The sequence below is a fragment of the Paenibacillus sp. An7 genome (assembly GCF_009870785.1).
Lineage (GTDB): Bacteria > Bacillota > Bacilli > Paenibacillales > Paenibacillaceae > Paenibacillus.
This window is the reverse complement of sequence record NZ_WTWX01000013.1, coordinates 1-57,671: the sequence shown is the minus strand read 5'-3', so window position 1 is coordinate 57,671 and position 57,671 is coordinate 1. Positions and strand designations below refer to the sequence as shown.

Annotated in this window: 54 protein-coding genes (1 of these 54 running past the window's edge); 8 read left to right on the top strand and 46 right to left on the bottom strand. The window is 41.3% G+C overall.

Going from position 1 to position 57,671, the window contains the following annotated elements:
• Both GQY27_RS14850 and GQY27_RS14845 read left to right on the top strand, forming a co-directional pair.
• Positions 1-454 carry the end of an ROK family protein gene (locus GQY27_RS14850; protein WP_160035761.1) on the top strand. It extends 707 nt beyond the left edge of the window, so only the last 454 of its 1,161 coding nucleotides appear in the window; its start codon lies off the left edge, out of view; the stop codon is at positions 452-454.
• 155 nt (positions 455-609) lie between these two features.
• A complete protein-coding gene (locus tag GQY27_RS14845) occupies positions 610-807 on the top strand; it encodes a hypothetical protein (protein WP_160035759.1) in 198 nt (65 codons plus the stop codon).
• A 110-nt stretch (positions 808-917) separates the two neighbouring features.
• Here GQY27_RS14845 and nagZ read toward each other — a convergent pair whose 3' ends face one another.
• Both nagZ and trxB read right to left on the bottom strand, forming a co-directional pair.
• Positions 918-2,243 (bottom strand): beta-N-acetylhexosaminidase, encoded by a 1,326-nt coding sequence (gene nagZ, locus GQY27_RS14840; RefSeq protein WP_160035757.1) that lies wholly within the window; start codon positions 2,241-2,243, stop codon positions 918-920.
• A 217-nt stretch (positions 2,244-2,460) separates the two neighbouring features.
• The gene (gene trxB, locus GQY27_RS14835; RefSeq protein ID WP_160035755.1) at positions 2,461-3,408 is read right to left on the bottom strand and encodes a thioredoxin-disulfide reductase; all 948 of its coding nucleotides are present in this window, start codon (positions 3,406-3,408) and stop codon (positions 2,461-2,463) included.
• 335 nt (positions 3,409-3,743) lie between these two features.
• Here trxB and GQY27_RS14830 point away from each other — a divergent pair, with 335 nt between their 5' ends.
• Entirely contained in the window at positions 3,744-4,475 is a 732-nt protein-coding gene (locus GQY27_RS14830; protein WP_160035753.1) for a ZIP family metal transporter, read from the top strand.
• 127 nt (positions 4,476-4,602) lie between these two features.
• Here GQY27_RS14830 and GQY27_RS14825 read toward each other — a convergent pair whose 3' ends face one another.
• The 18 genes from GQY27_RS14825 to GQY27_RS14740 form a co-directional block, all read right to left on the bottom strand.
• Positions 4,603-6,552, bottom strand: coding sequence for a heavy metal translocating P-type ATPase (locus GQY27_RS14825; protein ID WP_160035751.1), 1,950 nt, complete (start codon positions 6,550-6,552; stop codon positions 4,603-4,605).
• Positions 6,553-6,905: 353 nt separating this feature from the next.
• Positions 6,906-8,219, bottom strand: a complete 1,314-nt coding sequence (locus GQY27_RS14820; RefSeq protein ID WP_160035749.1) for a homocysteine synthase — start codon at positions 8,217-8,219, stop codon at positions 6,906-6,908.
• A gap of 183 nt (positions 8,220-8,402) precedes the next feature.
• On the bottom strand, positions 8,403-9,254 hold the full coding sequence (locus GQY27_RS14815) for a sugar phosphate isomerase/epimerase family protein (protein ID WP_160035747.1): 852 nt from the start codon (positions 9,252-9,254) through the stop codon (positions 8,403-8,405).
• Positions 9,255-9,283: 29 nt separating this feature from the next.
• Positions 9,284-10,036 carry a 2-dehydro-3-deoxy-D-gluconate 5-dehydrogenase KduD gene (kduD, locus tag GQY27_RS14810; RefSeq protein WP_160035745.1) on the bottom strand — a complete coding sequence of 251 codons (753 nt, stop codon included), beginning with the start codon at positions 10,034-10,036 and terminating at the stop codon, positions 9,284-9,286.
• 19 nt (positions 10,037-10,055) lie between these two features.
• Positions 10,056-10,808, bottom strand: a complete 753-nt coding sequence (locus GQY27_RS14805) for a DeoR/GlpR family DNA-binding transcription regulator (RefSeq protein WP_160035743.1) — start codon at positions 10,806-10,808, stop codon at positions 10,056-10,058.
• A 38-nt stretch (positions 10,809-10,846) separates the two neighbouring features.
• Positions 10,847-11,677, bottom strand: a complete 831-nt coding sequence (kduI, locus tag GQY27_RS14800; protein WP_160035741.1) for a 5-dehydro-4-deoxy-D-glucuronate isomerase — start codon at positions 11,675-11,677, stop codon at positions 10,847-10,849.
• Between the two features lie 189 nt (positions 11,678-11,866).
• Entirely contained in the window at positions 11,867-12,544 is a 678-nt protein-coding gene (gene deoC / locus GQY27_RS14795; protein WP_160035739.1) for a deoxyribose-phosphate aldolase, read from the bottom strand.
• Positions 12,545-12,789: 245 nt separating this feature from the next.
• Positions 12,790-13,125, bottom strand: coding sequence for a cytochrome o ubiquinol oxidase subunit IV (cyoD, locus tag GQY27_RS14790; protein ID WP_160035737.1), 336 nt, complete (start codon positions 13,123-13,125; stop codon positions 12,790-12,792).
• 1 nt (position 13,126) lies between these two features.
• A complete protein-coding gene (cyoC, locus tag GQY27_RS14785; RefSeq protein WP_160035735.1) occupies positions 13,127-13,744 on the bottom strand; it encodes a cytochrome o ubiquinol oxidase subunit III in 618 nt (205 codons plus the stop codon).
• Entirely contained in the window at positions 13,744-15,720 is a 1,977-nt protein-coding gene (locus GQY27_RS14780; protein ID WP_160035733.1) for a cbb3-type cytochrome c oxidase subunit I, read from the bottom strand. Before GQY27_RS14780 ends, cyoC begins: the two co-directional genes overlap by 1 nt.
• 29 nt (positions 15,721-15,749) lie before the next feature.
• Positions 15,750-16,664 carry a cytochrome aa3 quinol oxidase subunit II gene (qoxA, locus tag GQY27_RS14775; protein ID WP_160035731.1) on the bottom strand — a complete coding sequence of 305 codons (915 nt, stop codon included), beginning with the start codon at positions 16,662-16,664 and terminating at the stop codon, positions 15,750-15,752.
• 279 nt (positions 16,665-16,943) lie between these two features.
• Positions 16,944-17,210: a hypothetical protein gene (locus GQY27_RS14770; protein ID WP_236570611.1), complete on the bottom strand. Its 267-nt coding sequence runs from the start codon at positions 17,208-17,210 to the stop codon at positions 16,944-16,946.
• A 333-nt stretch (positions 17,211-17,543) separates the two neighbouring features.
• Positions 17,544-18,908 carry a GH1 family beta-glucosidase gene (locus GQY27_RS14765; RefSeq protein ID WP_160035729.1) on the bottom strand — a complete coding sequence of 455 codons (1,365 nt, stop codon included), beginning with the start codon at positions 18,906-18,908 and terminating at the stop codon, positions 17,544-17,546.
• A 172-nt stretch (positions 18,909-19,080) separates the two neighbouring features.
• On the bottom strand, positions 19,081-20,778 hold the full coding sequence (locus GQY27_RS14760) for an ABC transporter substrate-binding protein (RefSeq protein ID WP_160035727.1): 1,698 nt from the start codon (positions 20,776-20,778) through the stop codon (positions 19,081-19,083).
• A 154-nt stretch (positions 20,779-20,932) separates the two neighbouring features.
• A complete protein-coding gene (locus GQY27_RS14755; protein WP_160035725.1) occupies positions 20,933-21,832 on the bottom strand; it encodes a carbohydrate ABC transporter permease in 900 nt (299 codons plus the stop codon).
• 15 nt (positions 21,833-21,847) lie between these two features.
• Positions 21,848-22,831 carry an ABC transporter permease gene (locus GQY27_RS14750; RefSeq protein ID WP_160035723.1) on the bottom strand — a complete coding sequence of 328 codons (984 nt, stop codon included), beginning with the start codon at positions 22,829-22,831 and terminating at the stop codon, positions 21,848-21,850.
• A 170-nt stretch (positions 22,832-23,001) separates the two neighbouring features.
• Positions 23,002-24,558 carry a response regulator transcription factor gene (locus tag GQY27_RS14745; RefSeq protein WP_160035721.1) on the bottom strand — a complete coding sequence of 519 codons (1,557 nt, stop codon included), beginning with the start codon at positions 24,556-24,558 and terminating at the stop codon, positions 23,002-23,004.
• Complete coding sequence (locus GQY27_RS14740; protein ID WP_442950911.1) at positions 24,558-26,351, bottom strand: sensor histidine kinase; 1,794 nt, start codon at positions 26,349-26,351, stop codon at positions 24,558-24,560. The genes GQY27_RS14745 and GQY27_RS14740 overlap by 1 nt, the downstream gene beginning before the upstream one ends.
• A 171-nt stretch (positions 26,352-26,522) precedes the next feature.
• Here GQY27_RS14740 and bacA point away from each other — a divergent pair, with 171 nt between their 5' ends.
• Positions 26,523-27,338: an undecaprenyl-diphosphate phosphatase gene (gene bacA / locus GQY27_RS14735; RefSeq protein ID WP_160035855.1), complete on the top strand. Its 816-nt coding sequence runs from the start codon at positions 26,523-26,525 to the stop codon at positions 27,336-27,338.
• A 74-nt stretch (positions 27,339-27,412) separates the two neighbouring features.
• On the opposite strand, the gene GQY27_RS14730 is transcribed toward bacA, so the two are convergent.
• The 10 genes from GQY27_RS14730 to GQY27_RS14685 all read right to left on the bottom strand — a co-directional run bounded on the left by GQY27_RS14730 (position 27,413) and on the right by GQY27_RS14685 (position 35,017).
• Positions 27,413-27,739: a thioredoxin family protein gene (locus GQY27_RS14730; RefSeq protein ID WP_160035719.1), complete on the bottom strand. Its 327-nt coding sequence runs from the start codon at positions 27,737-27,739 to the stop codon at positions 27,413-27,415.
• A gap of 34 nt (positions 27,740-27,773) precedes the next feature.
• Complete coding sequence (locus GQY27_RS14725; protein WP_160035717.1) at positions 27,774-28,682, bottom strand: aldo/keto reductase; 909 nt, start codon at positions 28,680-28,682, stop codon at positions 27,774-27,776.
• A gap of 160 nt (positions 28,683-28,842) precedes the next feature.
• Positions 28,843-29,850, bottom strand: a complete 1,008-nt coding sequence (locus GQY27_RS14720) for a siderophore ABC transporter substrate-binding protein (RefSeq protein WP_160035715.1) — start codon at positions 29,848-29,850, stop codon at positions 28,843-28,845.
• A 102-nt stretch (positions 29,851-29,952) separates the two neighbouring features.
• Positions 29,953-30,711 (bottom strand): iron ABC transporter ATP-binding protein, encoded by a 759-nt coding sequence (locus tag GQY27_RS14715; RefSeq protein WP_160035713.1) that lies wholly within the window; start codon positions 30,709-30,711, stop codon positions 29,953-29,955.
• Complete coding sequence (locus GQY27_RS14710) at positions 30,708-31,655, bottom strand: iron chelate uptake ABC transporter family permease subunit (protein ID WP_160035711.1); 948 nt, start codon at positions 31,653-31,655, stop codon at positions 30,708-30,710. Before GQY27_RS14710 ends, GQY27_RS14715 begins: the two co-directional genes overlap by 4 nt.
• On the bottom strand, positions 31,648-32,598 hold the full coding sequence (locus tag GQY27_RS14705) for an ABC transporter permease (RefSeq protein ID WP_160035709.1): 951 nt from the start codon (positions 32,596-32,598) through the stop codon (positions 31,648-31,650). The genes GQY27_RS14710 and GQY27_RS14705 overlap by 8 nt, the downstream gene beginning before the upstream one ends.
• Positions 32,599-32,849: 251 nt before the next feature.
• Entirely contained in the window at positions 32,850-33,146 is a 297-nt protein-coding gene (locus GQY27_RS14700) for a putative quinol monooxygenase (protein WP_160035707.1), read from the bottom strand.
• An 11-nt stretch (positions 33,147-33,157) separates the two neighbouring features.
• The gene (locus GQY27_RS14695) at positions 33,158-33,796 is read right to left on the bottom strand and encodes a nitroreductase family protein (RefSeq protein WP_160035705.1); all 639 of its coding nucleotides are present in this window, start codon (positions 33,794-33,796) and stop codon (positions 33,158-33,160) included.
• Positions 33,797-33,820: 24 nt separating this feature from the next.
• A complete protein-coding gene (locus tag GQY27_RS14690) occupies positions 33,821-34,282 on the bottom strand; it encodes a MarR family winged helix-turn-helix transcriptional regulator (protein ID WP_160035703.1) in 462 nt (153 codons plus the stop codon).
• A 168-nt stretch (positions 34,283-34,450) separates the two neighbouring features.
• Positions 34,451-35,017, bottom strand: coding sequence for a DUF420 domain-containing protein (locus GQY27_RS14685; protein ID WP_160035701.1), 567 nt, complete (start codon positions 35,015-35,017; stop codon positions 34,451-34,453).
• A gap of 337 nt (positions 35,018-35,354) precedes the next feature.
• Between GQY27_RS14685 and GQY27_RS14680 the strand changes: the two genes are divergently transcribed.
• Entirely contained in the window at positions 35,355-36,527 is a 1,173-nt protein-coding gene (locus GQY27_RS14680; RefSeq protein ID WP_160035699.1) for a cation:proton antiporter, read from the top strand.
• 138 nt (positions 36,528-36,665) lie between these two features.
• Here the strand turns inward: GQY27_RS14680 and GQY27_RS14675 are convergent, their stop codons facing one another.
• From GQY27_RS14675 to GQY27_RS14640, 8 genes are all read right to left on the bottom strand, one after another.
• Positions 36,666-36,839, bottom strand: a complete 174-nt coding sequence (locus GQY27_RS14675; protein WP_160035697.1) for a GapA-binding peptide SR1P — start codon at positions 36,837-36,839, stop codon at positions 36,666-36,668.
• Between the two features lie 127 nt (positions 36,840-36,966).
• Positions 36,967-37,674: a DsbA family oxidoreductase gene (locus GQY27_RS14670; RefSeq protein WP_160035695.1), complete on the bottom strand. Its 708-nt coding sequence runs from the start codon at positions 37,672-37,674 to the stop codon at positions 36,967-36,969.
• Between the two features lie 101 nt (positions 37,675-37,775).
• Positions 37,776-38,387: a flavin reductase family protein gene (locus GQY27_RS14665; protein WP_160035853.1), complete on the bottom strand. Its 612-nt coding sequence runs from the start codon at positions 38,385-38,387 to the stop codon at positions 37,776-37,778.
• 35 nt (positions 38,388-38,422) lie between these two features.
• Positions 38,423-39,373: a ring-cleaving dioxygenase gene (locus GQY27_RS14660; protein WP_160035693.1), complete on the bottom strand. Its 951-nt coding sequence runs from the start codon at positions 39,371-39,373 to the stop codon at positions 38,423-38,425.
• A gap of 46 nt (positions 39,374-39,419) precedes the next feature.
• Positions 39,420-39,818, bottom strand: a complete 399-nt coding sequence (locus GQY27_RS14655) for a DoxX family protein (RefSeq protein WP_160035691.1) — start codon at positions 39,816-39,818, stop codon at positions 39,420-39,422.
• A 207-nt stretch (positions 39,819-40,025) separates the two neighbouring features.
• Positions 40,026-40,460, bottom strand: coding sequence for a MarR family winged helix-turn-helix transcriptional regulator (locus GQY27_RS14650; protein WP_160035689.1), 435 nt, complete (start codon positions 40,458-40,460; stop codon positions 40,026-40,028).
• Positions 40,461-40,605: 145 nt separating this feature from the next.
• Entirely contained in the window at positions 40,606-41,469 is an 864-nt protein-coding gene (locus tag GQY27_RS14645) for an alpha/beta fold hydrolase (RefSeq protein ID WP_160035687.1), read from the bottom strand.
• Between the two features lie 166 nt (positions 41,470-41,635).
• Positions 41,636-42,514, bottom strand: coding sequence for an AraC family transcriptional regulator (locus GQY27_RS14640; RefSeq protein WP_160035685.1), 879 nt, complete (start codon positions 42,512-42,514; stop codon positions 41,636-41,638).
• A 133-nt stretch (positions 42,515-42,647) separates the two neighbouring features.
• Between GQY27_RS14640 and GQY27_RS14635 the strand changes: the two genes are divergently transcribed.
• Positions 42,648-43,859, top strand: coding sequence for a sugar efflux transporter (locus GQY27_RS14635; RefSeq protein WP_160035683.1), 1,212 nt, complete (start codon positions 42,648-42,650; stop codon positions 43,857-43,859).
• A gap of 320 nt (positions 43,860-44,179) precedes the next feature.
• Positions 44,180-44,944 carry a CPBP family intramembrane glutamic endopeptidase gene (locus GQY27_RS14630; protein WP_160035681.1) on the top strand — a complete coding sequence of 255 codons (765 nt, stop codon included), beginning with the start codon at positions 44,180-44,182 and terminating at the stop codon, positions 44,942-44,944.
• Positions 44,945-45,142: 198 nt separating this feature from the next.
• Here GQY27_RS14630 and GQY27_RS14625 read toward each other — a convergent pair whose 3' ends face one another.
• Positions 45,143-45,691 (bottom strand): VanZ family protein, encoded by a 549-nt coding sequence (locus GQY27_RS14625; protein WP_160035679.1) that lies wholly within the window; start codon positions 45,689-45,691, stop codon positions 45,143-45,145.
• Between the two features lie 289 nt (positions 45,692-45,980).
• Here GQY27_RS14625 and GQY27_RS22000 point away from each other — a divergent pair, with 289 nt between their 5' ends.
• Positions 45,981-46,373: a S1C family serine protease gene (locus GQY27_RS22000; protein ID WP_328803006.1), complete on the top strand. Its 393-nt coding sequence runs from the start codon at positions 45,981-45,983 to the stop codon at positions 46,371-46,373.
• A gap of 135 nt (positions 46,374-46,508) precedes the next feature.
• On the opposite strand, the gene glmS is transcribed toward GQY27_RS22000, so the two are convergent.
• The 7 genes from glmS to ppc form a co-directional block, all read right to left on the bottom strand.
• The gene (gene glmS / locus GQY27_RS14620) at positions 46,509-48,341 is read right to left on the bottom strand and encodes a glutamine--fructose-6-phosphate transaminase (isomerizing) (protein WP_160035677.1); all 1,833 of its coding nucleotides are present in this window, start codon (positions 48,339-48,341) and stop codon (positions 46,509-46,511) included.
• Between the two features lie 645 nt (positions 48,342-48,986).
• Positions 48,987-50,330, bottom strand: coding sequence for a phosphoglucosamine mutase (gene glmM, locus GQY27_RS14615; RefSeq protein WP_160035675.1), 1,344 nt, complete (start codon positions 50,328-50,330; stop codon positions 48,987-48,989).
• A 58-nt stretch (positions 50,331-50,388) separates the two neighbouring features.
• A complete protein-coding gene (locus GQY27_RS14610) occupies positions 50,389-51,834 on the bottom strand; it encodes a CdaR family protein (RefSeq protein WP_160035673.1) in 1,446 nt (481 codons plus the stop codon).
• Complete coding sequence (gene cdaA, locus GQY27_RS14605) at positions 51,834-52,658, bottom strand: diadenylate cyclase CdaA (RefSeq protein WP_160035671.1); 825 nt, start codon at positions 52,656-52,658, stop codon at positions 51,834-51,836. Before cdaA ends, GQY27_RS14610 begins: the two co-directional genes overlap by 1 nt.
• A gap of 241 nt (positions 52,659-52,899) precedes the next feature.
• Entirely contained in the window at positions 52,900-53,517 is a 618-nt protein-coding gene (locus GQY27_RS14600) for a zf-HC2 domain-containing protein (RefSeq protein WP_160035669.1), read from the bottom strand.
• Between the two features lie 149 nt (positions 53,518-53,666).
• Entirely contained in the window at positions 53,667-54,233 is a 567-nt protein-coding gene (gene sigW / locus GQY27_RS14595) for an RNA polymerase sigma factor SigW (protein WP_201450734.1), read from the bottom strand.
• A gap of 215 nt (positions 54,234-54,448) precedes the next feature.
• On the bottom strand, positions 54,449-57,241 hold the full coding sequence (ppc, locus tag GQY27_RS14590) for a phosphoenolpyruvate carboxylase (protein WP_160035665.1): 2,793 nt from the start codon (positions 57,239-57,241) through the stop codon (positions 54,449-54,451).
• Positions 57,242-57,671: the final 430 nt, after the last annotated feature.

Here is a 57,671-nt window from a genome sequence, read left to right as displayed (position 1 = left end):
GGGAGAAACAGGACATATGTCCATAGATGCAGAAGGAAAGCAGTGCTCCTGCGGAAATCGGGGGTGCTGGGAGCTTTATGCATCTGAAAAAGCGTATGATGAAGCCAGCTTGCAGCTTCCTTCCCGTTCCACTTCCGATCTTACGATCCTTGCTGCCAAAGGTGACCCGATCATTATTGAACTCTATAAAAGCATGGGACACCGACTCGGTGTGGGGATAACAAACATCGTAAATAGTTTTAACCCAGAACGCATCATCATTGGGGGACCCTTATCGAAAGCACAAAAATATATAGAAAGCTCACTGCAAAGCGTTGTTGCAGAGCGAACACTTCCCTACCATCGGCGTAGTCTCCATATTGAATTCGCTGAACTTGGAGCAAACTCTACCTTAATTGGTTCTGCCTATGGAGCCATATCCCAATTTCTCGGGCAGATTCGTGTTCGATCATAAATGTAAAAAAATTACTGAAATAGACAAAAATTCGCCCTATTTTCTGGACCGTTACCTTTCGTATCCAAGGTATAATAAGTCTTATTATGTGTCATTTATTACTGCAAAGTTCCCATTTGCAGCTATACTTCACGCACGGAATGGAGAGAACTCTCGTGACTTATGTGGATACTTCCGATATTTCAGCCGCGATGTTCATCACGGTCCTGCTTTTCCTTATTATTATTGCTCCCTTGGTAAGTCTAGGAATTCTCAAGTTATTTCAGGGTAAGAAAAGACAGGCATTATGGTATGTTCTATCGGGTGTAGCCGTCTATTTTATATTCCAGTGGTTTATGTGGTTTGTTTTTTAGCTAACGTTTCGCTGTTTATTCCTTATTTAAGAAAGAGAGAGACAAGTTTCGTCTCTCTCTTTTTATTTTATCTCAAATAACACCCCCGCTTTTTTCACATGAGATGTTCATTAATTCTGTTTCATCTGGTTCGCCACTTGCTGGTTCTCATCAGAGCCGAATTTGGTAAGTGCGTCTTCCGTTAGCTTCTCAACTGAATGTATATATTTCTCCTTCAGCTTCAGAACTCGGAGCACATGTTTATCTAATTCGGTTTCGGGCAACCTGCCTGTTTCTACAGCGTTTCGTATAGCCTCATATGCTTCTAGTACTTTGTCTGGAGTATGACCAAACAAAAGGATATCGACTCCGGCCTCAAGCGCCATAACTGCAGCCTCTCCTGAGCCAACATTTTGTTCGATTGCACCCATCTCAAGATCATCCGTTATAACAACTCCATCGTATCCAAGATCGCCTCGTAACATATCTTGAACCATGACAGAAGAAAGAGACGCCGGTTTTCCGGAGGAATCGATCTTTGGATACTTGATATGAGCTACCATGATCATGTCTGCTCCTTCTTCTATCGCTTTTCGAAAAGGAATCAGTTCTCTTTCTTCTAGCTGAGCTTTCGTCTTATTCACAACCGGCAAACTTTCATGTGAATCAACCGATGTGTCACCATGTCCGGGAAAGTGCTTTATAGCTGAGATCATCCCTGCTTTCTGGAGTCCTTTCATTACAGCGATCCCATGAACGGATACTTCAGCAGCGGTGGTGCCATAAGCACGATCGCCGATTACTGTATTGGCCGGATTGCTAAAGATATCAAGTACAGGAGCATAGTCTACATTAAAACCAAAAGCACCAGCCTCTTCCCCAATCACTCTGCCCACTTCTTCCGATAAAGCTGCATCTCCCTTCTTCCCAATCATAAGGCTGGGTGGAAACTCCGTTTTGCCCTCTGGTAAACGAGACACCCGCCCCCCTTCTTCATCCAAAGAGATAAAAAGCGGTTTTTTTTCTGCAGGATTATATGATTTTATATCATTAATAAGTTTTAGCAGCTGTTTCTTGCTCTCGATATTTTGCTTAAATAGGATGACACCGCCGATGCGGCCTGAAGCAATGAGCTGTGCCTCTTCTTTTGAAAGTTCTGTGCCTGAGAAACCTGAGATCATCAGCTGGCCTATTTTCTGTTCCAAGGTCATCGACATGAGTTCAGACTTATACTTGTCGGACTTTTCAATTGAAATAACACCATCAGGTTCAAGTGACTCCGTATAATCGAGACCCTGTTCGGAATTTTCTTCTACTTTAATCGGTTTATTTTCTACTTGGTGACTATTTAATTCCGTTAAGGAATCGGCTGATTTCTCAGGTATAGCTGCTTCCCTGGAACAACCCATCACTAAGAACATGAGTAACAGTGCCCATAGATAATAACTAATTTTCAAGGATTATCGCTCCTACTCTACCATTCTACTATCGTATGATTCCCTTTATATAGATAAAAAACCGCATCCATAAAGGATACGGCTTTAGACTTCCATTGCATTACCTCAGGCTGAATAAAATCAGTCAAAATTCTATTCACTTATTTACTGCAATCTGAATATATAAACTAGGTGAATTATTTTCACAAATTTAATGATTATGAAATAGATTCAGGTATTAATTTGTTACTGCACTGTGTTCAAGACTCTCGATGAATCTTTCTGTATCCATTGCTGCTTTACATCCACTGCCTGCAGCTGTAATCGCTTGTCTGTAGCGCGTATCCTGAACATCTCCGCAAGCGAATACGCCAGGTACATTCGTTTCACTCGTGCCAGGGTTAACAACAATATATCCGTTTGCATCGGTAGTCAGTTGACCATTCAAGAAAGTCGTATTTGGATTATGACCAATAGCAACAAATACACCGCTCGCTTCAATCATTTCTTCTTCGCCGGTAGCATTGTTAAGCACTTTTAAGCCTTTCACTCCGCTTCCATTTTCACCTGCAAGAATCTCGACAGGTGTGCGATTCAGTGCCCATTCGATTTTTTCATTATCGCGAGCACGGTCCTGCATAATTTTTGAAGCACGAAGTTCTTCACGGCGATGCACAAGTGTAACTTTAGAAGCGAAACGAGTCAGGAAGTTTGCTTCTTCCAGAGCAGAATCGCCGCCGCCGATTACGATGATTTCTTTACCGCGGAAAAAGAATCCATCGCATGTTGCACAAGTACTTACCCCGTACCCTACGTTTTCTTGTTCTCCAGGAATACCGAGGTATTTAGCAGAAGCTCCTGTGGAAATAATGACCGTCTCGGAAACAATTTCATCTTGTCCTTCCACCTGAATTTTAAAAGGACGCTCTGCCATATCAATACTATTAACCCATCCAGTACGGAATTCAGCACCAAAGCGCTCCGCCTGTTTGCGCATATTATCCATAAGTTCAGGTCCCATAATACCATCAGGGAAACCAGGGAAATTTTCCACTTCTGTCGTTGTAGTGAGTTGTCCTCCCGGTTCTGGACCTTCAATTACGAGTGGTTTCAAATTCGCACGAGCCAAATAAATGGCTGCAGTCAGGCCGGCTGGACCCGTTCCGATAATAACTGATTTATACATTCACTTTACCTCCTGATTTCTTCCGCAAACACTAGAGTAAATGAACTTCGAATGAACCAGGGGCGAACAAGCATACAATAAGTTATTACCTTATTCATGGAAGACACTGCATATCATATCAACTCTTGTCATCCATATACGAATGGGAAATAATATAATGAATTGCTTTAACCCGTTCATGTTATAAGTAAACTTTACGGAAAAGGAATAAATAATTTATAATAATTCTAATCTAGATATAATTATGATCATTTTCAAAGTCGCTGTCAATGCTCTTTGCTCGCTTTAATCCTGATCTAAATAGAAAGACAACAAGAGGAGGTATTCGAAAGTTTATGACAGAAGCAATGATTGGAAGTATTATCTCTGCCTTGTCTACCGGACTTGGGGCAATCCCGATTCTGTTTATGACCAAGGTAACTCACCGGCTTCGTGATATTCTGCTTGCTTATGCAGCGGGAATCATGACTTCGGCATCCATGTACAGCCTCATCCCCGAGGCTCTCGGCCAGTCGAATCTAATTGTCCTGTCCATCGGAATCTTGGCAGGAAGCTGTATACTGCTTATCTTGGAGAGGTATATTCCGCACATCGATTTAGAGAATCCTGAATCACGGCCATTTAATATTGAAGGCAAGGCTTTCCTGATCATTGCTGCAATCACGATGCACAATCTTCCAGAGGGGCTTTCCGTTGGGGTAAGTTATGCAAGTGCGGACGACAGTCTAGGTAATTTGATTGCCTTGTCGATTGGACTTCAAAATGCACCTGAAGGATTTCTTGTAGCCCTGTTCCTAGTGAATCAAAACATCGGCCGATTTAAAGCGCTCGGTATCGCTACCTTAACGGGAGCAGTCGAGATTATTACAGCGTTTATTGGATACTCCCTGAGCAGTGTAGTTGATGGTCTTGTTCCTTACGGTCTTGCCTTTGCTGCAGGAGCAATGATGTTTATTGTGTACAAAGAGCTGATCCCGGAAAGTCACGGAGACGGCAACCAGCGTGTAGCTACGATCTCTTTCCTTCTAGGTCTCATCACGATGATTACTCTTACTGAGATTTTCTAGACAAATTTACTTAGAAAATAAACCGCAATTTACAGCAAAAAGCGTCGTTTCCACGACGCTTTTTATTTTTCCGATCCACTTTTTCTTTTATCTTATCTGCTTTTCTTATCTGCTTTGCTCTACAGCATTATTTTAATAGTCGCAACCCATTTAGAATAACTAAAATCGTACTGCCTTCATGGCCGATCACGCCAAAGGGTAAAGCAACCTCGGTGAGAAAGTTACCTGCAATAAGCAGTGTAATTACGGAAATAGCAAAAATAATATTTTGTTTCACTACTTTCGCCGCTCTTCTAGACTGCTTAATACTCCAAGCGATCTCTTCAATATTGTCATTCATCAGAACCACATCAGATACTTCGATTGCCGTCCCGCTTCCAGACATGCCCATCCCCATCCCTACAGTAGCTGCAGCTAGAGCCGGCGCATCATTCACTCCATCCCCAACCATAACGACATGACCATAGGTTTCACGGAGCTTACGTACCTGTTCCACTTTTTGCTGTGGTAAGAGTTCAGCATAGACAAAATCTACACCTGTCTCTTCTGCTATAACGTCCGCGGTACCTTGGCGGTCTCCCGTCAGCATAGCGACTTTGACACCTAATTGTTGCAATCGTTTCACCGCAGCCGCTGCCTGCGGACGAACCGTATCACGCATCGCAATGATCCCTGCTATATCGTCACCTTGCATAATGACGGATACGGTTTTTCCTTCTTGCTCGAGGGATGCTCTCGTACGAACCCAGAACGAATCAACTTCTTCCTGATCGAACCTATCCGTCTTACCAATACTCCATTTCACACCGTTTACGATCCCTTCAAGTCCCCATCCTGTGATGGACTGAACTTCATCAGCTTCAAGAATTTCTGCTCCTGATATGCGTGCCTTATTAACAATCGCTTCTGCGAGAGGATGCATAGACTGGCTTTCAATGGCAGCAGAGACAGCAAGCAACTGCATTTCGTCATAACCTTCTGCTGGATACAAGTCAGTTACTTCAGGAACTCCCCGCGTAAGTGTACCCGTCTTATCAAAAGCGACAACAGCCGTTTTAGCCATATTTTCTACATGTGCTCCCCCTTTAAAGAGAAGTCCTCTCCTTGCACTGCTTGAGATAGAAGAGAGCATCACGGGCATGATCGAGGCGACCAGCGCACAGGGAGAAGCTACGACCAGAAATACACATGCTTTATAGAAGGAATCTCCCCAGGTCCAGCCAAATAGGAGAGGAAGTACCCCAATGATAAGAAGCGTAATCACTACAATGAACTTGGCATATATTCCTTCAAACTTCTCTATAAATCGCTGAGATGCAGGAACCTCGCTTTGTGCTTCTTCTACTAACTTAATAATTTTTGAAAAAAGTGAATTTTCGGCCCGCTGCGTCACCTCAATGTACAGCGCACCTTCTCCATTCATCGTTCCTGCAAAAACCTCATCTCCGGTTGTTTTTTCTACCGGTGTAGATTCTCCTGTGATGGAGGATTGATTCACGGCAGAGTATCCTTTATAGATTCGGCCATCGGATGGCATCAGCTCTCCTGGTTTTACTAGTATCAAATCTCCTGGTACAAGTTCTTCGGCAGCAACAAGTTCCATACTTCCATTATCGATTCGCAGCGCCGTTTCCGGCTTCAATGAAATAAGGGATGAAATATCCTTATGACTGCGTTCTGTTGTATAACTTTCAAGCGCTCCACTCAGCGCAAAAATGAAGATAAGCATAGCTCCCTCATTCCAGTAACCAATCGTTGCTGCACCAACGGCCGCTGCAATCATGAGCAAGTTTACATCTAAATCCCGCTCCTTAACCAGTGTTGCTACCCCTTCTTTTGCTTTGGACCATCCACCGATTGTGTATGCTGCAATATACAGCAGAATGGACAGAAATTCATAACTGCCAGAAACTCCCCATGCAACGAGCATCATCACCCCGCTGCCAAGTGCTGCCTGCATCTCCTTGTTCTGAAGCATCATTTTAAAATTCGGACCGCGTTTGCGCCCCGGCTGCGGAGCAGCAGAATTTCCTTTTACTTGCGTAACCGTATTTAATCTCTTATTTATTGCGTCCATGCTGATCACTTCCCTCTCTTTTTAATTGTCATTTTCGGTCGGCTAATTGAGAATGAGATCCATTGTTAGTGTCCTTAAAATGGCACATGCTGCTTCGGGAGGCCCGAAGCAGCATGGATTTATCGACTATTGAGTTGAATTATTCTTCGATTATTGCTGAGAATGATAATCAATATTGCATTAGTACAATTGTTTTTATCTAATGCAACTTTTTAATTATTATATTCCAGTTAACTGTAATTGTAAACATCGTTTTGTTATGTAATGGACTATATTTTAAATTTATTTATGAAACTAAAAAAGCACCCCATCAGGGTGTGCTCTCTCTATTCCATACTGCCTATAACTCCGGTTTAAATATGGGATACAACTGATTGCTGGCTCGCCGCAATGGCCTGTTCAAGATCTTGCAATATATCCTGAATATTCTCTGTACCAACCGATAAACGAAGCAACTCTGGATGTACCCCGGCTGCCTTCTGTTCATCCTCGCTCAGCTGCTGATGTGTCGTGCTCGCTGGATGAATAATCAGCGATTTGGAATCTCCAACATTCGCTAAGTGGGAGAACAGTTTTACATTTTCAATTAATTTTGCCCCTGCCTCTGCTCCGCCTTTGATACCGAAGGTAAGAATGGCTCCCTGCCCTCTAGGCAGATATTTCTGTGCAAGCGAATAGGAAGGATGGCTCGGTAATCCTGCATAACTTACCCACTCTACATCTGGATGGCTTTCTAAATATTCAGCAACTTGCAGTGCATTGGAACTGTGGCGTTCAAGACGGAGATGTAGGGTCTCAAGACCCTGGAGTAATAACCATGAATTAAATGGTGCGATACTCGACCCCAAATCACGAAGCAACTGGACTCTGGCTTTTATAATGTAGGCCAACTCTCCTACCGCCTCGGTATATTTTAACCCATGATAACTTGGATCCGGTTCTGTCAGGCCAGGGAATTTATCATTTGCACTCCAGTCAAACTTTCCGCTATCGACAATCACTCCCCCAATGGAAGTACCGTGTCCGCCTATGAATTTGGTTGCCGAATGAACCACGATATCCGCCCCATGTTCAATAGGTCTTAATAGGTACGGACTTGGGAACGTATTATCTACGATTAAAGGTATTCCACTGTTATGTGCAATCTCTGCGACCGCTTCGATATCAAGTACATTCCCTTGCGGGTTTCCAATGGTCTCTGCATAGATAGCTTTGGTCTTATCTGTAATTGCGGCTCTGAAGTTCTCAGGATCTGTAGAATCTACAAAGTGAACGGTGATCCCAAGCTTCTTCAGTGTATTAGAAAATAGATTATACGTTCCGCCATATAGGCTGGAAGAAGATACGATTTCATCTCCGCTGCCCGCAATATTCAGGATAGAGAAGGTAATTGCCGCTTGACCTGATGCTGTAGCAAGTGCCCCTGCTCCGCCTTCAAGAGCAGCAATCCGCTTCTCGAACACATCGGTTGTAGGATTGGTGATTCTTGTATAAATATTTCCGAATTCTTGAAGGGAAAACAAATTAGCTGCATGATCACTGTCACGGAATCCATAAGAAGTCGTCTGATACAAAGGAACTGCTCTAGATAAGGTCGTAGGATCAATTTCCTGGCCTGCGTGTACAGCGAGCGTTTCAAAAGCAAAATCCTTTTTGTCATTTGACATATTCCTTATTCCTCCTTAACGAGATGGCCACCTCGTATTTTCCATATTCTCTCACAAATTAAACCTTTTGAAAATATTAAATCCGAGTTTTCCTGTAAAAATTATAATAAAATTAAATCGTAGATAAATTCTATAAAAAAACACCTTTCACTTGAGTTACAAATGAAAGGTGTTTTCTGAATGTTACGATAGATTATTGTCAGCATGCCACAACCGGCGCAGATAGGCGGCTGCATCATCCGCTTGCTCTGCCGTAACCCCTTCGAGGGAGATATCGATGTGAGGTTTATAGGTTTTGAGCAGTTGGAAAAACAAAGGATAATCAAGGATACCTTCACCAGGCAGCGGATTATATTTTTTACCATTCACATCAAAGGCAACATCTTTGGCATGAATTGCAATCATACGATCAAATAATTTATTGAAGACATCTTTCAAGAAATCGGCCTGATTTACGGCCTGCTCTAATTTCATCAGGTTACATGGATCGAACAACAGGCCAACACTGGAGTTTGGGATCTCCTCAAATAGACGCTGCATATGCTCTGTGGTGTGCATCGTGTGTACAGAAACAGGTTCAATAGCTATATTTACGCCCCATCGATCTGCCTCTTCTGCCAGTTCCATTACTGAATCACGCAACACTAGGTACCCTTGCTCCTCATAAGATTCGGGATGTGAATCTTGGTAAGTCGTGAGACTTCCTGTTTCTGTTGCCACAATGCTGCACCCAAAATCACGAGCATATCGCAAATGTTCCTTAAACCTAGCGAGCTCTAACTTTCTTACTTCCGGGTCAGGATGAACAGGATCAATATAGCATCCAAGAACGGCAATACGAATACCTTCATTATCGAATTGCTCACCCACCCAATGAGCAAGCCCGGGGCTCAGCTTTCCATTCGATGAATCGATATCAGAAAGTGCTTTAGAAAGTGCGAGCTGAACAGAAGTAAATCCGCTGCCCGCAATACGGCGGGCTAGATCTGCTGTTTTCTGTTTACCGAACGTATGCGCCAGTACTCCAAGTTTCATTCTCGTTATCCTCCTTTAGGCGAGAAATGCTAGCGAGCAAGCCAGCCCCCATCTACATTCAGTACATGACCATTCAAATAATCAGATGCATCCGATGCGAGAAAGACAACGGGACCTTTTAGATCCTCTGGGGTACCCCAGCGACCAGCCGGAATCCGTGCTGTGATATCTCTATACCGGTTCTCATCTTCCCGAATCTGTTGCGTATTGCTTGTAACCATATAGCCGGGAGCAATTGCATTAACTTGGATTCCTTTTCCGGCCCATTCATTCGCCAAAGCCTTTGTCAGTCCAGCTACTGCATGTTTACTCGCCGTGTACCCAGGAACGTTGATTCCGCCTTGATAGGAAAGCATAGAAGCAATGCTGATAATCTTACCGCTTCCCCGTTCAATCATATGCCGGCCTGCAAGTTGACTAAGGAAAAACACGGTGTTTAGGTTCAAGTCGATTACGTCGTGCCAATCTGAAGCTGCATGATCCGCAGCTGGTGTGCGCCGAATGATCCCTGCATTGTTAACAAGGATATCTATTTTCCCTTGGAAACCAAGAGCCTGTTCAAAAACACCAGCCAGCTCTTCCTCTATACTTAAATCTGCTTGAATAGATATCGCCTTACGTCCAAGGGCTTCAATGGCCTGTACAGTCTCAGTAGGCAAAGTGTTTGAAACTGCTACAATATCAGCTCCTGCCTCAGCAAGCCCGAGTGCCATTCCCTGTCCCAGGCCGCCCGATGTACCGGTAACCAATGCTACTTTTCCGCTCAAGTCAAAAACACTCATCTTTCCCGCCTCCTGCAAGTTAATAATCGATAGTTATTCCTGCATCTTTATAAGGAGCCAGTATGCTCTCATCCAGAGCACGATCACTGATTACCTTATGAACCTCCGGTAGTTGTGCAAATGTACGAAGAGCAAAATTCCCGAATTTATAATGATCAACAACAGCATAAACATGCTGTGCAGTTTGAATGAGTGCTCTTTTTAAAGGAACCAAATCACCGGTATAGATCGAAAAACCAAACTCCGGATGAAGAGCCGTAGTAGAAATGAATGCCTTATGGATATTTAGTTTCCTAATAAAATGTTCCGTATCTTCACTAACCAGCATATTCCTTACTCTTGATCCCCCCGGTACAACGAGGCGAATTTGGTCTTTTTTGGTGAGCTCTGCAATGATAAATAAATCGTTCGTAATCACGGTAAGGGGTTCATTAGGCAGCAGTCTAGCAATCTCCAGCGTTGTACTGCCGCCGTCTAGAGCGATAATATCTCCCGGTGTAATATAAGTGATTGCCCGCTCCGCAATTTCTATTTTCTCCGAGTTATGCTTCTCCAGCGCCCCTCTGCTGGTGAGAATACCATACTGATCCTTTTGAGCCAGCACTGCCCCACCATGTACTCTCATCAGGAGTCCCATGGATTCCAGCTTATCCAGATCCTCACGAATCGTCTTTCCTGTTACATCCAGCTTCTCGCTCAGTTCACTGACCGTAACTTCTTTCTGTGCAAGCAGCGTTTCCATAATCTTTTCGTGCCGTTTCATTGAGTTCATAATTGGTTCAACTTCCTATCTGTAATTCTGTCTTCCATTTATTTTAGCTCGGTCATTGCAACGCCGTCCATATCATCAAACGTCTGGTTCTCACCAGCCATTGCCCAGCAGAAAGTATAGTTGCTTGTTCCTACTCCGCTATGAATGGACCAACTAGGTGAGATGATTGCCTGACCTTGCCGAACAACGAGATGTCTTGTTTCATCTGGCTCTCCCATCATATGGAATACAGCACCTTGCTCTGGAAGATTAAAATACAAGTAAACTTCAGAGCGACGATTGTGAGTATGAGCAGGCATTGTATTCCACATGTTTCCTGGGGCCAGTTCTGTAATCCCAAGTACTAACTGACAGCTTTTGATACCGCCTTCATGAATGTATTTGTAAATTGTTCTCTCATTTGAGGATTCAATGCTGCCAAGGTGACTTGGTGTTGCATCTTCTTGTGTAGCTTTTACGGTCGGATAAGCATGATGTGCTGGTGTAGATACAAAATAAAACTGCGGTGCTTCTTCCGCTCCGGTATGGAAAACCACTTCTTTTACACCTAAACCGATATATAAGCATTCTTTTGCTCCTACCTCGTATCTCACACCATCCGCTGACACGGTACCATGTCCACCTATGTTAATAATTCCAACTTCACGGCGAGCAAGGAAGAAGTCCGTGCCAATATCCTTCAGCGGAACTTCAAGTTTAATATCCTTGGATACAGGAACAGCGGAACCTACAATATAACGATCTACATGCGAGTACACAGTGACGAGTTCGTCCTTAGTAAATAAGTCTTCGATCAGGAATTCCTCACGTAAACGTTTTGTATCAAATTTCTTCACTTCATTGGGATGAGACGCATAACGGTTTTGCATTTTTCTTCAACCCTTTCCATAGTGAGTAATATAATATTTAGGTTCATATATGTTTATATTAGTTCATTTTGTTTCGTTTGTGTACACCTTTTTCAAATAAAGATAAAATAAATGGCTCAATCTTAATAATGAGACAAAAAAACGACCCCTAAAGGAGTCGTTTTCTTCAATATTTTTAGATCTGAGGTTTTAGTAACTGCTATTAGAACGTTCACCTTTTGCAATAGCTACGCCGCCGCTTGTCCCGATTCGGGAAGCTCCCGCTTCGATCATTACTAGTGCATCTTCCGCGCTCCGAACTCCTCCGGATGCCTTTACGCCAACATCAGGACCAACGGTCTTACGCATAAGAGCGATGTCTTCTTTCGTTGCTCCGCCTGTAGAGAACCCAGTTGATGTTTTAACAAAATCAGCTCCTGCCTGTACTGCAAGTTTGCACGCACGTACTTTTTCTTCCTCCGTTAACAGACAAGTTTCAATAATTACTTTTGTAAGAGCTTTTCCTTTAGCAGCATCAACGACAGCTTTGATATCTGCAGCAACATAGTCATCATTGCCGTCTTTCAGCGCGCTAATGTTAATCACCATATCTACTTCAGTAGCTCCGTTAGCAATCGCGTCCTTGGTTTCATAGGCTTTGACCTCTGACGTGTTCGCTCCTAAAGGAAATCCGATAACGGTACATACTTTTACCTGCGGTGTATCTTTCAACACTTCATAAGCTGTGGATACAAATCCTGGGTTCACACATACAGAAGCAAATCCATATTCCTTTGCCTCTTCTGCAAGTTTAATAATATCTTCACGGCGGGCATCAGCCTTAAGTAATGTATGATCGATTAATGGAGCAATCGCGGTTTGTTTCATGATTTGAATCGTCCTTTCTTCTATCAATCCTAGATGTGTTAGTTAACATTTTTTAAAAGTTCATCTGTAATCATAACAAGACTATCTTCGTAAAGCAAAGGTCTTATACCGAATTTATACTACAGTTTGTGTAACCTGCTTCCTTTCCATTCAGCTAGTAAACAGATTCATTTCGCGGAGGCAAATAAAAGACACCTTGCCCGCTCAGTAAAGAGCAGACAAGGTGTTAAGGTTAATCATGATCATTAATGAGCAACCGCGTTGTTCATCATGATCCAGATAGAACCTACAACAATGGTAAGTACAAACAGAAGTCCAAGAATCAAGGCCATGACATTCCATTTCGGTTTACCTGGTTCTCCTTCACGAACATGCATAAAGAAGAAGAGCTGAACAATAAACTGCAACACTGCCATGATCAGAATAATGACCATGTTTACTGTTTTATCGAACATATCATTCAATACTACCACAAGCGGGATGATCGTGAGCACAATCGAAATCAGATATCCAATGAGGTAAGATTTGAATGACCCGTGGTTCTCATGAGAATCATGTGTATGGTTATGTTGCTCTGCCATCTTACATCACCCCCATCAAGTAGACGACGGTAAGCAAGAAGATCCATACCACGTCCAAAAAGTGCCAGAACAGGCTAAGTGCCATTACTTTACCGCGAGTTACTGACGTAATGCCGCGTTTCTTAAGTTGAAGTAAGAGTCCGAACATCCATACGAGACCAAAGGTAACGTGAGCCCCGTGCGTTCCTACCAAAGTAAAGAATGCACCTGTGAAAGCACTTGTTGTAATCTTAGCACCTTCATGAACCATTTCAACAAACTCGGTAATCTCAAGTCCTAAGAATGCGAGACCGAGTACTGCAGTTACGATAAGCCAGTTGATTAGACCTTTTTTATCCCCGCGGTTCATAGCCAGTACAGCTAGACCACTGGTAAAACTACTTGTCAAAAGAATAAATGTTTCTGCGATGACACCTGGCATCTTAAACAGTTCAGCACCCGTTGGTCCGCCTGCTGTATTGTCACGCAGCACGATAAATGTTGCGAAGAATACGGCAAACAGGATAAGGTCAGAAATCAAGAATAACCAGAAGCCGAGCATTTTCAGTTCTTGTGGATCATGATGTCCATGATCGTGATCATGTGCATTTGAATGTTGATTTGTTACTGTATGTGCCATTATACCGACCCCCTCAAGGCTGTTTCGGTACGATTTACTTCTTCAGCCGGAATGTAATAATCCGTATCGTACTGGAATGAGCGGGCAACAAGACATGCAGCTACACCGATGAGACCCGGAATATACATCCAAGACCAGCCCCACACAAATCCGAAACCTGCAATAAAGAAGAAGACTGACATAATAATCGGAATTCCTGTGTTTTTAGGCATATGAATCGGTTCATATACCGGCGGCATTTCAGCCTGTTGGTTAGTAGCTCTACGCTGTTTGTCTTCCCAGAACTGGTCAACAGAGTCAACCGTAGGTACGATAGCAAAGTTATATTCAGGTACAGGAGACGGAATCGACCATTCCAGGGTACGTGCATCCCAAGGGTCCGCTCCCACTTTATTTTCTTTATGTTTACGAATACCATCTGCAATTTGCAGAAGTTGGAACAAGAACCCTGCACCCATGAGGAATGCCCCGATGGAGGAAACGAGGTTGAGCGGCATCCATCCCGTATCCCAGCCATATGTGCTTAGACGACGAGTCATACCCATCAGACCCAGCGCATATTGCGGCATAAATGTAATATAGAAACCAATGTTCCAAGTCCAGAATGCCCAGTGTCCCCAGCGATCCGGCAATGTAAAGCCAAACAGTTTAGGCCACCAGTAGTACATCCCTGCAAAGTAACCGAACACAACGCCACCGATCAGTACTTGGTGGAAGTGAGCGATCAGGAAGTAACTGTTGTGGAACTGGAAGTCTGCTGGCGCTACCGACAGCATTACCCCTGTCATCCCCCCGATAATAAAACATGGGAAGAAGGCAATCGTCCACATCATCGGCAGTGTAAAGCGAATCCGTCCGCGATACATCGTAAACAGCCAGTTAAAGACTTTAACCCCGGTAGGGATGGCTATAAGCATTGTCGTTATCGCGAAGAACGCATTAACATCGGCCCCCGAGCCCATGGTAAAGAAGTGATGCGCCCAAGTGAAGAAGGACAATACACTGATGATAAGCATTGCGAATACCATCGATTTATATCCAAACAGTTTCTTTCTCGAGAATGTAGCAACGACTTCAGAGAAGATACCAAATGCCGGAACGACAACGATATACACCTCAGGGTGACCCCACATCCAGATCAAGTTGATATACATCATCGGGTTACCCCCGAGATCCAGAGTGAAGAAGTGAGTTCCTGCAAAACGGTCCATGAACAACAGGAACAAAGTAACCGTCAGGATCGGGAATGCAAACAAAATCATAATCATTGTTGTAAAAGCAGACCAAGTGAACATCGGCATTTTCATCCAAGTCATACCTGGTGCACGCATTTTAATAATGGTTACCATGAAGTTAATCCCGGTTGCCAGGGAACCAATACCTGATATCTGGATACCCCATATATAGAAGTTCTGTCCTACCCCCGGACTAAACTGCAGTCCTGATAGAGGCGGATAACTCAGCCAACCTGCTGCTGGTGAACCCCCGATAACAAATGAAACGTTAAAGAGCATAGCTCCTAAGAAAAATAACCAAAAACTTAGTGCATTCAAATAAGGAAATGCAACGTCACGCGCTCCAATTTGCAGCGGTACAACAATATTAAATAATCCGAACATAAATGGCATCGCCATAAATAGAATCATGATCGTACCGTGCGTGGTAAATACGGCATTATAGTGATCCGCATGAAGAAATTCTATATTCGGCATGGCCAATTGAAATCTCATCATCAGGGCGTCAACCCCGCCGCGGAACATCATTAAGATCGCCGCCAAAATATACATAATACCGATTTTCTTATGGTCAACCGTAGTTAACCAGTTTTTCCAGAGCCATTTCCACTTTTTAAAGTAGGTGAGCCCGACTATGATTGCAATCGATGCAAGACCAATCGAAACTTGTGCCCCTAGAATGAGGGGGTCACCCGTAACGAGGAATTCAGTAGTCAGGAACTCCCAAAACTCACTTAGCATGGATGAGGGCCTCCTTTCGAACTATTGATTTATTCTTTTGCAGCTTCTTCCAAAGCATTTTCATTCTTATCAACTACATATTTCGTAACGATATTCTGGAACATTTGATCTGGAACTGCAGAGAAATATTGTTCATCTTCGACACTTGGCAGTACAAGGTCTTCATAAGATTCTTCGGTAAGAGGCTCGGATTGAACTTTTACTTCTTTCACCCAAGCTTCATACTCTTCATCCGATACTGCATTCACATCAAATCTCATCTCTTGGAAGTATTCTCCGGAGAAGTTAGCACCTGAACCTTTATAAACACCAGGCTCATCTGCTTGTAGATGAAGTACCATCGCCATACCGGACATCGTATACATCTGTCCGCCAAGTTCAGGTATCCAGAATGAGTTCATCGGTGCATCTGAGGTAAGTTCAAAGCGGATGGGTCTGTCTTCCGGAATCGTAATTGTATTCACACTCGCTATATTCTCTTCCGGATACATAAACAGCCATTTCCAGTCTAAGGAGACTGCCTGAATTGTAAGAGGCTCTTTGTCCGATGCCAGTGGTTTTGAAGGCTCAGTGGCATAAGTGTATCGCACAGTAACCGCACCAAGAATGATGATGATAAGGATTGGAATCCCCCACCAGATCACTTCGGCAGTCGTATTGTGCGACCAGTTAGGTGTGTATTTTGATTTGTTGTCTGGTGTATCACGGTATTTCCATACTATGACACCTACGAGTATTAAGGTTGGTACAATAATGATCGCGCACAAAATGGTTGAAATAATGATTAAGTCCCTTTGTGCATCGCCGATCGGTCCTTTCGGATCGAGAACAACGTATCTTCCTCTTTCATCCGCAAACATAGCCCATACTATGACACCAATAGTGACTAGTGACAGGACAGCAGCGATAATGATTTTGGAAAGCGACCTAGGTTTTTTGTTCATCTTGATCCCCTCTCCTTACGCGCTATTACAAAACGATACTATATAAACTTCTACCTAAAGATATCAGATATTAACAGACATATACGTCTTGTTAACAAATTTGTCGAAATTGATCATATCATTTGTGAATCTTTTCTCACAAATGATTTTCTCCCTTGATTTTTAAACACAAAAAACCTTAGCCATTGGACACGGTGGGTGCCAACTAACTAAGGTTTTTTACCTTTAGAATATGTTTTTGAATCACTCTTCTCTTCTTCCCCGTTGAACTCATTCTCTTTAATCAGTATCCCGTTCGTTTCTTCTTATATTAAGAAGACCCATCGCTTTCCCGATGAAGTAAATATAGACGCTTCCTACTAAGAATCCAATGCCCACCATGATTCCTGTATTACTATTCGTCAAAGCATGAAGGTTAAACAAACAAATAACAACTCCCGTGATGAGAGCTACCCAAGCCATAACCGTCATCATAAAAACCATCTGAGTTAAACGCACTTCATTCTCCTTGTTATCGCTCACACGTACCGGTTTATTCACAATCATTATTTTCAACCCCTTCTAATTTTTGTAAGTGCTTACTACATTTAATATATCACACTTCTACTTATTTGTTCACTATTTGTTCAAATTTTAGTCAAACTTTGTTCATTATTTTTACACTTTAAGGTCTTTAACCTTAATTTTACAACTTTAATCATGACTTTTGTGGTTGACTTTACTTCGTTTAATGTGTTTTTAAGGTTTGCATGTTATAAGACCACAGAAAAAAACCGCCGAAGAGAATGAATCTCCGGCGGTTCTATAACTTATAGGCTATGAATGACGACTCATTACATCTTAAATAGAGCGCAATGTTGTCCGATCCATAGTCTTATTTTACGATTGCAATTTCAATACGTCTTTCGTCTCCAGCCAATTATTACGAATTACATTCTGATACCAATAGAAGCTTTCTTTTGGAGTCCGAACCAAAGAACGATAATCTACATGAACTAGACCAAATCTCATGCGGTAACCTTCTGCCCATTCGTAATTGTCCATCATAGACCAGGCCATATATCCTTTTAGATTAATACCATCACTAATGGCACGGTGAACCTGGGCTATATGCTGCTGTAAGTACGAAATCCGGCGAAAATCTTTCACTTCACCATTCTCCACACCATCATTAATGCATGCACCATTCTCGGTAATGTAGATATCGATATCACCGTATTTTTGCAAATAATGCAGCGCCTCATATAAACCGCGTGACTCAACAGGCCAGCCTATATCCGTACGAACAAGCCCCATATCGAGCGTCTCTGACTGCAGGAGTCCACCACCTGGATTCGAACGTACCACACTCATTGTGTAATAATTGAGACCGATATGATCAATGGGTTGGCAAATCGTCTCCATATCTCCTGGCTGTATGTCTGGTCTTGCTCCCGCTGCTTCAAAACAATCCAGCATAATCTGTGGATAGGTCCCTTTAAAAACAGGATCTAGGAACCAATCAGCAAACCAAGCAATATTTCGATCCGCTGCTGCCTGATCGGCCTCTGTTTTGCTATAAGGTTCTGACCACTCCATATTTGGTGCGATCCCAATCTTGCCGTCTACTCCGAGCTCACGGAATTTTTGTACGGACTTACCATGAGCAAGTAATATCCCATGTCCTACATTTATTGAAACTTGTAAGTCTGTATTACCAGGGGCATGAGCACCAATGAAGTTAGATAGAAAAGCAATGCACCATGGTTCATTAAATGTAAGCCAATATTTTATTTTTCCACCGAATTCACGGAACATGACTTCAGAATATTTTACAAAGGCATCTACTGTCCGTCTGTTCTCCCAACCTCCGATATCTTGAAGAGCTTGCGGAAGATCCCAGTGATAGAGAGTACAGAAAGGTTCAATATCATTTTCAATCAATTTATCTACAAAGCGATGATAGAAATCGAGTCCTTTTTGATTAATTTCTCCGTCCCCGTCAGGGATAATACGAGGCCAAGCTACAGAGAACCGATACGTTTGAATACCAAGTTCCTTCATTAGAGCAATGTCTTCTTCGTATCTGTGGTAGCTGTCACAAGCTACATCCCCGTTGTCGCCATTAAAAACTTTTCCAGGCGTCTTTGCAAAGGTATCCCAGATAGAAATTCCTCTTCCATCCTCTTTTGTTGCTCCTTCGATCTGGTATGATGCGGTTGCTGTTCCCCACTTAAAATCACTTGGAAACTGAAAAATTGTCAATGTAATTCCCTCCATTTTTATGTCTCAACGATTATGTAGTATTAAGAAAATCCTAAAACGTTTTCGAAAAACCTCAACAAAGGAATTCGACACTGTTGTTCAATATCCTTCTTTTATACCAATTTTATTAAAAAAAGGGGATCATTCAGGGATCCCCTTTCCTTTATCTATTCTATTGCACGTCTTTACCTGTCCACAATCTTACTCTTTCTTTAATCCACTCGGTATATTGTTGCTCCATTTCAACTGCGCCGGCTTTATCAAGTTCAGCTAGCATGTTGTCATAGACTTGATCGAATTTATCAGCGGAAGAAACAACGGCTTCTGGGATACGCTTTTGAACGATATCTTGCGTTTTTTGATAGATAACTTGATATTTACCGTCAGAAGGTACCGGCATATTGTAAGCCGCTCCCCACTCTTTTACTTCAAAATCCTCTTCCGTTGGGAACAGCTCTTTCCAAGTAGAAATACCGTACCCTTTTAATGCTTCTTTCTCTGCTTCTGAATAGCCTGCTAAGATTTGTTCAGGGAAGTTCGTAGTATAGTAGTTGCCTGATGGGTCTTTTACACCATCTCCATAGTGTGGACCAAAGACAAAGTATAGCCCAATTCCGGTTTCTTTCGTGAAGCTTGCATTATCATTATTCTTACGTTCCTGCACATCAGCAGGAATCACACGAACACCGTCTTCGATAACATATTGTTCTCCTTCAACCCCCCAGTTACGAAGTACCTGGCCTTCATCGGAAGCCATCCAGTCTAAGAATTTAATTGCACGAACGGGATCCTTACAATTTTCCGTAATCCCGATACCATACCCATCGGAACCAACGGGTTGGAAATCTGCACGTTTAAATTCGGAGGAAAGCGTTACTGGGTAATGACCATAAGTCATTTCATCTTTACCTGCATTTTTTAGTGCTACTTCTGCATCATTGTAAGCCCACTCATGGTCAATTATACCAAGAACGCGACCACTTGCGATTTTTGCTTTATATTGATCTTCTTTTTGAATAAAGGTGTCTTTGTCGAGAAGACCTTCGTTATACATTTTGTTCAACCAGCGGAAATATTCTTTCTCTTCTGGACGTTTGTAATGAAGCATTGCTTCGTAAGTCTCCGGATTAATGTAGTATTCACCATCATCAGGTGCACCTGTAGCAGCAACAGCTGGGTTCGTAACGGTAATCATGCTTCTCCATCCATCGGCACTAAGAGTAAGTGGAATCGTTGGCTGTCCATCTTCTGTTGTTGGATGTGCTTTGTAGTATTCACGCAGTGCATTCTCGTAATCTTCTACTGTTTTGATCTCAGGGTAACCGAGTTCTTTCACCACACGATGCTGCAGTTCAAATCCGCCAGTATTATCAAATGTCAACTGATCTACAGATCCATTCGTAGGCAGGGTATAGATCGCTTGATCCTCATTGCTATATTTCAAGCGATTCATTTCTTCGCCGTACATTTTTTTAATATTAGGTGCATGCTCTTCAATGAGTTCTGTCAGGTCAATCATAGCTCCCGCATCGACTAGTTTAGCTAAGTTTCCTTTAGGAAAGATCAGGTCGGGATAATCGCCGCTAGCAGCCATTAATGCAATCTTATCATCCCCGCCGCCACTCGCAATATCATATTCTGCGTTAATCGTAACGCCCGTTGCTTCTGTAATCTTCTTACCTACCACATCCTGCATTTTATTCCAATTCGGACTTGTATCTGCTCCAAAAAAGCTGAACGTGATCGGCTCAGTTGAATTTGGATCTGAGGTACTAGATTCCTCTCCTTTTGTATTTCCACAAGCAGCAGTGAACAGCATAGTACTTGCAAGCAGCATCATCGCTATCGTTTTCGGCGCTTTATGTTTCATTTGACATAATCCCCCTTATTTATAGGTAGCTTATATATGCATAACAGGTCACCCTGCATATACCATAGAAAATACTCGTTTGGTGGTAAATCTAACCCTTGAATGGCAATGTCAGCAGCATTTAAATTGCTTGATTTTCATAAGTGAACTTCTATTACGCTTTTACGGCACCAAGTGTCATGCCGCCAACAAAGTATTTTTGCAGGAACGGATATACAACCAGGATTGGCAGCGTAACAACAATCGTAATAGCCATCCGAATCGATTCAGGCGATACTTGTGCCATTTGTTGAGCCATATCATTAACATTAACATTAGATCCGCCTTGCTGTGTACTTTGCAGAACTTTCATCAGCTCATACTGCAGTGTTGTAAGTTCCGGTTTGGAATTGTTATAGAGATACGTATCAAACCAAGCATTCCACTGACCTACTGCGAGGAACAATGCAATGGTGGCAAGAACTGGCTTACATAATGGCAGGATGACTTTGTAATAAATAGTGAGGTCATTTGCCCCGTCAAGTTTCGCTGATTCTTGAAGAGCATATGGCAAACCGTCAATAAAGGACCGGATAACGAACACGTTGAACGCACTGACCATCATCGGCAAGATATAGATCCAGAATGTACCGATCAGGTGCAAGTCTTTCATTAGAATGTATCCGGGAATCAGACCACCAGAGAAATACATGGTAAGTGCAAGGAATGTAGATACAAATTTCTTAATTTTGAAATCAGGGCGACTCAGAGTATAAGCAAGCATGGAGGAGCTGAGCAGACCCAGGAATGTACCTATAATCGTTCTAGCAAATGAAATTTTGGTTCCTTGGATCAGTCCATCATATTGAAAAATTGTTTTGTAATTTTCGAGTGTGAATTCTCGAGGCCATAAGTAAATGCCCCCCCGAACCGTATCGGTTGAATCATTCAAGGAAATGGCTAGTACATTTAAAAAGGGATATAAGGTTACCGTCAGTATCATTGCCATCAGTATAAAATTCGCAATGTCGAATACCTTCTCCGATTTAGTCGCATTAAAAGCTTTAACACTCATGTTACTTCCTCCCCTCTACATGATGCTTTCTTTCGTAAATTTCTTGAAGAGACCGTTTGCAACGAACAACAGGATGACGCTGACAACTGAATTGAATATGCCGATGGCCGTACCATAGGAGTACCTGCCCATTTGTAAACCATAATTAAGCGCATAAAGATCAAGTACTTCGGAATAGTCTGTTACGAGACTGTTTCCTAAGAGGAATTGTTTCTCATATCCGATACTGATCAAGTGTCCGATGGACATAATAAACAATACGGAAATGGTTGATCGAATACCCGGCAGTGTGATGTGCCACATTTGTCTCCAGCGGCTTGCTCCATCCACCCTTGAAGCTTCGTATAATTCTTGAGAAATCCCCGTAATGGCAGCTAGATAAATAATTGCATTCCAGCCCATTTCCTTCCATAGATCGGAAGCGGTTACAATGTACCAGAACAAATTTCCTTGTGCCATGAACTGAATGGGCTCATTAATAATATGGAGTCCGATTAGGATATCGTTAATGATTCCGCCATCCGTTGAAAGCATTTTTGTTACAATCCCAGCAACAACGACCCAGGATACAAAGTGAGGCAAATAGGATACCGTTTGCACCGTTCTTTTGAAGATCGTACCGCGTAGTTCGTTCAACAAAATTGCAAAGAAGATAGGGAACACAAATCCGACGAGAAGTCCCATCAAACTCATTGCTAGTGTATTTCTAAGTACGAGATAAAACCGCTCATCACTAAACAATTCAATGAAATGTTCCAATCCGACCCATTTTTGTTCCGTAAAGGTCTTGGCAGGTTTGTAATTTTGGAAGGCCATTGTCCAGCCCCAAAGAGGTAAGTAATTAAATATGAAGACCCAAATTACAAAAGGTAAGGACATAAGTAATAAAAACTTCTGATCTTTCACAGTTTTCCATAAACCATTCGGCCACTTTGGCTTAACTTGTTTCGCGGCGGAGGCCTCGGAATCCGTGGAAGCGGGCTTTGTTAGCGTTTCCATAAAATAACCCCTCCTCTGTTTGATAACCTAATCATACTCCAAGAGATTCTGGATCAATACCCAATGAATTTCAGAGAAAATCATATAAAAATTAGATATATTTCTAATTTGCATTGTGCAGAATGTCTAAAAATTAAAAACGTTTTCGTAAAGGAGGATGAACCGATGCTCTACTTTTGTCGCTGTTTATGCTGATCTCGATAGGCAGAAGGAGAAATCCCCATATATTTTTTAAATTTTGTATGGAAATAATCTACGTTAGCATAACCGATTTGGTCCGATACTTGATGGACTTTGAGCCCTTCTTCAAGAAGCGACTTTGCTTTCTCCATACGAACCTTATCTAAGAACACATTAAAGGACTCACCCGTATAATTTTTGAACAATTTCCCCAAATAGCTGCTATTATAATTAAAAACTTCAGCAAGAACCTCCAGCTTGAGGTGGTCTCCTGGATTTCTTTTTATAAAATCAATCATCTGTTTGATTACGGTATCTTTACTATTTACACCGAGCTTATGAATCAGTTCCGAGAATTGAAGTTCCAATGTATCCAAAAGCACAACGAACGTTGGCTGCTGATATAATGCCGATAACAAAGCTGTATGTTCCGTCGCAATGAGTTTCGTCTCAGAACTCACTAGAGAAAGCTTGTTTAAAGCTACTGCAGCAATTTTAGTTATCATGTTCTTAATCTCATGTTCCGTGTAGCCCTCCATCAGCACCCACTGCTGGTATTGACCCAGGACACGTGATAATAAATCTTTACTCCGGATGTCTAAAGCATAGTAAAGTGTATCTGTAATTTTATTTTCGTCTAGTCCTTGTAATTCTACTTTTCTCTCTTCTATAGGCATACTTAGCCGGTAACCTTCTTTCCCCACCAAAACCGTTTGTTCGGTAAAAAAGAACCGCTCCTCTAGCAGGTGCACTGCTTCATCATACGATGTCTTTATTTCTTCCATATGTAATACACCCGTCCCGGCAGCTATAAATACAGGGCTTAAAAATCTTTTAAGAGTCGTAACCGTCTCATTATAAAAATGCTGTCGTTCAACACTTGTAAGCAGAGGTGAATTAAGCAAACAACCAATGTATTTTCCCGCTGTAAAAATAATCCCGCTCTTCGATGTAGCAAGCAGATCGATCATTTCCTTCTTTATCTCTGCACTCATGTGAGTAGAAGACTCATTAAACACTTCAATAAGGACTACCTGATAGGAAGGCCAGTACAAATCATATTTTTTCAGATCTTCCGCAGTCCACACCTGTCCACCGTGCAGTATAGACTCAATCACATGTTCACGATAAAAAAGATCTTTATTCGTATTGCGCTGATTTACACTTTGTTCTTTATCTAGACGTGCTTTAATACGCTCCAGTTCTTCCACCATTTCTTCTTCATCCACCGGTTTTAATAAGTATCCACCTACACCAAAGCTGATCGCTTTCTTAGCATAGTCAAAATCTGCATGTCCACTTAGAATAAGAAATTGACCCTTTTTTCCTTCACTGCGGAGTTGCTCAATCACTTCAAGACCCGTAAGACCTGGCATCCGGATGTCTAGGATCGTAAGGTCTGGGTTCAATTGATGATGCTTTTCAATAGCTTCTCTTCCGTTAGAAGCAGTATCGATCACCGTATAGCCCTCTTCTTCCCAGTTAATAATCGTTTTGAGCCCTTCTCTGATCATAGGTTCATCATCTACTATTAATACGCTATACATTATTTGCTGCCTCCTTTAGGAACCGTAAAATGAACTGTTGTACCTTTACCAGACTCACTGGATATGATTAGACCATGCTTTTCTCCATAAGACAAGGTTAGACGCTGATGTACATTCCGCAGTCCAATTCTACTTTTCTCTTGTTCATCAGAGCCTGTTATCGACGCGACGACTTCCTTCAATCGTTCTGGGTGAATGCCCGCTCCATTATCTCGAACTGTAAAATGAATAAGGTCATTGTCTTCATATAAGGACACCTCTACTCTGACCCCATCTTCTTGATTCTCGAGACCGTGCACAATCGCATTCTCTACAAGCGGCTGAATAATAAGCGGAGGTATTTTCTCTTTCTCAATGCCTTCCTGGATAGTAAGTTCAAAATCAAGCCGATCTTCATAACGAAACTTTTGAATTTGCAAATAAGATCGAACCATTTCCATCTCTGCTTTAATGGTTGTTTTACCACTGCCAATCTCCAGATTTTTACGGATGAGTTTCCCTAGCAAACGCACAATGTTGGCTATCTCTGCTTCTCCTTTTATATGTGCTTTCATTCGAATAGACTCTAATGCATTAAATAAAAAATGGGGATTGATTTGGCTAGCCATCATTTTAAGCTTAATTTCTTTTTGTGCGATTGCAAGTCGGTTGTTTTGCTCACTTGTCTCTACGACTTGTTCCATAAGTCCATTAATGCTGGATACCATATGATTAAATTGTCTTGATAATTGACCAATCTCATCATTACCATCTACTTGCGATACAACCTTTAAATCTCCTAGTGCTAATCGATTAAACTGCCTGCTGAGCCGAAGTAAACGATTGGTCGTAAGCAGTGATATAACGTATACGAGAGCCATCGCAAATAAAAGCACGAGAATAATAAACAACATCCCGATCTGACTGATATGCTTTGCATTGGATACTATGCTTTCCTTCGAAAAAATAGAAACAATTTGGAACCCATTCATACTTGAAGACGGGATCATTTCATCGACTATAATATTTGAAGGTTCATCATACACGTTTGCTTCAATGAGCCCTTTTTTTTGAGATCGAAGATCTACCCCCATATGAAGGGACTCAAAAGTAGACCCTACCAGCTTCGTATCTTTTGCAGCAATAATATACCCCTGACTGTCTACGATCATGGTATTAAAAGGTTCCTGGCTCAGCATATTATTGAGTACATCACGGTCAATGAGAACCATGAGCACGCCTCGTCTCTGATATTCAGGAAATTGAACACCTCGTACAAGACTCAGGGTATCTGCCGGATAGTCGTCTGAATTCGGAATAAAGAACCAACCAATACTCGTCGACTTCATTGCTTTCTGAAACCAAAGAGCATTTTCTATCTGAGGATCAACGGGTATAAATTCATAATTATTAACCAAGGTTGGGTTAAATGAGAAAAAGCGAATCCCATATAATTCTCTATATTGCTGTAAATAGTCGTTAAATAAGGTAAAGGAGCGATAACTTCGTGTCAGCTCCAGCATACTTTCGAACTTTGTGTTCGCAATTTCTTTTATCTCGTTATTAAACAAAAGCAGATTAGAAATATCCATCGGTACTCGTAGCAGCGTCATGGTCTGATTTTTGATACGCTCTACATTGTTTTCAGCCTGCTGTATTGCCTGATCCATCGCCTGCTGTCTAAAATAGTAGGTCACCCCTACTCCAATAATAAGTACGGGAATCATGACAACAAGCACATAGCTGATAACAAGCTTATGTTTAAGCTTCATATCATTCGTACGCCGTACAATCTTTGACAGCAATCTACACACCCCTGTTCTATATAAGCGCTTACAAATCTTTACTACTTAATCTATCATAAATTGTCATATCCAGATTGTAAATCTCGACAAATAAATACATATTTCATTAGTTCTTACAGGACAAACTATGGAGTACTATATATGGATGAGTACAGAAATTCTCTAATTGCTAATTTACCGATGGGAAGGGGACAAGAAGTGGACATTTTTTCATCCATTATCATGGGAATTGTGGAAGGGCTGACTGAGTTTCTTCCTGTTTCCTCAACGGGTCATATGATTATCACCGCTCACTTGCTTGGACTCTCTACGGATCAGGAAAATGTCAAAACATTCGAAGTTGTTGTCCAGCTCGGAGCTGTACTTGCTGTCGTTGTTCTTTACTGGAGGACCTTTGTCGGTTTTTTCACCGTCAAACCTGGTGATCGCGTCATGCCTCGTCTGAACCTGCTTCACATCTTTCTAGCAATGCTGCCTGCTTCTATTACTGCGGTACTGTTTCGTGATGTAATAAAACAATATTTATTTGGTCCAACTACTGTGGTCTACAGCCTTATTGCCGGCGGACTGCTTATGATTGCTGCAGAGAAATGGCACAGGAAACCGACAGCACAGACCGTAGATGATATCACTTACAAGCAAGCATTTATGATTGGAATGTTTCAAATTTTAGCGCTTTGGCCAGGCTTCTCTCGTTCCGGTTCTACGATCTCGGGTGGACTTCTTGCTAGAGTCAGTCATACAGCTGCGGCTGAATTCACTTTTCTTGTTTCCGTGCCTATTATGTTTGGGGCTACCGCTCTCGATCTATGGAAAAGTGCAGACATTTTGTCCGTAAAAGATATCCCTTATTTTGCAATCGGGCTTCTGACTTCTTTCTGTGTTGGTATGCTGGCGATTAAAACATTCCTTTCCCTTTTGAAAAAATGGAAACTTTCCACCTTTGCTTATTACCGGTTTGGCCTTGCCCTTGTTCTTCTATTTATCATCCTATAAAAAAAGGAGCCTCTCCTTTAGCTGCTGATATCAGCCCAAGGAAAAGCTCCTTTTTCATTATTTATCCTCTTGCATTATTGTTTGGATTCCAAAGTCTCTAAGTACTCAGAGATTTGGGTTGGTGTTTTCGCCCATTTACTGTGCAAATGAGCGATTTTCTCCCCGTCTTTGAACACAAGCAGACTTGGAATACCGCGTACCTGATTTTGTTCAGCAATCGTCAGGAATTTCTCAGCATCCAGAGCAAAAAACTGCTTATCTTGATGCTTGTCAATGACGTCACCAATAAAGCGGTCTAGATTTTTACAGTCTGGGCACCAGTTCGTATCAAATTTAATGACCGTCAAACGGTCACCGTTAATTAACTCCTGATACTGTTCTTCACTTTGAATTCGTTCCATGTCTTTTCCTCTTTTCTTTACCTATAAGTTTCTACTATAAATGCTGTGTATACTGATTGGCTCTGGTCAATCTTCTAAGCTTATCTAGTTCTTTATCTGTTAGCGGCTCTGTCATTGATGCTCCAATATTACTAAGCAATTGTTCCCTGGAACTAGCTCCAGGAATGACAGTCGCAACAGCAGGATGTGAGAGTGCATAACGAATTGCTAGCTGTGACATACTCCGTTCTTCCGTAACAAAAGCTGATAATCTCTCGCGAATCTCTTTAATTTGCTCGGGTGTATATTCTAGATACCCTTTTAGAGCTTTATCATCTCTGCCATCTGCCAGTGCACCGCCAGCCACCGGCCCTCTCGCTATGACACTTACCCCATGTTCATGAAGAGAAGGAAACACCTCTTCCTCTCCGCGGCGGTCCAGCAAGCTATACTGATTCATTACACTAACGATCGAAGAATGCTGGGTATATTCGCGAATCACATTCGGACGTATCGATGAAATTCCATAATAACGAATGAATCCGGCTTGCTTTAATTCCTCAAAGGCCTCAATTGTTTCTCCTATATGATCTTCCATTGTACCGCCGTGCAGTTGATAAAGATCAATGTAGTCAGTCTGAAGCCTGCGTAAACTATCTTTTACAGCTTCTTTGATATGCTGTTTACTTGGGTCCCAGCGGAGTCCTTCTTGACCGGTCAGACGTCTGTTTCCTACTTTCGTAGCAATGATTACATCTTGTCTGCTTCCTTTAAGAGCCTTCCCCACCAGTTCTTCATTACGCCCATCATCATAAATATCAGCTGTATCCAGAAAATTAACACCATGGGCAATCGCTTCATGTATAAGCGGGATCGCTACCTTCTCATCTATCCCTAGTGACATGCATCCGAGTCCAATTTCACTTACCATTAAATCAGATGAACCAAGCCTGTTCTTTTTCACTCTGAGACCTCCCTTCAGGTTATAGGAATAAAGATAAGATGACAATATTAGTATTGTAGCATGAAGAATAAAGAACACAAAAAATACGCAAAGGGTAGAAGGTAAACCTTCCTTTACCTGTACCCTATGCGCATCCATCATCCACTATTATTTTTTATTATTATTCTTCAAATGCATCACTTACTTCTTTTACCATTTCAGATACCGAGGCAAGACCTCCCCCGGACAAGTACCAGTAGTTTGCATCTAGATAAATAATATGTCCTTCTTTATATGCTTTTGTATTCTTCACCAGGCTGTTTTCAACCAAACCTTTAGCAGAAGAAGTTTTATCATCCGTTGAAACAGCCGCACCGCGGTCGACTACAAACAAATAGTCTGGATCTTTCTCTACAATGTACTCGAACGAGATACTTTGGCCGTGTGTTGAAACTTCAATCGCTTTATCTACGGGAGTAAAGCCAAACACATCATGAATAATTCCAAAACGGGAGCCTGCACCGTACGCGCTGATTTTACCTTCATTAGCAAGGATAATCAGAGCATTTTTACCGCTTGCTGTTACTTTCTCATTAAGCACCTTAATTTCGTCTTCAATTTTCGCAATCTCTGTATTTATTTCATCTGTTTTGTTAAAAATCTGTCCAAGAATCTGCATGTTTTCTTTGTAAGAATCCATGTAGCGAGTTGTATCTACGCCAAGATGAATGGTTTTTCCTATTTTACTAAGCTCATCGTAAGAATCAGCTTGACGACCGGAGATAATGATCAGGTCAGGACTGATTTCCGCGATTTTTTCGAAATCTGGTTCTTTCAAGCTTCCTACGTTCTCATATTTGGAATCTTTATATTTTTCTAGGTAAGGAGGAATATTTACTTGTGGAACTCCTGTAACTTCGATACCTAATTTATCGAGAGAGTCAAGAATCCCCATATCGAATACAACGATTTTTTCAGGATTAGTCTCAAGAGTCGTTTCACCTAGCAAATGAGTAATTGTTACTTCCTTGTTTTGTACTTGTTCTGAAGTTCCATTACTGCCCGCTGCTGCGTTCGTCTCAGCTCCGCCCTCTGCTTCTTTCGTGTCACTGCCGCAAGCTGCCAGTACTACTGTAAGCATCATAACCATAACCAGGGTAAAGATAGAAGATAACTTGAATTTTTTCATTAGGATCACCTCTTATATTATTGGGTTAATCATGAACTTAAAATCTTCTTTATACTCGAAAGGAATAAGAAACACTGCTTTACTTTCTAAGAACAAATTACCTTACCGGAAGTACACGCAAATTTTATTCCCATCAATGATCTGGACAGGTATATCCATCTCATAGATTTCTTTCAGCACCACAGGATCAATAATTTCATCCGTCGGTCCTTCTTTTACGATTTGGCCATCCTTTAATGCAACGATGTAATCAGAGTAACAGGATGCAAAATTGATATCATGGATAACAATGACAACCGTCTTACCCAGTTCATCTGCAAGCTTCCGCAGTACTTTCATGATCTGAACGGAATGTTTCATGTCCAGATTATTCAGCGGCTCATCCAGCAAAATATAATCTGTATTCTGGGCGATAACCATGGCTATAAAGGCTCTTTGGCACTGACCTCCGCTCAGCTGATCCAAAAATTTGTGCTGCATATCCTGAAGCTCCATGTATTCGATGGCTTCATCAACAAATGCCCAATCTTCTTTGGTTAGCTTGCCTTGAGAATAAGGAAACCGGCCGAAACTAACCAAATCACGTATTGTTAACCTTACATTTATGTGGTTGGATTGCTTGAGAATTGCTATTTTCTTTGCAAGATCTCCACTTTTAGAGTTGCTTACATCCATTCCATCAATGAAGATTTCACCGTGATCTTTGCTTATGAGCCTGCTTACCATAGACAACAGGGTACTCTTTCCCGCACCGTTAGGCCCGATAAAAGAAGTGATTTTCCCTTTTTTGATGTTGGTAGTTACATTCTCTACCACATACTTGTTACCGTATAGTTTGGATACCTCTTTCACATCTATCACGATTTATTCTCCTTAAGTAGCAGATAAATAAAGTAAACCCCGCCGATAAAATTAATGATGACACTCAGTGTAGTTGAGAAAGTAAAGATTCGCTCAACAATCATCTGACCGCCTACAAGCGCACTAATACTGATTAGCATCGCTGCTGGAATCATTACTTTGTGCTGATAAGTCTTAAACATTTGATAAGTTACATTGACGACAAGAAGTCCTAGGAAAGTAATAGGTCCAACAAGTGCGGTAGAGATGGATACGAGGATCACGACAATGATCAGCATCCGGCGCACAACCAGATTATAAGGAACACCAAGATTAACGGCATGTTCCCGCCCTAGCGACATCACATCCATATACTTACTGAATTTTGTAAAATAAACTCCGATTGCGGCAAAAGCAATAATCGATACAATGACAAGATCTGTATTCACGTTATTAAAGCTTGCGAACATACGATCCTGCACAATTAAAAACTCATTCGGATCCATAATAACCTGCATAAAGGTCGACATACTCTGGAATAACGTTCCCATGACTAAACCGATGAGAAGTAAGAAGAATAAGTTTCTTCCTTCACGTTTGAACAGCAGTTTATACAAGACCCCTGCAAACATCACCATCAGACCGACCGAAATAATAAAATTCATATTCTTGCTGAGGGTAGATACTTGTGCTGATCCGTACATAAAAATAATAAAGGTTTGGATAAGCATATAAAGTGAATCAAGCCCGAGCACACTTGGTGTCAAAATCCGGTTATTCGTAACGGTCTGAAATATCATGGATGAAAATGCAATGGCGCTTCCTGTGATCACAATAGCGAGGATCTTCATTGCTCTTCTAGGAAGAACATAACGCCAGCTGCTGCCTAGATCGACAAAGACAAAGATTCCAATAAGAGCAACAGCAAGAGCAGCGAGAAGTGTAATCTTAGTCTTGTTATTCATAGGCCTTTCTCCTCATCAGCAAGAAAATAAAGATGATACTGCCGAGCACGCCAACCGTTAAACCGATCGGTATCTCATATGGGTAAATAATGATCCGTCCCAGGATGTCGCAGATCAATACAAAAATGGCACCCACTAAAGCAGTGTGAGAGAGACTTTTCTTAAGGTTATCACCCATATACATACTCACGATGTTAGGAATGATCAGACCAAGAAAAGGGATCATACCTGCCGTCAAAATAACGACAGAGGTAACCATCGCAACGATGATAAGACCGATATTGACAATCCACTTATAGTTAAGTCCGAGATTGACAGCGAACTCTTCTCCCATACCGGCTACCGTGAACTTGTTCGCATAAAAGTAAGCGATAATGACAAGCGGTATACTGATATAGATAAGCTCATATTGGCCAGAGATGATCATGGAGAAATCTCCTTGCAGCCAAGAGGAAATATTTTGGATCAGATCGTGTTTGTACGCAAAAAAGGTAGTGATCGAACCGACAATATTACCAAACATGATGCCCACTAGCGGAATAAAAATCGTATCTCTGAATTTAACTCTCTCTAGAATCTTGGTAAATATAAATGTCCCTGCCAGTGCAAATGCAAAAGCAACCAGCATCTTCACGAACGGAGGAGCAGTAGCGAACAGCAACATAGACACCAAAATGCCAAGTTTAGCTGAGTCTTCTGTTCCCGCTGTGGTTGGAGAGACAAATTTGTTTCGTGTAATCTGTTGCATAATCAGTCCGCATATACTCATGCTGGTCCCAGCAATGAGTAGACTTACAAGCCTTGGTAATCGGCTCTCCAGTAAAATCTGCTTCTGAATGTCATCTAAGTTCAGCAAATGCCAAGGCTGGATATCCTTTACTCCGATGAAAACGGAAAGAAGGGATAAGATGATAAGTAAAATAAATAAGTATCGCTTCTTCATAACCGTTCCTTCCTCTTCTCCGTTTATTCAGGAGGATAGGGATATTACTTACATCTGAAAAAAACGGATGGATCATTATGTAGGAAACTCTGGTATTAATTGCCTCAGATAATGATATTCATTATCAATTAGACACAAGATTCATTGTATCATTACAATCTTATCTGTCAATGCTATTACGCAAAAAATTTAAACAATAAAAAAGCGGAGAAACTAGATTAGCTAGTTTCTCCGCTTTTTTAGTCGTTATCTTACTTGTTAATAGGCTGACCTGCGTATGCCTGCACATTCAGTGGAGCTGACAAGTATTTAGGTGCTTTAGCTACAAATGCCTGGAAATGAGCACTTGCATTATGAGAAGCTACAGCATCCTGATCTTTCCATTCTTCGATCATTAGATAGGTATTCTCTTGCTCTGTATCTTTAAAAAGTTTGTATGAAACATTGCCTTCTTCAGCGCGTGAAGACTCTACCAACTCTTTTACTGCTTCAAGAAATCCAGACTCTACAGCAGGGTTCACTTTCATTTCTGCATGAATAATTATCATAGGTATTCTCCTCACTTCCACTGTGCAACACGGTCTATAGGCAGACGTGTTGTCTTACGTGCTTCTTTAGCTGCTTTACCGATGGAGATTAGCATCACAGGTACGTAACGTTCTTTATCCATTCCAAATGCTTCTGCAATTCGGGATTTATCATAACCGCCGATTGGGTTAGTGTCATATCCATGAGCACGTGCAGAAAGCATGAACTGCATAGAAACCAATCCGGAGTCAATTAAGATCATTTCGCGGAATGTTTCAGGTGACATACGTCCAAACAATGTAGTGTAGTTGGCCATAACCTGCTCTTTTACCTCTTGTGGGAGAAAGCCGCGTTCTACAGAACTGCTCATAATATCATCTGCATTGTCAAATGCATTCATATCTCCAAATACTGCAATAACTGCAGAGGAAGTTTTAACTTGATTCAAGTTTCCTGGTGCCAGCTCTTCCAGTGTTGCTTTCCCTTCTGGGCTGTCAATAACTAGGAATCTCCATGGTTGAAGGTTAACGGAAGATGGAGCAAGTGTTGCTTCTTCCAAAATTTCTGTCATTTCTTCACGGCTAATTTTAACCGCAGGGTCATACACGCGCACCGAACGGCGGGAAGAAATGACTTCATTATAATCTTTGATTACTGAATTTACAGTCATGGTAATAGGCTCCTTTTATCTATATCATTTATTCGTCTTTCCGGGATCTTTCATTTGGTGGATCTGGTTATTTAGCTTCTGTAATGTTTCAAGAAACTGAATACGCTCTGCTTCTGTGAGATCGGTTTGCAGTTCCTCCATAAATCGTTCTTTCTCCGCTTTGAAAGCTTCTACTTTGTTTTTTCCTTCTTCCGTCAGCTGAACTAACGTAATCCGGTTATCGCTCTCGCTTCTCGTGCGGAGTAGTATTCCTTCCGCCTCCAGTTGCTGAACGTGACGTGTCACAGCAGCAGGATCAATGGATACTGCCTTCTGTAAATCAGATTGGCTGATTTCTCCACCCGTCAGTTTACATAAGAGTTCAAGCCGATTAGGACTTACACCCGCACAGCGTTCAAACCGGGTAGCAATATGCTTATTAAGATGCATAAGCAAATATAATAGGTCTTCCGTACGACATGTAGAGATAATAAAGACCTCCTTCAAATCATTGACACCTCAATGGTTGATGGGTCAATTATATTCCTTATTTTCTAAACAAGCAAGTTTTTTTTGCAAAAAAAGACCGAAATATCTCTTGAAAAGAGACATTTCGGTCTTTTATCCATCCACTATTTCTTACATATTATAGGAACTGCCCACAACTACTCGGTCTTAATAATAAGGTGCCATCATAAGATACACAATTACCCCTGTAAAGCTTACATAAAGCCAAATCGGCATCGTCCATCGCGCAATCTTCCGGTGTTTTTCTACCTGCATTGTCCAGCCCCACACGAGTGAAAAAAGAGCAAGCGGCACAATGACAGCAGCTAAAAAGCTATGCGTGATCAAAATGGTAAAGTACACAGGACGAATAAATCCTTCTCCTCCAAACTTGGATGTCTCCGGAGAAATGTAATGGAAGGTAAGATAGGTTACTAGAAATAACAATGTGGAAGCAAATGCTGCAATCACAAATCGTTTATGAATCTTAACATTTTTCTTTAGAATAGCAATGAGTGCTGCTAGCAAAAAAATAAACGTAAAACTGTTGAGTACTGCGTTGATCCGCGGGAGTATTGTATAATCAAAATGCACTTCACCGTTATAACCTACTGGTGCAAAAAAGAGCAACAATATAATAACATTGGCAATCAATGAAAAGCTAATAATGATTCCCGCAAAATTCTTCTTCGTCGTCGGGACGTAGTCACTCTCTTTTACTATACCTTTGCTCATAACGAACGTTATCCTCCTCTATAGGTAAATCCTTACTTCAATTATAAACTTCATCACAGTTAATTGTTAAGTGACAACACTCTGAACTTTATTCAGGATACTTTGTAACGATTCCCCTTCCCATTTGTTATAAAAAAATGTACAATAAAAAAGAGAAACGTAAAACATATCACAATTATATATATTGTTCACAGGAGGAGTCTGGCACACAAGGCCCCCTCCTGTCTATTTTCAGGCGTATTTATGGGGATCTTGCGTAAATAGGCTTTTTTTGTGTGTAAACATAAAACTTCCTCACTGGCGGACAATATAAACCTACTTCGAAAGGGGAACAACGATGGATTTTATTTTTATTTTACACCTCGTGCTCATTCTTATTTTCACCAAAATTGCAGGTCATCTATCGGTCAAATTAGGCCAGCCTTCCGTCCTTGGTGAATTAATTGCAGGGGTTATTCTCGGTCCGGCGATCCTTGGCTGGGTTCAACAGACGTCGTTTATCCACGAATTCTCTGAAATCGGCGTACTTGTTCTTATGTTCATTGCAGGTCTGGAAACGGATTTGGATCAACTTCGTAAGAACTGGAAGGCTGCTTTAGCCGTTGCCGTAGGCGGGGTTATTTTACCATTCTTTGGGGGATATGGAGCAGCACTAAGCTTCGGTATGGAGAACCATCACGCCCTATTCTTCGGTCTTCTATTCTGTGCTACTTCCGTAAGTATATCTGTACAAACGCTAAAAGAAATGAACCAGCTTAGTTCGAAAGAGGGTACCACCATTCTTGGAGCCGCTGTTGTTGATGATATTCTAGTTGTCATCTTGCTGGCAATAATGATGAGTATCCTCGGAACAAGTGGAGAAAGCGTAAGTATTGGTAGTCTTATTGGAAAGAAAGTTCTTTTCTTCGCTGTCATCATTGCCGCATCCATCTGGGTCGTACCTCTAATGATGAAATGGTTCGCCAAACTGAAAGTAACAGAAACTGTGATTTCTGGCGGAGTCATTATTGCACTCGCCTTTTCCTATTTTGCTGAATGGATGGGTATCGCAGGTATTATTGGTGCATTTGCTGCAGGTATTGCGATTTCACAGACTGAATTTAAGCATACGGTTGAAAGTAAGCTTGAACCGATCGCTTACAGTTTGTTTGTTCCTGTATTCTTTGTAAGCATTGGACTCAATGTCGATTTTGAAGGAGTCGGATCTCAGATCGGATTCATTATCGTAATCAGTATCGTTGCCATTGTGACAAAACTATTGGGCGGAGCCTTGGGTGCGCGTCTGACTGGATTTAAGGGACGTTCATCTTTTTCCATCGGTGCTGGCATGATTTCTCGCGGAGAAGTCGCTCTGATCATTGCAGGTACAGGTCTTGCATCCGGTCTGCTTGATCCTGAATATTACACCTCACTCATCATTATGGTCATTGTCACAACCCTAGTAACACCACCGCTTCTTAAAATCATGTTCTCTAATAAAAAGGAAGTTAAGTTGGAGAACAACCGTTAATTATATATAAATGAATCAAATAAACAGGCTTATACATCACAGTAAATAGGGATGTATAAGCCTGTTTTTATTTTTTTATATGGGTCATTGCTTGGTATCCTGTATCATCATCTTATCTACATAAGAGTAATATAATCATTATTCGTCCATATATTGTTCGTACTCCGTATTCAGTCTTGTTTCTTTGCAATGAACTGAACCGCAAGATGAATAGAAAATCTGGACACGGTCTGTCTCCTGCACACCGAGCTCACTATAACAGTCCCGACACAAAATCACACCCAGCGGATTAGAGCTCTTGTATTTCTCCACCTAAGTAAACCTCCTCTTTTTTCGTTTCTTCTCTACATATATAGTAAGCGTTATCATGTTTTATGACTCTCCTGTGATAAAAAAATGCCCGGCAGAAATGCCAGACATTTATTATAAGGACCCTTTTTTATTTATCAGGTAAACTGCAAGAACCATCCGTACATAACGCAGCATCACTGCCTCCGATAACCTTCATTGGCTGAGATTCAGACCAAGCCTGCGTCAATGCATCTGTGAACACTTGAGGTGGCTGAGCACCCGAAATCCCATATTTACGATCAATTACAAAGAAAGGAACACCTTGAATCCCAAGCTCAGCACCTTGTTTCTCATCTCTGCGCACTTCCTCAGCATAGATCGATTCTTCCAGAATCTTCTCTGCCTGTTTGGGATCCATTCCAATCTCACCAGCAAGACGTATAAGAACTTCCCTGCTGCCAATATGTTCGCCTTTTTCAAAATAAGCGGAGAAAAGTAATTCTGTCATCTCACTTGCTTTCCCTTGCTCTGCAGCAAAATGAGTTAAACGGTGTGCATCAAACGAATTCGTTGGTTTAATAACGTCAAAATTATAGTTCAGTCCAACCGTACGCGCTTGTGCTACGACATTTTCTGTCATTGATTTTGCCTCTTGAACAGACATTCCGAACTTTTTCGCAAGACTGTCGTAAGTTGTCTGATCTGTATCGCGTGATCCGTTTGGATTCAGTTCATAACTACGATAAACGACTTCAACTTGATCTTTATGAGGAAACGACTCCAAAGCTTCTTCAAAGCGGCGTTTTCCAATATAGCAAAATGGACACATATAGTCCGACCAAATTTCAATTTTCATTGTATATCCTCCCAGAAATATGATGGAATTACCATGTTGCTATATAATATTAGTTAACCATAATCAATAACAGTAAATTAATGGTATAAAATAAAAACTTTTTATTCAGGGCGCTCTAGTGAAAACATCTGACCTAGCTTGGAGTAATGATTCCCTGCAAGGCGGCTAACCGGCTGAAGTTCGTTCGCATCGATCCGGCCATGATCTATTATGGACTCGGCTACGTGAAAACGAACAACCCGGCCGATGATTAAATCACAGGAAGGAGCACTCTCTGTTCCTCCTAAGGGATACGCTGCTTCAAGGACACACTCCATACGGAATTTTGCCTCTTTTACTCCAGGAACTTGTATTAGGTCACTTGAAACCACAGTTAGTCCGGCCTTTTCAATCTCACTTTCGGAAGGAGGTAAACTCTCCGCAGTCAGATTAATCCTAGCGACATTCATCTCGTCGGTTATATGAACGACAAACTCTTTCTGGTGCATTGCATGACGTGCTGTATCTTTCGGATATCCATTTTTCCGCTGTACCGAGATCGAGATCATTGGAGGATCCGCTGTTACGATATTGAAATAGCTGAAAGGAGCTCCATTGATCGTTCCCTCTTCCGATAAAGTCGTCACAAAAGCAACCGGTCTCGGAATAATACTTCCCGTGAGAAGTTTATAATTTTCTCTTTCCGTTTGAGTAAGAGGATCAATACTTCGCATAGACATTTCCATTTGAAAATTAGCTCCTTTTATCTTTACATCTGATCCTGTTTCAGCACACGAACAACAATGGGAGCAAGATTCTGTTCAAGCGCAGTACGCTTATTCTCATACCATTCTGGAAGCATTAAACTCTCACCCAGCTCTTCCTCAGGTTCATCCACAGTAAATCCAGGAGGATCTGTAGCAATCTCGAACAGAATTCCCCCTTGTTCCCGGAAATAGAGTGCTTTAAAGTAATTCCGATCCTTTACAGGGGTTAGCTCAAATCCGTCTGCTTTTACGGCAGCACTCCAGCGTAGATGATCTGCTTCATCCGCTGCTCTCCAGGCAATATGATGAACAATCCCGGTACCGTTTCTCCCCGGTGCTATCTGTGTTTTGCTTACATCAATCAAATTGCCTAGATTTCCTGTTGATCGGAAACGAACAGCACCCTTATCTTCACCTACTTTGGTCAATCCGAGTGTATTCTCTAGGGTCGTCATCGTTTCTTTTGGATTTGTGCTATAGAGCAACGCCCCACCGAATCCCTTAATTGCTTTCTCAGAAGGTACACCGCCAAAGGTCCACTGGCTTGAAGGTCCTTCTTCTCTCTCTACAAGTTCAAGCTGTAGTCCATCCACATCTCGAAACTGTACATAACTTTCTGAAAAACGTTCTACCATCGTATATGAAATACCAAATTTATTCAAACGTTCCTTCCAGAAATCAAGTGAACCGACAGGCACTGCATATGTTGTCCACCCAACCTGACCTCCGCCTATTGTTCCTTTACGTCCCGTAGGGAACGGGAAGAAGGTGATCACTGTGCCTGGGCTCCCTTGTTCATTACCAAAATAAAGATGATAGACATCCGGAGCATCAAAGTTAATTGTCTTTTTTACAAGTCGTAATCCAAGAACCCCTGCATAGAAATCTACGTTTTTCTGAGCGTCGGATACGAAAGCTGTAATATGATGAATTCCTGCCGTTTGTTGTCTCATCTTGTTCACCTCTTCTAATATAGTAAGTTCATCCTATTTATTCGTTTTACTGAATCAAAGCATCAATAGAGTAAGCTCCTGCCCCTGTAAAAGCGACACCAATCAGCACTGCCATGAGAATGACATTAAGCTCAACACCATTTGCTGTTGCCCAGAAACCATTGGGTCCATGCACCTTGACCATCGCTACAATCATCGTAAGTGCAAGCAGTACAGCGACAACTGGAGTGAAGAGTCCTGCTGCAAAAGCAATCCCGCCTACGAATTCAACAAGTCCTGCCATGACTGCTGCAGCCACCCCTGGTTTAATTCCAATGGACTCCATCCATCCTCCTGTACCTTTGGGACCATAACCGCCAAACCAGCCAAATAATTTCTGTGCTCCATGTGCTGCAAAAATAAGTCCTACCACCAAGCGAATAATTAGCAATCCTGTTCCTACCATTTGTAATTCCTCTTTTCTTTGTTCGTTAATGTGTTTGAAATATAATTATCAACAGTTAGTTTAGAATCATTTATCTTAACTTTAAGATAATTTTGTAAAAAAATAGATTCTTCTTATCGTTGATTGTTATTTTGATCAAAATCACCAGTACAGTGATCTACAAGTTTAACAGCCGCTTTTTTTCATTCTTATGTAATGTATGAGCAGCTAAGTCTTCTGAGCGGATAAACCAAGTTTCTTCAGCAGATCAATTACCTCTACCTTTTCTTCATCAGTCAGTCCAGTCATTGTAGATTCAATCACTTTCTGGTGTTCTGGAAAGATCGCCTCCATCATTCCATTACCTTGTTCCGTGATCTCCGCATAAGTCACCCTGCGGTCAGACGAACAAGCAACCCTTCTAAGAAGCCCTTTGTTCTCTAGCTTATCCGCAGTATAGGTAATGCCGCCGCTCGTTATTAGCAGTTTCTCGCCCATTTGCTGCATCGGGATTTTTCCTTTATGGTACAAAAGTTCCAACATTGCAAATTCAGTCTCAGATAATCTGTGTCTTTTCATATCCTTCACTGCTTGTTCCATAATTACCCTGTAAGCTTTGGAGAGAATAACGAACAATCTTAATGATAATGAGTCATTATTCATTACGTTTATCCCTCTCTCTTCATTTATCTTAAATTTAAGATATTTATAATATATATCCTTTTTATCTAAAATGCAACCTTCTTTTCTAAAATAAGAAATAAGCCGAATCCTACCCAAAGAAAATAGGAAAGGAATCGGCCCATTTTTATTTTGACACGGCATTAACAGGATCTATATATTCACCTCTATGAAGCAAATCCTCCGTGTTTAGAAAAAGCAGAAGTTCTTCATTAAATTTAGCCTGCTCATCGAACATCATGGCATGACCGCTTTGTTCAAACATAATCAGTCTGGAACCAGCAATCGCTTCACTTGTGAGTCTGGCAAGATCCGGTTCACATATTTTGTCCTTTGCTCCATGAAAAATAATGGTAGGTACCTTAATCTTAGACAAGTCCGAACGCAAATCTTCTTCCCGTAAAGACAAAGCTGCCTTAACTGTTCCATGGTGCGAAGCTTGTAGACAAAGAGATTGAAGCCAAATCATCATACCTGCTTTTGTTTTGGTTTTTGTAAATTGAAGTCCTAATTTAGTCAGCATCTTCGGCCGATCTTCAAAAGCAGCAACAATCATTTGTTCGGTGAACTCCTCAGGATTCATTCCATAGTCAAAATCATCTCGTTTCGTAAACACGGGCGCTGCTGCTCCTGCCAACACGAGACTTTTAACCCCATGTCCATTATGCCGAGCCATATATCGTATCGCAACTGCGCCTCCCATGGAGAAGCCAAACAATGTAGCACCTGTAACCCCGAGCTCATCAATAACCGTCCTAACATCATCGGCAAGTCGATCGTAAGAATAGCTCTCCCATGGAGCATCCGATTTACCAAATCCACGAAAATCAATACCAATACAGCGATATCCATTAGCGGGCAGACGGGAAAATTGATATTCAAACATTTTATGATTAACAGGCCAACCATGAAGGAAAATAACAGGAGTCCCTTCCCCTATATCTTCCACGTAAATTTTCACGTTTTCTTCAACTTGTATATAGCGTCCCATCGTTTCTCCTCCTAACAGGAATAAATAAACTTCGATCCTTTTTACTGATATGCCTTTCCCTTATCATCACGTAGCTTCTGAGATAACCTTGTGAGTATATTTAACCTTGGTCGGATGAATCCAAACGCAGCAGATAACATAAGGAAAGAAGCATTCCTGTATAGGCTTAGGAACGGAGAAACCGATAAGCATCCGGCGAAATTCCAGAAATCGTCTGTATCGTACCCTGGTGCTGATTGTCTCTTCCAACTAAAACAGGGCGTTTACGGAACTCGCTTGGTGAACACCCCACTTTTTCTTTAAAACATTTATGAAAATAAGAGTACGTACTAAATCCGCAGGAATATGCAATACTTTCTAGACTTGCTTCTGTATACTGAATTCGCTCGATCGCATGTGACAGGCGGATCTCACCAGCGTATCCGATGATTGTATAACCGGTGACCTCTTTAAATAGGTGTACAGCTCTCGATACACTCAGTCCAGCATGATGAGCCACTTCTTCCACCCGCAGAGGACGAAGTGCATGATCATTAATATATTGCTTCATTTTGACAACCAGCTCATTACTTCGAACGGAATCCTGCCCTTGCTTCCGATCAGTGACCCATGTTACCTGATCCAACGTTAGTAGTAGCGTACATAACAAGTGACCTATAATCTCCTGGTTGTTCCGATTTACTCGGTGCTGTTCGACGGACAACTGCTGCCATAGATACAAAAGATGATCATCTAATGGAATTCTTTTTAAAGTATCGCGATGATGTCTTCCCCACCATTCATCCATCCAGCTTCCGTCACACAGTAAAAAGTAATCACCGCTTTCCGTATCTTCCCCCTCTTTGCCTACCCTTAAATGATAAGGTTCCCCTGGAGGATACATGAGGAGATCTCCGGGTGAAATTGGTTTCATTTCTCCATGAACTAGAGCTTTTGCAACGCCCAACACCTGAAGCCGAATTAAATAAAAAGGCGGCGGATTATAAGATGTTTTAAAAGGACGATTATGTAGAGAATAAGAACAAGCATGTAATCTTATGTCCATCAAAATAACCCCTTTAGCCAAATAGTTGAGGTTTTCAGTTAAATACCGTATATATTATTATTGTCTTTTTCAAGTATACTATAACGCGGTTGGCTATCTAATTCTAAATAACATAGAGGAGTAACTTATTATCATGATAAAAAGACTCATTGGACTATTTTCTATTCCTTCTTATGCCCTGCTCTTTTTGTGTATGTTGCTGCAGGGAATGGCGATCTCACTCAGTGCGCCTTTTCTATCAATTTATTTTACAGAGCAACTCGGTGTATCTGTAGGGGTATTTGGTGTTTTTCTTGCCGTCACTTTAATTGCCGGGGTCTGGGTCAGCATATTGATTGGGAAACGTTCTGACCTGGGTTTGAATCGAAAACATATCTATATCGTCTCCACCCTGTGCAATGCCTTGGCTTTTAGTGGATACTTGCTCATTAAAGACTTTACGATCTTGTTCATATATATGACCGTGTTCACAGCACTTGGTGCACCAGGTATGCCTCAATTATTTGCCATTGCTAGAGAAGCTGTAACGAAGAGCCAATCTACTGATCATTCCTTTGCTAATTCTACCTTACGTTCTGCCTTCTCCCTAGGTTTTATTACAGGTCCATTATTTGGTACCCTGCTTCTGGAGGCCGTCGGTTTTAGCGGTATTTTTTCGGGAACGATTACCATTTTCCTTCTTGTTGCATTTCTCGTCTTTGCATTCCTGAAATCAAATGTAGAACTAAAGACCAGCGGCACAGGAAGTCCGGCACAAAGTATACGGCTGCATCAAAATCGGACGATCTTGCTTCCTTTTCTTATCCTGACACTGCTTTATATAGCTCACTGGATGAGCAGCCTAAATACGGCTCTCTTTATTACGAACAACTTAGGCGGGACAACAACAGATGTTGGTCTTGTCAGCAGTATTTGTGCTGCACTGGAAATTCCTTTTATGATTATGCTTGGTCTTCTAGGCTCAAAATATAGTAACCGGATCCTGATGTTGTATGGGGCTATTCTAGGGGGAGCGTATTATCTCGTTGTCGTCATCTCAGGTGAGATGTGGCAAATGCTTGCTGCGCAGTTACTGCTTGCTTTCTTTGTTGCGGTTATCTCTGCCATCGGCATCAGCTATATGCAAGATCTGCTTCCAAGCATGCCTGGATACGCATCAACGCTCTACTCTAATTCGTCAACGATTGGCAGACTGGTGGGCAGCCTTGTTGGCGGGGGAGTAGCAAGTATTGTAGGTTACCGTTATTCATTCTTGTTCTGTTTTGTACTTGTTAGTGCTGCTGCCATCATGCTTGTGGTAAGCGAACGACACTCAAAAAATGGGTCACAGAAATTAGCCGTATAATCTGATCTCCATTTTAAACTTTCCGATAACCCGCTCATTCTCTTTCATTAAGAAGAGGATGAGCTTTTTTATGTAGATTTTTATACAATAACTTCTTATAACATCAGTTTTAGAATATAATTAGATGGGTGAAAGAGATGGTTACTTGATTTAATTTCACAAAACATGAAAACGATAAACTTGGAATGACGTATAGATAAATAGAATCGTTTTGTTTTAATCTATATATCGTCCTGATTAAAACAACTAAAGGTATGATGAAATTAATTCACTAGCTGTATATTTCAACAACTAAACTATACATATCGGGGGCTGTCAATTTGCGAACAAACACAAGGATTATTCTCAGTATTATTGGGCTCGAATTATTATTAATGGTCTTCTTTACAGCGAATGGAGCCTTTGTATCGATTACTTCTCCTGAGCGTCCTCTGCTTCAATTTATTGGAGTGATCCCGCTCGCACTTGGTATCCTCATCTATTTGCTTATGAGGAATAAGTGGGAACACTATTTCTTTACCTCCCCCTCTTCGGCTAAGAAGACTTTACTTTACTCCTTGCCGCTGCTTCTTGTACTTATCCTCATCGCTTACGGAAATCACGGACTGAACACCTCCTCTCTACCTGATCTTTTTATCATGCTTTTGATACAGATCCTAGTCATTGGTTTGGTAGAAGAAATGTTCTTTCGTGGCTTTATGCTCAGGCTGCTTCTCCCCAAAGGATTCCGTGTTGCCGTCTTTACGACGAGCTTTCTGTTTGCAATTACCCACTCTCTTCAGCTGATTGGCGGGCAGTCTCTCATTGATACCCTTTTTCAAATTGTTTATGCATTTATCGTCGGACTGGTCCTTTCCCTGCTTATAGTTCATCGGCAATCCATCGTCATTCCTATTCTTTTTCATGGACTAAATAACTTCCTTCAATTTATGGGGAATTCGATGGGTAATGCAAATGAACCTGCCGCTATAGATTACCTCATTATTGGAATTATGCTGGTGTACTCCGTATACTTATGGCGAAGTATGGATATCAAGACAAATAATGTATCTGACATACCTAATACTCGAAACATAAATGTGTAAAAGAAAAGCGTCCTCTGCAATAGGGACAGGTAGCTTTTCAAATATTAACTTCATGATATAAATATTTCATGGCATTTTTCGTCCTACAGAGTTAATCATTAACGGACCTAATCATTAACGAGCCTAATCATTCGTTAGGTTAACATGAATGATTTTATGGGTGAATAGTTTATACGTTTAATATAAAAAGCCCGCCATTTAGTGGCAGGCTCTTTCTGTTTTGACGGGTGCTGATAAAGAAATCGTAAGATGAAACACTTCTTTTATTGCAACACATAAATAATAAGCTAGATACCCTGCAACACCGCCAAGTGTGTTAAGCAAGAGATCATCAACATCAAAGTTCCCCATGGAGAGGATCAGCTGTAAACTTTCCAGGCATAAGCTCATTCCAAACGAACCAATGAGTACAACAATTCCCGAGCTTACCTTCTTTATTCCCATTGAAACTAAAAAACCAAACGGGATAAAGATAACAAAATTTCCTATTATGTTAACTACATTTCGTAAGTTAGGGTGAGCTGCCTGCCTTCTCAGTGTTCTAAATAGTTCAAGATTTGCCGTATCCAACCGATCTACAAGAGAGCCCGGGTCAATCAGAGTTTGATGAATTTTACTCAGTATGGGCCCTATCTCAATTGAACCAAACTTGAACAATATGACTTTAAATAAAAAACAAATATATAGCAGTAATAACATCCAGACGATGTATGTTCTGCTTTTTCTTTGTGTCGTCTCTGTTTGCATCTTAAATTCCTCCTGTCTCGTCATTCTCATTAACATTTTTCAAGAACTAATCAGACTAATCGCCAGTAAAATAAAACGGTTTATATAGTGCATGAAGTTACCTTACTCTACTGCCGAACGATTTACGCCTTATACGGCAGCATCGATAATTCATCAGTTAGACTCCACTTGGATAAGCAAAAAGCCTACATCTACACCAATTGTTTCTTCTGTTTTTTATGTTTATAGAATAGTAGAAACTTCTTAAATAAAGAGTAGGTTATAAATTAAATATTTCTTAAGTTTTTAGATTTATTCGTCATCAATTGGACTGTTACTAGATGAAATTCTTGCGCTTGGCAGTCCCCTCGGATTAGAGAACACGGTCACTATAGGAATTGTCAGCGGGCTAGATCGAAGCTTTGATATCTCCTATACATACAGTAATCTATATCAGATTTCTGATCCTATTACCCATGGTAACAGCGGCAGACCACTTATTAGCAGCGATACGGGAAAAGTCTTAGGTATCAATTCAGCCATCGCTGATGAGGATTCTACCATTGGATTTAGCATTCCAATTCCCAGCATCCTTCAGCAGGCTAGGGAATGGTCTAGAGCCCCTATGACAGAACTTCCTAATTTGCCGAACGTTGAGGATATTGATCCGGATAGTGACGTACAAAAAAAAGATAACCTCTAACTTATCAGAGGTTATCTTTTTCATTGTTATACACAATTTAAAGCAAAAAAAGTCGAGCGATGATCTGGGAAAAACCTGATCATCGCTCGACATCATTTTGATGAGTAATGAATGAAATGTCGTTAAATCGCTATATTATTCAACAGTTACACTCTTCGCAAGGTTACGTGGTTTATCCACATCAAGACCCAGAGCAAGAGATGCGTAGTAAGCAAGCAATTGAAGTGGAACAACAGCTAGTGTTGGAGTCAAGATTGGCAATGTTTTAGGAATTGCATAAGCTTGGTCTACGGATTTAAGAAGAGTTGCTACATTCTCTTCATGAGTAATAACCATAACATCCGCACCGCGTGCTTTCACTTCTTTGATGTTACTTACTGTTTTCTCAAGAACATCTTCTTGTGTAGCCAGAGCAATAACAGGAATACCTTCTTCGATCAAAGCAAGTGTTCCGTGTTTCAATTCTCCAGCTGCATAAGCTTCAGAGTGAATGTAAGAGATCTCTTTCAGTTTCAAGGAACCTTCCTGTGCTACAGCGTAGTCAACGCCGCGGCCGATGAAGAACAGGTTCTTGTGTGTAGAGATTTGCTCTGCATATTCTTTAATTGTGTCTGCTTGTTCAAGCATTTGCTCAACTTGCTCAGGCAGAGCTTGCATTGCTGCAATAATGTTTGCAATGGTCTCTTCTGTTTGTGTTCCGCGAACTTGTGCAAGATACAAGCTAAAGAGCGCAAATGCGATGAGCTGGGAGCTGTAAGCTTTGGTTGAAGCAACAGCAATTTCTGGACCTGCAAGTGTAGCAAGTACATCGTTCGCATCACGAGCAATAGAGCTTCCTACTACGTTAGTAATTGCAAGTACGTGTGCACCGTTTGCTTGAGCTTCACGAAGTGCAGCAAGCGTATCGGCAGTTTCACCAGATTGGCTGACAACAATTACGAGTGTATCAGAGTTCACGATTGGTGAACGGTAACGATACTCGGAAGCCACATCAGTTTCAACTGGAATACGTGCCAGTTGTTCAATCATGGTACGTCCTACAAGACCAGCATGGTATGCAGTTCCGCATGCAATGATTTGAATGTTTTTAATATTTTTAATTTGTTCTTCTGTCAAATTCAGATCAGGAAGAACAATCTTTTTATGATCTTCAGAGATACGGCCAAGCATGGTTTCACGGTATGCTTTTGGCTGTTCGTAAACTTCTTTCAACATAAAGTGAGCAAATCCGTTTTTCTCAGCTGTAACAGCGTCCCAATCGACACGAGTCATTTCCCGAGAAATAAAATTCCCTTCGATTGTCATCAATTCGACAGAATCCTTTGTCAGAACTGCCATCTCACCGTCATTCAGGATATACACATTACGAGTATATTCGAGAATAGCTGGAATGTCAGAGCCAATAAAGTTCTCGCCTTCACCAATACCAATGATCAGTGGGCTAGCTTGACGAACAGCAACCAATTTATCTGGCTCATACTCAGTAAGTACTCCAAGTGCAAAAGCACCACGCAGGTGTTTAATCGCTTTTTGTACTGCTTTTACGATATCGCCGTCGTATTCACGTGCAACCAAGTGAGAAATAACTTCTGTATCGGTTTCAGATGTAAAGTTGCATCCTTCAGCGATCAATTCATCTTTCAGTTCCAAGTAATTCTCAATAATTCCGTTATGAACTACAGAGAATTTCATGCTGTTATCTGTATGTGGATGAGAGTTCTCATCCGAAGGCTTACCATGGGTAGCCCAACGGGTATGTCCAATTCCTGCGTTACCTTGTAGCGGAGCACCTTCAAGCTTCGCTTCAAGATTAGCAAGACGACCAATTGACTTTTGAATTTGAAGACCGTTTGGAGTGAAAACAGCAATCCCCGCAGAATCATAACCACGGTACTCCAATTTTTTCAAACCTTCTACTAATACATTTTGCGTATTTTTAGTTCCGATATATCCAACGATTCCACACATAGGTAAATTCCTCCGATTTTAAATCATGCGAAGGAGTTGAATGCATAGTTTGCAAAAATAAGCATGAGGAAATAATTGTCTGATATGCGGGTGACAAACCCTTTACGGTAAATTTCACAGCTTTTATTAAGACCATGTCCTGAAATCATAGCACCTAGCTACTTTAGCTAATCCGTATTTTCTATAGCGCTTCATGTCACGATGAATGCATATCAACCTCATGTAGTATTATGCAAAGATGCTCTCCTCGTGCATGTCTAATTTAGTATTTTAGTTTAATCACCTATCGATTCGTTGTAAAAACAGTCACCTGTTTCTTTTCCGTACTCGAATTAGCGGTATGGTGGAATACCGGGAGGTCCCCGCCGAACAATCCGAACACCTCCACCTCGTCAACTTGCCCATCCGTCCAATTGTTATAGAGCAACTGGTTCCGTACGCTGGCACAAGTTCTGGCGCTTTTAAAACATGGTAACCTCACGATCCTCACTTTCTGTATCTGAATCACACAACTCATTATATGCATCTCATGTACGTTTTGCAATGGCGCTTTATACCTTACATCAATTTTCATCATTTATACCCATAAAAGAGAGCCTGGGAAACCGTTACTAGTCTCGCAGGCTCATTTTTAAGCTTATTGTTTTATACAGAAAGCTCTTTTTTCACGACAACTGCGATTTGTTCTACGAATTGTTCCAATTCGTCACGGTCTGGACCTTCTGCCATCACACGAATCAATGACTCGGTTCCAGATGCCCGCACGAGGACACGGCCGTTATCGCCAAGCTTGTTCTCTACTGCAACAATAGCTTCTTCTATGCCTTTATTTCCTTCAAACTTGCTCTTGTCTTCTACACGAACATTCACAAGAACCTGAGGATATTGTTTCATGATTGACTTAAGCTCGCTGAGTTTTTTGCCAGACTCTTTAAGTGTATTGACTAGCTGAATACCTGTCAGCATACCATCACCAGTCGTATTGTAATCAAGGAAGATTACATGTCCGGATTGTTCTCCGCCCAGGTTATATCCCCCACGGCGCATTTCTTCCATCACGTAACGGTCGCCGACTGCAGTTTTTGCCGTTTTAAGACCTAATTTTTCAGTTGCTTTATAGAATCCAATATTACTCATCACCGTGGACACGATGGTTCCGTCTTTTAATTTGCCTGCACGGTTCATTGCATCACCGCAAATACACAGAATAAAGTCACCGTCTACTTCTGCCCCTGTCTCATCAATAGCAATCAGACGGTCTGCATCTCCATCAAAAGCAAGTCCAAGGTCTGCACCATGACGCAGAACTTCTTCTTTTAGTTTTTCAGGATGTGTAGATCCGCAGTGATCATTGATATTAAGACCCGTTGGTTCCGCACCAATGATGATTACTTCAGCACCTAGGTCTGCAAACAGTTTTGGAGCAAGTTCATAAGCAGCACCATGTGCACAGTCGAGTACAATTTTCAGTCCGTCAAAACGAGATGAAACTGTTGTTTTCAAGTAATCAAGATATTCAAACTTCGCTTGATCATTAACGGTAAGCGCACCTAAATTACCCCCGATTGGACGTGGGAGTTCATCTTCATAAGCATCCATCAACTCTTCAATGCGATTCTCTGTCTCATCAGAAAGTTTAAAACCATCGCCACCAAAAAATTTGATGCCGTTATCTTGTACCGGATTATGAGAAGCTGAGATCATTACTCCCGCATCTGCTTTAAGAGTTCGCGTCAAATACGCTACTGCGGGCGTAGAAACGACACCAAGACGAATTACATCTGCTCCGATGGACAATAGTCCAGCGATTAGAGCTGATTCCAGCATGAGTCCTGAAATTCGAGTATCCATACCAATCACAACTTTTGGACGTTCTACTCCGCCAGCTAGTACATAACCTCCACAGCGGCCAATACTGTAGGCCATTTCTGCTGTTAATTCTTTATTGGCAACTCCACGAACTCCATCGGTACCAAAATATTTCCCCATTGTTTGTTTACCCCTCTTTTTTATATCATCTTTATCAAAAATTCGTTTTCATATCTGCTTACGGTGATGAAAAATTAGCTCCTGCTGAGCTATCGTTTTGTTCTGATTCGCTTTCCGTAGTTTCGTCATTGTTCCCATCAGAGGATCCCGTATCTGTATTTTCTTCTGATCCTTGATCTGGAGTTTCCACTTTGCTATCTTCATCCGGCTTTGTTTCAGGTTCGACCGGTGTTGTAGACGTTTCTTTCGAATCATCCTTCACCTGTACGGAAATTTTAAGATCCGCCGAAGAAGACTTAACCGTCACGTAATCAGGTGCTTCTACCTGTAACGCAACTACATGGTTACCTTCCTTGAGGTTTCTCGCGTCCGCAACAAGTTTAATATCACTAGCATCCACATTATCCAGCATATCCCTCGGACCCGAAACTGTTATATCTTTATTTGCACTTTGGGGACGAGTTATTGTCGCAGTAAAACTGCCCCCAGGTTCCTGAAGAGTAACGGGAACGTTTCGAATTAATTTCTCGCTAATCGACGATTCATCCGATGCAACAACAGTTACCGTAAGGACAACGGAGCTCGGCTCGATTTTCTCAAAACCAGAGGGCGGCGTCAAGTCCGCTTTAATTGTCTCTGTGCCGGCCTCTGTTAGAGCGCTAAGGTCCAAAGTCACTCCACTATAGGACTCTATCCCTACTATCGCTTCTTGGCTTCCAAACAACGTTACCTCACTCACATTTGAATCCACTTTGGCTAAAGTAAGCCCTTCGGGGAGCTGACCTTCATACTTAATTTTCAAAGGAACTTTAGCGAACTCCTCAGTTATCGGAATATCGACAGAGACTGCAGCTGGTTCAATAACCGCTCCTTCTATCTCTTTTCCTTCCAGATCATAAGCTGCTAACTTCACTTTTTTCTCAGTTACATTCTCAGTTGCCCCATCAATATTAACCGTGCCCTGAACTTTCCCGACAGCAGCAAGTTGACTAACCGGTAAGGTGACTTTTACAGGTTCATTTGGCGTAATAACTGGTGTGCCTGCTGCATATCCATCTGCCGGGGTTCCTGTGGTGACCACATTTACTTCGAAATTTTGGGACGATAATTCCTCAATCGTAACTGTTACGCTCGAAGGCTCCATAGACACAAATTCCACGCCTTTTGGAACCACATGACTAAGAGGAAGCGTCGTAGTACCCGGACTCACATTACTTAAATCCAGTCTTACTTTATATTCATCCGTGAATACAGAAGTGAGTACAGAGCGCTGACCTCTAACCTGCATTTCTACTTCCGTTTCACTCATGGATGTCAGTACATATTTAGACGAATCAATTCCATAGGCTTCAATTTTGACATTATCGATCGCACGAGGTTCTATAGAAGTGTTTGTTGTCGGTGTCGGTGTAACATCGTTCGAATGAACCATAGCCCATAACAAAAGACTGACAGCGAGCGCCAATATTTTGGCAAAATTGTTATTATTGAACCATTTATCCATTACTGACGTCCCCCCTTCCGTTTCCAGAACGGGTTACGTTTCTCTTTTAACGTAGAAGTTGGACGAAGTTCTTCATGTAATTTGGAAATGAGTGATTCCTCTTTAATATCTCTTACCACCTGACCATTAATCGCTAGAGAAATTTGACCTGTCTCTTCCGATACGACAATGGCGACAGCATCGGCAACTTCACTGACTCCAATGGCTGCCCTGTGACGTGTGCCAAGTTCCTTACTAATGAAAGGATTCTCTGATAAAGGTAAATAACAGGCTGCCGCTGCAATCTGTTTCCCTTGCAGAATAACAGCTCCGTCATGGAGCGGTGTATTCGGAATGAATATATTAATGAGCAGTTCCGAACTTAACACAGAATTCATTTTAATACCTGATTCCGTATATTCATTGAGCCCTGTTTCTCGTTCAAAGACAATTAAAGCTCCGATCTTGCGGCGAGAGCAGTAGTTTATGGCTTTAATTAATTCATTCGTAAACCTGCTAAACTCCTCATTATCTGCACTAATCCGATTAAACCATTTACCTCGTCCTAACTGCTCAAGTGCGCGGCGGAGCTCTGGTTGAAAGATGATGAATAGACCAACCACACTGAACGTAAAGAATTGGTTCATGAGCCACTTTAATGTGTAGAGATTAAACCAGGTACTGACAACCCAAATCACCACAAGTAAAAGTATCCCCTTCAGCAATTGCACAGCACGTGTACCCCGAACAAGCAGGATAATCTGGTATATAATGTAGCCTACAATTAATATATCTATAATGTCTTTAATGGACTCTTGCCATGTTAAGTCCGCAAAATAGTTCATCCTTTTGCCCCCGTTATCCCCTTGTAGAGTAAACGCTACACGCTATCTAAAGTTGTATTTATAGTATGTTCTTCTTTATATCTAGGTTATAACGTTAAAGTACAACTTGCAAGCGAGCAACCATCAAATTACCCATTTATTATAAATATGCCCTGTTCTATGAAAAAAAGAGCCCCTCGCAGTCGAGGTGCCCTGGTAATGTTTATAAAATATAGCTTAACAAATACCAATAAATACCTTCTTAGCGATATGCTACAACAGACATGATGTTTGTTACCTTATACCAAATCCAATCCAGTGCCTGGTCTATGCTCTTGATCTGCCCGGAAACATGTGCTGTAGAAGCTTGCATATTGTAAGATCCATCAATAACCGTAAGATTTCCTTCTACGTTACCATATATCTGAGCTGTTCCATTTTCCACGGTTAAATCGCCGTTTATAGACTTACCTTCTGGAATAATAACATTATTCCCTTCAATTACGATTTGATCCAGATCATTGCCTTTAACGATCAGCTGATCGCTCTGATCCCAGAAGCTAAGAGTACTGGACAACATAACTAACAAAAATACAGCAGCAGCAGTAAATGCAGGATGTCGCTTCACCCATTTCAGCCAAGGTTGCTGCTTCTTCGGTTGTGGTACAGCACTCATGATCCGATCAGTCAGCTCATCTGAAGCAGACGGGGAATAATGTTTCATAGCATATAGTAGCATATCCGTCTGTTCTAACTCTTTAAAAAGCATGCGGCAGTCAGGACACATCGATAAATGATTCTCGAGTCCCTTTTTCTGGGGCGTCGAAAGTTCATCATCTAAATATTCATGCATTAAAGAGGTGATTTCATTGCAATCCATATGAGCATATCCTTTCCTCAAGATCTATGAAGTCTCACGTCTATCCTAACTTGTTTGCGTAACTACGTATTAAACATAAGACTCATTTTCATGTTATACGCAGTGAGGATCAAGATCGTTTCATTAAATTTTAAAAATAACAAAACAACCTACAGTTTATATTCAAGTTTTTTACGTAAAAACTCACGACCCCTATGTACTCTTGTCTTGATGGTTGTTACCGGCATGTCCAATACTTCACTAATCTCCTGTAAAGAAAGATCCTGCAAATAGCGCAGTACCATAATGGATTTATACTTTGCTGGCAAAGTTTCAATGGCATCTCGGATAACCCGTTGTGTCTCTGATAACAAAGCTTCGCTTTCCGGAGTCCGATCATCACTTGGGAGCATGGCATAACCATCTGTGCCTTCCTGCTCACCGATTTCCGCATCAAGTGAATACGAAGGTTTTTTTCTTCTTAACCTATCGATACACAAGTTCGTAGCAATACGGTAGATCCATGTAGAAAACTTCTGTTCAGGATCATATTTCTCCATATTCCGGTATACCCGTAAAAAAGTTTCCTGTACAATATCTTCTGCTTCGTGCCGATTATTGAGCATACGATAAGCCAAATGAAATAATTTGTCTTTGTATAACTCAACAAGCTCAGCAAAAGCTCGCTGATCTCCCTTTAGTATGAGTTTGACCAACCTTTTTTCTAAATTGTCCACCATCTATTCCCCCAGACTTGCTGATGGGTCTTTCGTAACGCCCTATTTGGCTTACCTACATCATTCAAATCGTAATCGATGTACACCTAAAATGCAATCCATTTCATAGAAGAATCCATTAAAAATATCACAAAAAAAACGGGTTCTCTTTTACAAGATCCCCCGTTAATTAAAAAACCTATAGTCATGATTTCGTTTTGTTATCTAATGACTTATCAACCTGTATTTCGTAGTCCTGCAGCAATACCATTGATGGTTAACAACACTTCACGAAGCAGCTCCGCATCATCGCCGTCTTGCTCACGCAGTTCACGCAGCTCTGCAAGCAGTTGTACTTGGAGATAACTCAACGGATCAACATACGGATTACGCAAACGGATCGATTCTTGAATAACAGGTACGTTATCCAAAATTTCTTGTTGTCCCGTTACTTTAAGTAATAGGTCTTTGGTTAACTTATATTCTTCTTTAATAAGTCCCACAATCCGATTACGTACTTCTTCATCCTTAACCATATAAGTATACTGTTTGGAGATATTCATATCTGCTTTAGCTACTGCCATTTGTACTGTATCGATCAAGGTACTGAAGAAAGGATAGTTATTATACATATCTTGTAGAACCTTCAGGTTCTCTTCCTTACCTTGGTAGAAACTCTGTAGGCCCGTACCAGCTGCGTACCATGCCGGGAAGAGGTAGCGGCTCTGTGTCCATGCAAACACCCATGGAATCGCACGCAGGTCCTCAAAACGGTCACTATTCTTACGCTTAGATGGACGAGAACCGATATTTAATTCCCCAATCTCCGGTAAAGGAGTCGATTCTTTGAAGAAATTAAAGAAATCTTTGTCTCGGAAAATAAGATCTTGGTACTTTTCCAGTGAAACTTCGGAAATTTCCCTAATGATTTCTTTCCAGCCTGCTTCTTTTTCATCGACTTTCTCCGTACGAGCAGCGGTTGCTGATGTTAATAGTGCAGATGTAGCTTGCTCTAGACTGCGATAAGCAATACCTTTAAGTGAGTAACGAGAAGAGATAACCTCTCCTTGTTCAGTAATTTTAATACCTCCACCAATAGTATGAGACGGCTGAGCCAAGATACTACGATTTAATGTCATTCCTCCGCGTCCAAGAGCTCCTCCGCGTCCATGGAAGAATTTCAATTTCACTCCATAATCTTTACTCATCGCCGTAATATCATTCATCGCCACAAGCAGTTCCCAGTTCGCAGTAACTACTCCGCCATCTTTGTTACTGTCGGAGTATCCAAGCATAATTTCTTGTACGTCATTTCTCGCTTGGACACTTCTGCGATATACCGGTAAATCAAACAGACGTTTCATGATTTGCGGCGCAGCATGTAAGTCATCAATAGTCTCAAATAAAGGTACAGATTGAATGGAGCATACAACAGTGCCGTCTGGTTCAACACGATATAAGCCAACTTCTTTAGCCAGAACCATTACTTCGAGCAGATCACTTGCACCTCGTGTCATACTAATCAGATAACTATTTATGCAGTTCTTTCCGAACTCTTTTTGAGCCCGGTAGATGGTACGATACACTTCCAAGCATTCATGTGTATTCTCACTGTATTTAAAGTGAGATGATGTTAATGGACGCGGATCATTGAGCAAACCAGCAAGTAAATTAATTTTTTCTTCCTCACTGAGCGCTGAATAATCTTCCACAATATTCATATGAGCTAGAATTTCTATCATCGCATTTTCATGCTCTTGACTGTGCTGACGAATATCTAAAGTAGCAGTGTGGAATCCAAAAAGTTCTACTTGGCGGATCGTTTTCTTGATATACGTATCTGCAACATAGTCAGCATAATGATGACGCAAGCTACAATCGATCACTTTCAGATCACGAATTAATTCTTCTGGTGAGTCATACCGGTTCGGCTGACCCAATGTGCTCTCATCCAGAATATTACTTAGTTTAGTAATCATATAAGCAAGCTTAATACGGTAAGGTTCTTTCTCATTACGCCATATTTCTGATTTCTTAATGACAACATGTTTTCGATCTTCTTCGATCGAAGCGAGTAATTCTTCCGATACGTTTACGATATTAGTGCTAAAACTTAGAACCCCCATCAGTTCAATTAGAATACGTTTATATTCGCGTATAGCAAGCTTACGTTGTACTCGAAGTGTCTCCCAAGTTACATCAGAAGTTACCGATGGATTTCCATCACGGTCTCCACCAATCCAAGAGCCGAATTTCAGGTACGTTGGTACATGCCAGTGATTCTCTGGGTAATATTTATGCAAGCAGCGTTCTAGTTCTTCGTAAACATCCGGTAGTACATGGAATAAAGTTTCATGGAAATAGTACATTCCATTTCTTACTTCATCAAGCACAGTTGGTTTACGATCTCTCAGTTCGTCCGTTTGCCACAGGGTAATAACTTCGTTAAGTAATTTCTCCCGCAGCTGTTCACGTTCTCGGAGCGTTAGTATAGGATTATCTAATAGCATGACATCTTCTGATATACGTTTATGTATATCCAGAATAACACGACGCATGGCTTCCGTAGGATGCGCAGTCATAACAAGCTCAAGTGAAAGAGAACCTAGGATTTCTTCAACATCACTGTATTCAAACCCTTTTTCCTTCAAAGTCTTAACAGCCATTTCGATTGATCCTGGCTGCACAGTCTCTCCTGCAGATCTTTCGTAGTCACGTTTGCGACGAATTCGGTGGTTCTGTTCCGCAATGTTCACCAATTGAAAGTAAACTGCAAAGGCCCGTATCACTTGATGGCGTTTCTCAGAATCTAATTGCTTGATCATACTAAGGAATTCTTGATACAACTCTGGCGTATATTCGGCCCGTAAAGCCTTACTGGTTTCACGAATTTTTTCTACTACGTCTAGAAGTTCGTTACCTCCTTGATGAACGAGAACCTCCCCGAGTATATTACCAAGAAACCGCACATCCCGGCGCAACAAGTTGTTAGAATTGCTTTTGTTCGCGGTTACCATAATTTCTGTCATGCTTATCCTCCTATCTCCTGCTAATTACAAATTCTACGTAAAAAAAGACACCTTCATAACATAATACAATAAAAATCAGTGAAAATCTTTAGTTTTGTGATAGAAAATACAGGTTTTTTGTAACTTTTAATGTAAAATACTGCTTTTCTTGTCGTATTTCTAGAGTTTTTCTTGAAATATTCAACCAGTGGATAAGCTGAACTATTGCTTTTATATGTTAATCCATGTATCCAAAATTTATTTGCAATTGCATAAAAGCAAGTACAATCTAGTAACAAGCATACAACCAGTAATACACTTAATGATCCTTTAATAATATCTATATATACAAAAAAAAGCCTAGTTACTGAACCAGACTTTACGTTAAATGATTGGAGCGGGTGATGGGAATCGAACCCACGCTATCAGCTTGGAAGGCTGAAGTTCTACC

Excerpts from the sequence above, each read along its gene's own strand:
- trxB (WP_160035755.1), bottom strand. The coding sequence starts at position 3,408 with ATGTATAAATCAGTTATTATCGGAACGGGTCCAGCCGGCCTGACTGCA.
- GQY27_RS14830 (WP_160035753.1), top strand. The coding sequence starts at position 3,744 with ATGACAGAAGCAATGATTGGAAGTATTATCTCTGCCTTGTCTACCGGA.
- GQY27_RS14825 (WP_160035751.1), bottom strand. The coding sequence starts at position 6,552 with ATGGACGCAATAAATAAGAGATTAAATACGGTTACGCAAGTAAAAGGA.
- GQY27_RS14820 (WP_160035749.1), bottom strand. The coding sequence starts at position 8,219 with ATGTCAAATGACAAAAAGGATTTTGCTTTTGAAACGCTCGCTGTACAC.
- GQY27_RS14815 (WP_160035747.1), bottom strand. The coding sequence starts at position 9,254 with ATGAAACTTGGAGTACTGGCGCATACGTTCGGTAAACAGAAAACAGCA.
- kduD (WP_160035745.1), bottom strand. The coding sequence starts at position 10,036 with ATGAGTGTTTTTGACTTGAGCGGAAAAGTAGCATTGGTTACCGGTACA.
- GQY27_RS14805 (WP_160035743.1), bottom strand. The coding sequence starts at position 10,808 with ATGAACTCAATGAAACGGCACGAAAAGATTATGGAAACGCTGCTTGCA.
- kduI (WP_160035741.1), bottom strand. The coding sequence starts at position 11,677 with ATGCAAAACCGTTATGCGTCTCATCCCAATGAAGTGAAGAAATTTGAT.
- deoC (WP_160035739.1), bottom strand. The coding sequence starts at position 12,544 with ATGAAACAAACCGCGATTGCTCCATTAATCGATCATACATTACTTAAG.
- cyoD (WP_160035737.1), bottom strand. The coding sequence starts at position 13,125 with ATGGCAGAGCAACATAACCATACACATGATTCTCATGAGAACCACGGG.
- cyoC (WP_160035735.1), bottom strand. The coding sequence starts at position 13,744 with ATGGCACATACAGTAACAAATCAACATTCAAATGCACATGATCACGAT.
- GQY27_RS14780 (WP_160035733.1), bottom strand. The coding sequence starts at position 15,720 with ATGCTAAGTGAGTTTTGGGAGTTCCTGACTACTGAATTCCTCGTTACG.
- qoxA (WP_160035731.1), bottom strand. The coding sequence starts at position 16,664 with ATGAACAAAAAACCTAGGTCGCTTTCCAAAATCATTATCGCTGCTGTC.
- GQY27_RS14770 (WP_236570611.1), bottom strand. The coding sequence starts at position 17,210 with ATGATTGTGAATAAACCGGTACGTGTGAGCGATAACAAGGAGAATGAA.
- GQY27_RS14760 (WP_160035727.1), bottom strand. The coding sequence starts at position 20,778 with ATGAAACATAAAGCGCCGAAAACGATAGCGATGATGCTGCTTGCAAGT.
- GQY27_RS14755 (WP_160035725.1), bottom strand. The coding sequence starts at position 21,832 with ATGAGTGTTAAAGCTTTTAATGCGACTAAATCGGAGAAGGTATTCGAC.
- GQY27_RS14750 (WP_160035723.1), bottom strand. The coding sequence starts at position 22,831 with ATGGAAACGCTAACAAAGCCCGCTTCCACGGATTCCGAGGCCTCCGCC.
- GQY27_RS14745 (WP_160035721.1), bottom strand. The coding sequence starts at position 24,558 with ATGTATAGCGTATTAATAGTAGATGATGAACCTATGATCAGAGAAGGG.
- bacA (WP_160035855.1), top strand. The coding sequence starts at position 26,523 with ATGGGAAGGGGACAAGAAGTGGACATTTTTTCATCCATTATCATGGGA.
- GQY27_RS14730 (WP_160035719.1), bottom strand. The coding sequence starts at position 27,739 with ATGGAACGAATTCAAAGTGAAGAACAGTATCAGGAGTTAATTAACGGT.
- GQY27_RS14720 (WP_160035715.1), bottom strand. The coding sequence starts at position 29,850 with ATGAAAAAATTCAAGTTATCTTCTATCTTTACCCTGGTTATGGTTATG.
- GQY27_RS14710 (WP_160035711.1), bottom strand. The coding sequence starts at position 31,655 with ATGAATAACAAGACTAAGATTACACTTCTCGCTGCTCTTGCTGTTGCT.
- GQY27_RS14705 (WP_160035709.1), bottom strand. The coding sequence starts at position 32,598 with ATGAAGAAGCGATACTTATTTATTTTACTTATCATCTTATCCCTTCTT.
- GQY27_RS14700 (WP_160035707.1), bottom strand. The coding sequence starts at position 33,146 with ATGATAATTATTCATGCAGAAATGAAAGTGAACCCTGCTGTAGAGTCT.
- GQY27_RS14695 (WP_160035705.1), bottom strand. The coding sequence starts at position 33,796 with ATGACTGTAAATTCAGTAATCAAAGATTATAATGAAGTCATTTCTTCC.
- GQY27_RS14685 (WP_160035701.1), bottom strand. The coding sequence starts at position 35,017 with ATGAGCAAAGGTATAGTAAAAGAGAGTGACTACGTCCCGACGACGAAG.
- GQY27_RS14680 (WP_160035699.1), top strand. The coding sequence starts at position 35,355 with ATGGATTTTATTTTTATTTTACACCTCGTGCTCATTCTTATTTTCACC.
- GQY27_RS14670 (WP_160035695.1), bottom strand. The coding sequence starts at position 37,674 with ATGAAAATTGAAATTTGGTCGGACTATATGTGTCCATTTTGCTATATT.
- GQY27_RS14665 (WP_160035853.1), bottom strand. The coding sequence starts at position 38,387 with ATGCGAAGTATTGATCCTCTTACTCAAACGGAAAGAGAAAATTATAAA.
- GQY27_RS14660 (WP_160035693.1), bottom strand. The coding sequence starts at position 39,373 with ATGAGACAACAAACGGCAGGAATTCATCATATTACAGCTTTCGTATCC.
- GQY27_RS14655 (WP_160035691.1), bottom strand. The coding sequence starts at position 39,818 with ATGGTAGGAACAGGATTGCTAATTATTCGCTTGGTGGTAGGACTTATT.
- GQY27_RS14650 (WP_160035689.1), bottom strand. The coding sequence starts at position 40,460 with ATGAATAATGACTCATTATCATTAAGATTGTTCGTTATTCTCTCCAAA.
- GQY27_RS14645 (WP_160035687.1), bottom strand. The coding sequence starts at position 41,469 with ATGGGACGCTATATACAAGTTGAAGAAAACGTGAAAATTTACGTGGAA.
- GQY27_RS14640 (WP_160035685.1), bottom strand. The coding sequence starts at position 42,514 with ATGGACATAAGATTACATGCTTGTTCTTATTCTCTACATAATCGTCCT.
- GQY27_RS14635 (WP_160035683.1), top strand. The coding sequence starts at position 42,648 with ATGATAAAAAGACTCATTGGACTATTTTCTATTCCTTCTTATGCCCTG.
- GQY27_RS14625 (WP_160035679.1), bottom strand. The coding sequence starts at position 45,691 with ATGCAAACAGAGACGACACAAAGAAAAAGCAGAACATACATCGTCTGG.
- glmS (WP_160035677.1), bottom strand. The coding sequence starts at position 48,341 with ATGTGTGGAATCGTTGGATATATCGGAACTAAAAATACGCAAAATGTA.
- glmM (WP_160035675.1), bottom strand. The coding sequence starts at position 50,330 with ATGGGGAAATATTTTGGTACCGATGGAGTTCGTGGAGTTGCCAATAAA.
- GQY27_RS14610 (WP_160035673.1), bottom strand. The coding sequence starts at position 51,834 with ATGGATAAATGGTTCAATAATAACAATTTTGCCAAAATATTGGCGCTC.
- cdaA (WP_160035671.1), bottom strand. The coding sequence starts at position 52,658 with ATGAACTATTTTGCGGACTTAACATGGCAAGAGTCCATTAAAGACATT.
- GQY27_RS14600 (WP_160035669.1), bottom strand. The coding sequence starts at position 53,517 with ATGGATTGCAATGAAATCACCTCTTTAATGCATGAATATTTAGATGAT.
- ppc (WP_160035665.1), bottom strand. The coding sequence starts at position 57,241 with ATGACAGAAATTATGGTAACCGCGAACAAAAGCAATTCTAACAACTTG.